The 55,060-nt window shown below is 71.1% G+C and carries 56 protein-coding genes; 37 read left to right on the forward strand and 19 right to left on the reverse strand.

All coding sequences use genetic code 11. From position 1 onward, the window contains the following. Nucleotides 1-131 precede the first annotated feature (131 nt). Nucleotides 132-596, reverse strand: coding sequence for a metallopeptidase family protein (locus AB0M82_RS17415; RefSeq protein ID WP_364722575.1), 465 nt, complete (start codon nt 594-596; stop codon nt 132-134). A 79-nt stretch (nt 597-675) separates the two neighbouring features. Here AB0M82_RS17415 and AB0M82_RS17420 point away from each other — a divergent pair, with 79 nt between their 5' ends. The 6 genes from AB0M82_RS17420 (at nt 676) to AB0M82_RS17445 (ending at nt 5,927) form a co-directional block, all read left to right on the forward strand. Beyond that, nucleotides 676-1,032 (forward strand): DUF3499 domain-containing protein, encoded by a 357-nt coding sequence (locus AB0M82_RS17420; protein WP_364722577.1) that lies wholly within the window; start codon nt 676-678, stop codon nt 1,030-1,032. A gap of 80 nt (nt 1,033-1,112) precedes the next feature. Beyond that, entirely contained in the window at nt 1,113-2,468 is a 1,356-nt protein-coding gene (locus AB0M82_RS17425; protein WP_364722579.1) for a phosphomannomutase/phosphoglucomutase, read from the forward strand. 88 nt (nt 2,469-2,556) lie between these two features. Beyond that, nucleotides 2,557-2,808: a Trm112 family protein gene (locus tag AB0M82_RS17430; protein WP_364722581.1), complete on the forward strand. Its 252-nt coding sequence runs from the start codon at nt 2,557-2,559 to the stop codon at nt 2,806-2,808. Then, the gene (locus AB0M82_RS17435; RefSeq protein ID WP_364722583.1) at nt 2,792-3,886 is read left to right on the forward strand and encodes a hypothetical protein; all 1,095 of its coding nucleotides are present in this window, start codon (nt 2,792-2,794) and stop codon (nt 3,884-3,886) included. The genes AB0M82_RS17430 and AB0M82_RS17435 overlap by 17 nt, the downstream gene beginning before the upstream one ends. Nucleotides 3,887-3,940: 54 nt before the next feature. After that, entirely contained in the window at nt 3,941-5,170 is a 1,230-nt protein-coding gene (gene manA / locus AB0M82_RS17440) for a mannose-6-phosphate isomerase, class I (RefSeq protein ID WP_364722678.1), read from the forward strand. Nucleotides 5,171-5,426: 256 nt separating this feature from the next. Next, on the forward strand, nt 5,427-5,927 hold the full coding sequence (locus AB0M82_RS17445; RefSeq protein ID WP_364722585.1) for a hypothetical protein: 501 nt from the start codon (nt 5,427-5,429) through the stop codon (nt 5,925-5,927). Nucleotides 5,928-6,023: 96 nt separating this feature from the next. On the opposite strand, the gene AB0M82_RS17450 is transcribed toward AB0M82_RS17445, so the two are convergent. Further along, complete coding sequence (locus AB0M82_RS17450) at nt 6,024-8,954, reverse strand: BTAD domain-containing putative transcriptional regulator (protein WP_364722587.1); 2,931 nt, start codon at nt 8,952-8,954, stop codon at nt 6,024-6,026. Between the two features lie 151 nt (nt 8,955-9,105). On the opposite strand from AB0M82_RS17450, the gene AB0M82_RS17455 reads away from it, so the two are divergent. The 3 genes from AB0M82_RS17455 (at nt 9,106) to AB0M82_RS17465 (ending at nt 12,631) form a co-directional block, all read left to right on the forward strand. Continuing rightward, complete coding sequence (locus AB0M82_RS17455) at nt 9,106-10,023, forward strand: cation diffusion facilitator family transporter (RefSeq protein ID WP_364722589.1); 918 nt, start codon at nt 9,106-9,108, stop codon at nt 10,021-10,023. 108 nt (nt 10,024-10,131) lie between these two features. Further along, the gene (locus AB0M82_RS17460; RefSeq protein WP_364722591.1) at nt 10,132-11,658 is read left to right on the forward strand and encodes an amino acid permease; all 1,527 of its coding nucleotides are present in this window, start codon (nt 10,132-10,134) and stop codon (nt 11,656-11,658) included. 271 nt (nt 11,659-11,929) lie between these two features. Further along, on the forward strand, nt 11,930-12,631 hold the full coding sequence (locus tag AB0M82_RS17465; RefSeq protein WP_364722593.1) for an LPXTG cell wall anchor domain-containing protein: 702 nt from the start codon (nt 11,930-11,932) through the stop codon (nt 12,629-12,631). A 54-nt stretch (nt 12,632-12,685) separates the two neighbouring features. Here the strand turns inward: AB0M82_RS17465 and AB0M82_RS17470 are convergent, their stop codons facing one another. Next, entirely contained in the window at nt 12,686-14,944 is a 2,259-nt protein-coding gene (locus AB0M82_RS17470) for a hypothetical protein (protein WP_364722680.1), read from the reverse strand. Nucleotides 14,945-15,036: 92 nt separating this feature from the next. On the opposite strand from AB0M82_RS17470, the gene ahcY reads away from it, so the two are divergent. From ahcY to AB0M82_RS17495, 5 genes are all read left to right on the forward strand, one after another. After that, complete coding sequence (ahcY, locus tag AB0M82_RS17475) at nt 15,037-16,509, forward strand: adenosylhomocysteinase (protein ID WP_364722595.1); 1,473 nt, start codon at nt 15,037-15,039, stop codon at nt 16,507-16,509. Between the two features lie 109 nt (nt 16,510-16,618). Then, entirely contained in the window at nt 16,619-16,906 is a 288-nt protein-coding gene (locus tag AB0M82_RS17480) for a toxin-antitoxin system HicB family antitoxin (protein ID WP_364722597.1), read from the forward strand. After that, complete coding sequence (locus AB0M82_RS17485) at nt 16,900-17,349, forward strand: type II toxin-antitoxin system VapC family toxin (RefSeq protein WP_364722599.1); 450 nt, start codon at nt 16,900-16,902, stop codon at nt 17,347-17,349. Before AB0M82_RS17480 ends, AB0M82_RS17485 begins: the two co-directional genes overlap by 7 nt. Then, nucleotides 17,349-17,690: a VOC family protein gene (locus tag AB0M82_RS17490; RefSeq protein ID WP_364722601.1), complete on the forward strand. Its 342-nt coding sequence runs from the start codon at nt 17,349-17,351 to the stop codon at nt 17,688-17,690. Before AB0M82_RS17485 ends, AB0M82_RS17490 begins: the two co-directional genes overlap by 1 nt. Before the next feature lie 132 nt (nt 17,691-17,822). Further along, entirely contained in the window at nt 17,823-18,230 is a 408-nt protein-coding gene (locus AB0M82_RS17495; RefSeq protein WP_364722603.1) for a YjdF family protein, read from the forward strand. Between the two features lie 166 nt (nt 18,231-18,396). Here the strand turns inward: AB0M82_RS17495 and AB0M82_RS17500 are convergent, their stop codons facing one another. Continuing rightward, complete coding sequence (locus tag AB0M82_RS17500) at nt 18,397-19,395, reverse strand: hypothetical protein (RefSeq protein ID WP_364722681.1); 999 nt, start codon at nt 19,393-19,395, stop codon at nt 18,397-18,399. Nucleotides 19,396-19,642: 247 nt separating this feature from the next. Here AB0M82_RS17500 and AB0M82_RS17505 point away from each other — a divergent pair, with 247 nt between their 5' ends. From AB0M82_RS17505 to AB0M82_RS17515, 3 genes are all read left to right on the forward strand, one after another. Further along, complete coding sequence (locus AB0M82_RS17505) at nt 19,643-20,218, forward strand: papain-like cysteine protease family protein (protein ID WP_364722605.1); 576 nt, start codon at nt 19,643-19,645, stop codon at nt 20,216-20,218. Continuing rightward, entirely contained in the window at nt 20,215-20,973 is a 759-nt protein-coding gene (locus AB0M82_RS17510) for a hypothetical protein (RefSeq protein ID WP_364722607.1), read from the forward strand. The genes AB0M82_RS17505 and AB0M82_RS17510 overlap by 4 nt, the downstream gene beginning before the upstream one ends. A 62-nt stretch (nt 20,974-21,035) precedes the next feature. Next, the gene (locus tag AB0M82_RS17515; RefSeq protein WP_364722608.1) at nt 21,036-21,683 is read left to right on the forward strand and encodes a dTMP kinase; all 648 of its coding nucleotides are present in this window, start codon (nt 21,036-21,038) and stop codon (nt 21,681-21,683) included. Between the two features lie 199 nt (nt 21,684-21,882). Here the strand turns inward: AB0M82_RS17515 and AB0M82_RS17520 are convergent, their stop codons facing one another. After that, entirely contained in the window at nt 21,883-22,332 is a 450-nt protein-coding gene (locus tag AB0M82_RS17520) for a hypothetical protein (RefSeq protein WP_364722610.1), read from the reverse strand. Nucleotides 22,333-22,396: 64 nt separating this feature from the next. Here AB0M82_RS17520 and AB0M82_RS17525 point away from each other — a divergent pair, with 64 nt between their 5' ends. Then, nucleotides 22,397-23,371 carry a WYL domain-containing protein gene (locus AB0M82_RS17525; RefSeq protein WP_364722612.1) on the forward strand — a complete coding sequence of 325 codons (975 nt, stop codon included), beginning with the start codon at nt 22,397-22,399 and terminating at the stop codon, nt 23,369-23,371. On the opposite strand, the gene AB0M82_RS17530 is transcribed toward AB0M82_RS17525, so the two are convergent. Beyond that, nucleotides 23,368-24,153 (reverse strand): IclR family transcriptional regulator, encoded by a 786-nt coding sequence (locus tag AB0M82_RS17530; protein ID WP_364722614.1) that lies wholly within the window; start codon nt 24,151-24,153, stop codon nt 23,368-23,370. The genes AB0M82_RS17525 and AB0M82_RS17530 overlap by 4 nt on opposite strands. Before the next feature lie 166 nt (nt 24,154-24,319). On the opposite strand from AB0M82_RS17530, the gene AB0M82_RS17535 reads away from it, so the two are divergent. The 8 genes from AB0M82_RS17535 to AB0M82_RS17570 all read left to right on the forward strand — a co-directional run bounded on the left by AB0M82_RS17535 (nt 24,320) and on the right by AB0M82_RS17570 (nt 35,700). Further along, nucleotides 24,320-24,634, forward strand: a complete 315-nt coding sequence (locus tag AB0M82_RS17535) for a bifunctional 3-phenylpropionate/cinnamic acid dioxygenase ferredoxin subunit (protein ID WP_364722616.1) — start codon at nt 24,320-24,322, stop codon at nt 24,632-24,634. A 166-nt stretch (nt 24,635-24,800) separates the two neighbouring features. Next, nucleotides 24,801-25,478, forward strand: coding sequence for an MtrAB system response regulator MtrA (gene mtrA, locus AB0M82_RS17540; protein ID WP_005150760.1), 678 nt, complete (start codon nt 24,801-24,803; stop codon nt 25,476-25,478). Nucleotides 25,479-25,485: 7 nt separating this feature from the next. Next, nucleotides 25,486-27,210: an MtrAB system histidine kinase MtrB gene (mtrB, locus tag AB0M82_RS17545; protein WP_364722618.1), complete on the forward strand. Its 1,725-nt coding sequence runs from the start codon at nt 25,486-25,488 to the stop codon at nt 27,208-27,210. Nucleotides 27,211-27,248: 38 nt separating this feature from the next. Next, a complete protein-coding gene (locus AB0M82_RS17550) occupies nt 27,249-28,958 on the forward strand; it encodes an LpqB family beta-propeller domain-containing protein (protein WP_364722620.1) in 1,710 nt (569 codons plus the stop codon). 69 nt (nt 28,959-29,027) lie between these two features. Continuing rightward, the gene (locus AB0M82_RS17555; protein WP_364722683.1) at nt 29,028-29,810 is read left to right on the forward strand and encodes a ComF family protein; all 783 of its coding nucleotides are present in this window, start codon (nt 29,028-29,030) and stop codon (nt 29,808-29,810) included. 833 nt (nt 29,811-30,643) lie between these two features. Next, nucleotides 30,644-31,330 carry a ribosome-associated translation inhibitor RaiA gene (raiA, locus tag AB0M82_RS17560; protein WP_364722622.1) on the forward strand — a complete coding sequence of 229 codons (687 nt, stop codon included), beginning with the start codon at nt 30,644-30,646 and terminating at the stop codon, nt 31,328-31,330. Nucleotides 31,331-31,536: 206 nt separating this feature from the next. Beyond that, nucleotides 31,537-34,431, forward strand: coding sequence for a preprotein translocase subunit SecA (gene secA / locus AB0M82_RS17565; protein WP_364722624.1), 2,895 nt, complete (start codon nt 31,537-31,539; stop codon nt 34,429-34,431). Nucleotides 34,432-34,488: 57 nt separating this feature from the next. After that, nucleotides 34,489-35,700, forward strand: a complete 1,212-nt coding sequence (locus tag AB0M82_RS17570) for a cytochrome P450 (RefSeq protein WP_364722626.1) — start codon at nt 34,489-34,491, stop codon at nt 35,698-35,700. 51 nt (nt 35,701-35,751) lie between these two features. Here AB0M82_RS17570 and AB0M82_RS17575 read toward each other — a convergent pair whose 3' ends face one another. Next, complete coding sequence (locus tag AB0M82_RS17575; protein WP_364722627.1) at nt 35,752-36,195, reverse strand: Rv3235 family protein; 444 nt, start codon at nt 36,193-36,195, stop codon at nt 35,752-35,754. Nucleotides 36,196-36,423: 228 nt separating this feature from the next. On the opposite strand from AB0M82_RS17575, the gene AB0M82_RS17580 reads away from it, so the two are divergent. Further along, the gene (locus AB0M82_RS17580; protein WP_364722685.1) at nt 36,424-36,798 is read left to right on the forward strand and encodes an HAD-IA family hydrolase; all 375 of its coding nucleotides are present in this window, start codon (nt 36,424-36,426) and stop codon (nt 36,796-36,798) included. Nucleotides 36,799-36,802: 4 nt separating this feature from the next. On the opposite strand, the gene AB0M82_RS17585 is transcribed toward AB0M82_RS17580, so the two are convergent. Next, nucleotides 36,803-37,564, reverse strand: coding sequence for an RNA methyltransferase (locus tag AB0M82_RS17585; protein WP_364722629.1), 762 nt, complete (start codon nt 37,562-37,564; stop codon nt 36,803-36,805). A gap of 125 nt (nt 37,565-37,689) precedes the next feature. On the opposite strand from AB0M82_RS17585, the gene AB0M82_RS17590 reads away from it, so the two are divergent. Beyond that, entirely contained in the window at nt 37,690-39,096 is a 1,407-nt protein-coding gene (locus tag AB0M82_RS17590; protein ID WP_364722631.1) for a wax ester/triacylglycerol synthase family O-acyltransferase, read from the forward strand. Then, nucleotides 39,093-39,584, forward strand: coding sequence for a hypothetical protein (locus tag AB0M82_RS17595; protein WP_364722633.1), 492 nt, complete (start codon nt 39,093-39,095; stop codon nt 39,582-39,584). Before AB0M82_RS17590 ends, AB0M82_RS17595 begins: the two co-directional genes overlap by 4 nt. Before the next feature lie 142 nt (nt 39,585-39,726). Here AB0M82_RS17595 and AB0M82_RS17600 read toward each other — a convergent pair whose 3' ends face one another. Together AB0M82_RS17600 and rsgA are read right to left on the reverse strand one after the other, a co-directional pair. After that, nucleotides 39,727-40,623, reverse strand: a complete 897-nt coding sequence (locus AB0M82_RS17600) for a hypothetical protein (RefSeq protein WP_364722635.1) — start codon at nt 40,621-40,623, stop codon at nt 39,727-39,729. 102 nt (nt 40,624-40,725) lie between these two features. Next, the gene (gene rsgA / locus AB0M82_RS17605; protein ID WP_364722637.1) at nt 40,726-41,748 is read right to left on the reverse strand and encodes a ribosome small subunit-dependent GTPase A; all 1,023 of its coding nucleotides are present in this window, start codon (nt 41,746-41,748) and stop codon (nt 40,726-40,728) included. A 113-nt stretch (nt 41,749-41,861) separates the two neighbouring features. Here rsgA and AB0M82_RS17610 point away from each other — a divergent pair, with 113 nt between their 5' ends. Next, nucleotides 41,862-42,632, forward strand: a complete 771-nt coding sequence (locus AB0M82_RS17610) for an SOS response-associated peptidase (protein WP_364722639.1) — start codon at nt 41,862-41,864, stop codon at nt 42,630-42,632. Beyond that, nucleotides 42,629-43,237, forward strand: a complete 609-nt coding sequence (locus AB0M82_RS17615) for an alpha/beta family hydrolase (RefSeq protein ID WP_364722641.1) — start codon at nt 42,629-42,631, stop codon at nt 43,235-43,237. Before AB0M82_RS17610 ends, AB0M82_RS17615 begins: the two co-directional genes overlap by 4 nt. A 29-nt stretch (nt 43,238-43,266) precedes the next feature. On the opposite strand, the gene ybaK is transcribed toward AB0M82_RS17615, so the two are convergent. Beyond that, complete coding sequence (gene ybaK, locus AB0M82_RS17620) at nt 43,267-43,743, reverse strand: Cys-tRNA(Pro) deacylase (protein ID WP_364722643.1); 477 nt, start codon at nt 43,741-43,743, stop codon at nt 43,267-43,269. A gap of 194 nt (nt 43,744-43,937) precedes the next feature. Here ybaK and AB0M82_RS17625 point away from each other — a divergent pair, with 194 nt between their 5' ends. The 3 genes from AB0M82_RS17625 to AB0M82_RS17635 all read left to right on the forward strand — a co-directional run bounded on the left by AB0M82_RS17625 (nt 43,938) and on the right by AB0M82_RS17635 (nt 46,720). Continuing rightward, entirely contained in the window at nt 43,938-44,561 is a 624-nt protein-coding gene (locus AB0M82_RS17625) for a sigma-70 family RNA polymerase sigma factor (protein WP_323325613.1), read from the forward strand. Beyond that, entirely contained in the window at nt 44,558-44,878 is a 321-nt protein-coding gene (gene rsrA / locus AB0M82_RS17630) for a mycothiol system anti-sigma-R factor (protein WP_364722645.1), read from the forward strand. Before AB0M82_RS17625 ends, rsrA begins: the two co-directional genes overlap by 4 nt. A gap of 321 nt (nt 44,879-45,199) precedes the next feature. Then, a complete protein-coding gene (locus tag AB0M82_RS17635; protein WP_364722647.1) occupies nt 45,200-46,720 on the forward strand; it encodes a histidine kinase N-terminal domain-containing protein in 1,521 nt (506 codons plus the stop codon). Between the two features lie 328 nt (nt 46,721-47,048). Here AB0M82_RS17635 and AB0M82_RS17640 read toward each other — a convergent pair whose 3' ends face one another. Continuing rightward, complete coding sequence (locus tag AB0M82_RS17640; RefSeq protein WP_072481920.1) at nt 47,049-47,303, reverse strand: WhiB family transcriptional regulator; 255 nt, start codon at nt 47,301-47,303, stop codon at nt 47,049-47,051. Nucleotides 47,304-47,576: 273 nt separating this feature from the next. Beyond that, nucleotides 47,577-48,530 (reverse strand): diacylglycerol kinase family protein, encoded by a 954-nt coding sequence (locus tag AB0M82_RS17645; RefSeq protein ID WP_364722649.1) that lies wholly within the window; start codon nt 48,528-48,530, stop codon nt 47,577-47,579. Nucleotides 48,531-48,852: 322 nt separating this feature from the next. Between AB0M82_RS17645 and AB0M82_RS17650 the strand changes: the two genes are divergently transcribed. Continuing rightward, nucleotides 48,853-49,323: a hypothetical protein gene (locus AB0M82_RS17650; protein WP_364722651.1), complete on the forward strand. Its 471-nt coding sequence runs from the start codon at nt 48,853-48,855 to the stop codon at nt 49,321-49,323. Between the two features lie 121 nt (nt 49,324-49,444). Here the strand turns inward: AB0M82_RS17650 and AB0M82_RS17655 are convergent, their stop codons facing one another. Continuing rightward, complete coding sequence (locus AB0M82_RS17655; protein WP_364722653.1) at nt 49,445-49,927, reverse strand: GNAT family N-acetyltransferase; 483 nt, start codon at nt 49,925-49,927, stop codon at nt 49,445-49,447. 1 nt (nt 49,928) lies between these two features. Next, the gene (locus AB0M82_RS17660) at nt 49,929-50,519 is read right to left on the reverse strand and encodes an acid phosphatase (protein WP_364722655.1); all 591 of its coding nucleotides are present in this window, start codon (nt 50,517-50,519) and stop codon (nt 49,929-49,931) included. An 82-nt stretch (nt 50,520-50,601) separates the two neighbouring features. On the opposite strand from AB0M82_RS17660, the gene AB0M82_RS17665 reads away from it, so the two are divergent. Next, nucleotides 50,602-51,075 carry a hotdog fold domain-containing protein gene (locus AB0M82_RS17665; protein WP_364722657.1) on the forward strand — a complete coding sequence of 158 codons (474 nt, stop codon included), beginning with the start codon at nt 50,602-50,604 and terminating at the stop codon, nt 51,073-51,075. Here AB0M82_RS17665 and AB0M82_RS17670 read toward each other — a convergent pair. The 4 genes from AB0M82_RS17670 to rfbC form a co-directional block, all read right to left on the reverse strand. Further along, the gene (locus tag AB0M82_RS17670; protein ID WP_364722658.1) at nt 51,072-51,740 is read right to left on the reverse strand and encodes a hypothetical protein; all 669 of its coding nucleotides are present in this window, start codon (nt 51,738-51,740) and stop codon (nt 51,072-51,074) included. The genes AB0M82_RS17665 and AB0M82_RS17670 overlap by 4 nt on opposite strands. 87 nt (nt 51,741-51,827) lie before the next feature. Next, nucleotides 51,828-52,262 carry a MarR family winged helix-turn-helix transcriptional regulator gene (locus AB0M82_RS17675; RefSeq protein ID WP_364722660.1) on the reverse strand — a complete coding sequence of 145 codons (435 nt, stop codon included), beginning with the start codon at nt 52,260-52,262 and terminating at the stop codon, nt 51,828-51,830. After that, the gene (locus AB0M82_RS17680) at nt 52,259-52,717 is read right to left on the reverse strand and encodes an SRPBCC family protein (protein ID WP_364722662.1); all 459 of its coding nucleotides are present in this window, start codon (nt 52,715-52,717) and stop codon (nt 52,259-52,261) included. Before AB0M82_RS17680 ends, AB0M82_RS17675 begins: the two co-directional genes overlap by 4 nt. A gap of 59 nt (nt 52,718-52,776) precedes the next feature. Then, nucleotides 52,777-53,382 (reverse strand): dTDP-4-dehydrorhamnose 3,5-epimerase, encoded by a 606-nt coding sequence (rfbC, locus tag AB0M82_RS17685; protein ID WP_364722664.1) that lies wholly within the window; start codon nt 53,380-53,382, stop codon nt 52,777-52,779. A 360-nt stretch (nt 53,383-53,742) separates the two neighbouring features. On the opposite strand from rfbC, the gene AB0M82_RS17690 reads away from it, so the two are divergent. Beyond that, nucleotides 53,743-54,924 (forward strand): NADP-dependent malic enzyme, encoded by a 1,182-nt coding sequence (locus AB0M82_RS17690; protein ID WP_364722666.1) that lies wholly within the window; start codon nt 53,743-53,745, stop codon nt 54,922-54,924. The last annotated feature ends 136 nt before the right edge of the window (nt 54,925-55,060 follow it).

Genomic DNA, 55,060 nt, shown 5'->3' on the forward strand with positions numbered 1-55,060 from the left:
CCGGCCCCCCCCCCGCCCGCCGCTTTTCCCCCCGCCCTCGGGGGCGGGGGGGGGCGCCCCCCCCCCCCCACGCCACATTGGGTGCGTTGGACGCAACCAACGCCACATTGGGGCGTATGGGCGGGGCGCCGTCACTCGCCTTCGATGACGTCCGGTTCCACACCCAGGTAGCCCGCCACCTGCTCCACGAGCACGTCGTGCACCAGCTCGGCCAGCTCCGCCGGGTCCTTCGCCCGCGCCTCGAGCGGCCGCCGGTAGAGCACGATCCGGGCCCGCGTCGGCAGCCCGGTGCGATCGACCCCGGCCGGGACCAGCCGGGACAGCGGGACCGCGCCGTCGTGGAGGACGCCGTCCGCCGGGGCGTGGCCGTTCTCACGGACCTCGGGCACGTCGTCGACCGCCACGTCGAGCTTCGTCAGCTCGTGGCGCCAGCGCGCTTCGATCGGCTCCAGCGCGTCCAGGACCAGCGCGTCGAACCGTTCCGCGCGGCTCGCGGCGGCGGGCAGGGTCGCCGGATACAGCGTCCCGCGCAGGCCCCGGCCGTGCCGGTCCCTTCGCGAGCGCCGCCGCTGTCGGTAGTCACGAGCCGTCGCCACTCCGGAAGTCTATGCGGTCGGCGCGTCCCAGCGCGTGTCGCCGGTACGAGCTTGCGGTGACGCGCTATCGTTTCGGATCGTGCGGAGCGTACGGAAGTGTTCGCGTACTGGCTGTCTCGAGCCAGCTGTGGCCACGCTGACGTATGCCTACAGCGACTCCACCGCCGTCGTCGGCCCGCTGGCCACCGCCTCCGAGCCGCATTCGTACGACCTCTGCGAAGCCCACGCGCTGCGGCTGACCGTCCCCAAGGGCTGGGAAGTCGTCCGGCACGAAGGCGCCTTCGCCGCGCCGGACCCGTCGGCCGACGAGCTGACCGCGCTGGCCGAGGCCGTGCGCGAGGCCGGCCGCCCCGGCAAGCCCGCGCCGCCCGTTCCGGAGCCGGAGAGCCCGTCCGGGCGTCGCGGCCACCTGCGGGTCCTGCCCGGCCGCGCCTGAACGCGTAACCCACTCACCTCGCCGGTAGGCTTTCCGCGCGGCGCAGCGCGCGCCGGGACGACTATTCGCGGGGAGACAGCGTGCCAGACCTTTCGGGCATCGTGAAGGCCTACGACATTCGCGGCGTGGTCGGCGAGCAGCTCGACGCGGCGCTCGTCCGCGACCTCGGCGCCGCGTTCGCCCTGCTCATCAAGCCCGAGGCCCCGTCCGTGGTGATCGGCCACGACATGCGGGACTCGTCGCCGGGTCTGGCCGCGGCCTTCGCCGAGGGCGTCACCTCGCAGGGCCTCGACGTGGTCAGCATCGGCCTGGCCAGCACCGACCAGCTGTACTTCGCGTCGGGCTCGCTGAACCTGCCGGGCGCGATGTTCACCGCGAGCCACAACCCGGCCAAGTACAACGGCATCAAGCTGTGCCGCGCCGGCGCCTCCCCGGTCGGCCAGGACACCGGTCTCGCCGAGATCCGCGACACCGTCGAGCAGGGCGTGCCCGAGTTCGAGGGGCAGCGCGGCACCGTGTCCGAGCGGGACGTCCTCGCCGACTACGCCGCCTACCTGCGCAACCTCGTCGACCTGTCCGGCAGCCGGCCGCTGAAGATCGTCGTCGACGCCGGGAACGGCATGGGCGGCCACACCGTCCCGACGGTCTTCGACGGGCTCCCGATCGAGATCGTGCCGATGTACTTCGAGCTCGACGGCAGCTTCCCGAACCACGAGGCCAACCCGCTCGACCCGAAGAACATCGTCGACCTGCAGGCGAAGGTGCGCGAGGTCGGCGCCGACGCCGGCATCGCCTTCGACGGCGACGCCGACCGCTGCTTCATCGTCGACGAGCGCGGCGAGCCGGTTTCGCCGAGCGCGATCACCGCGCTGGTCGCCGTCCGCGAACTGGCGAAGGATCCGGGCGGCACGATCATCCACAACCTGATCACGTCCAAGGGCGTGCCGGAGATCGTCGCCGAGCACGGCGGCAAGCCGGTCCGCACCCGCGTCGGCCACTCGTTCATCAAGGCCGAGATGGCCCGCACCGGCGCCATCTTCGGCGGCGAGCACTCCGCGCACTACTACTTCCGCGACTTCTGGCGCGCCGACACCGGCATGCTGGCGGCGCTGCACGTGCTCGCCGCGCTCGGCGAGCAGACCGGCCCGCTGTCCGACCTGACCAGCGCGTACTCGCGTTACGCGGCCTCGGGTGAGATCAACTCGACCGTCGACGACCAGGTCGCGAAGATGATCGCCGTCAAGGACGCCTTCGGGGCCCGGTCCGGCGTCGAGATCGACGAGCTGGACGGCCTCACCGTGCAGCTGCCGGGCGGCGCCTGGTTCAACCTGCGCCCGTCGAACACCGAGCCGCTGCTCCGGCTGAACGTCGAGGCCGCGAACGCCGAAGCCGTGCAAGGGCTGGTGGACGAAGTACTCGCGATCATCCGCAGCTGACCCCGTCCACGATGAGGGCGGGCTTTCGGGTCGAACTGTGTCCTGAAGGTGCCCTTCATCACACCTCCCCGCGTGGTATGGAGGAACCATGGCCATCACGCTCGACGCCCAGCTCCTCGAGATCCTGGCGTGCCCGTCGCCCGATCACGCCCCGTTGCGTCCCGGGGCCCCCGGCGACCCCGAGGCCGACGCACTGACCTGCACCGAGTGCGGCCGGGTGTACCCGGTCCGCGACGGCATCCCGGTGCTGCTCCTGGACGAAGCCGTGACATCGGCAAGCGATGCGGCGAAAACCGGCGAGCCCGGGGACACCGGAAACTCCGATGCCGACAGTGCTTGACGACACGCTGCTCGACGACCCCACGCGACTGGCCGAGGCCGACAGCTCGGGGCTGCTCCGGGCGGCCGCGATGGCCGGCGCCCAGGTGCGGGCGACCGCCGAGGCCGCGGCCGAACTGGAGCTGTCCGAGCGGCTCGACATGGGCCGCCCGCGCGCCGTCGTGCTGATCGACCGGCCTGGGGTGAGCCGCACGCTCACGCGGCTGCTGGCCGCCCTGCTGACGCCGTCGTGCCCGGTGCCGGTGGTCGTCGCCGAGGTGGTGCCGAGCTGGATCGGCGCGCTCGACGTCGTGTTCGCGCACACCGACGACCCCGGCGACCGCGAGCTCGCCGCGTCGCTGGAGCGCGCCGCCCGCTACGGCGCTTCGGTGGTGCTCTCCGCACCGCCGGAGGGTCCGGTGGCGGCCGCCGTGGCGGGCAAGGGCCTGCTGCTGGCGCCGCGCATCCCGGTGCCGGCGGAGCTGGCGTTCCCGCGCGGTCTGGCCGCCGGGCTGCTCACCGCGAACGCGCTGGGCCTGCTGGTGTCCGACGTCCAGGTGCTGGCCGACCAGCTGGACCTGGAAGCCGAGAAGGACTACCTGGCGCGGGACTCGTTCGCGAACCCGGCCAAGGCGCTCGCACTGCGGGTCGCCGACCGCGTGCCGCTGCTGTGGGGGCTGGACCCGGTCGCGGTCGCCGTCGGCGAACACGCCGCGCACGCGTTCGCGGCCCATGCGGCTACCGTGTGTGACGTCGAGGACTACCGTCAGGCGCTGGCGCGCCCAGCATTGCGGCGGGCGGCGCAATCGGGCGGCCGGGAGCGTGACATCTTCGCCGATCCGGACGATCTCTCTGGTGACATCCCGACCCGGGTCTTGCTGCTCTCGGTGCGGACCGGTCCGGCGACGGACGCGGCACGCTTCCAGGCCGAGGACCTGCTGCCCGGTGCGGACGTCATCGCCCCGGCCGAGGAGATCGAGGCCGACGAAATCGTGCGGGCCGCGGTGCTGGCGCTGCGGTTCGAACTGGCGGCGGTCTATCTCGGGCTGGCGGCGGGCAGCATCGGCGGCGCGGGCCGCTTCGCGCCCGCGAGGGCGTGAGACCCGCCGAGCACCGGCCGCGGCCGGTGCCGAAGGAGTGGAGTTGAGGTGACAGTGGAGCTGCTGCGCAACGCGGTGCGGCCCTATGCCTGGGGATCGCGGACGGCGATCCCCGAGCTGCTGGGCCGTCCGATCCCCGCGCCGCACCCCGAGGCCGAGTTGTGGATGGGTGCCCACCCGGGTGATCCGTCGCACGTCATCGGCCCGGACGGGACCGAGCGGAGCCTGCTGGAGCTGGTGGACGCCGACCCGGTGACGCAGCTCGGCGAGCGGTGCGCGACGCGGTGGGGTGGGCGGCTGCCGTTCCTGCTGAAGATCCTCGCGGCGGAGGAACCACTGTCGATGCAGGCGCACCCGTCGGCGGCGCAGGCCGCGGAGGGGCACGCCCGCGAGGAGCGGCTGCGCATCCCGCGGGACGCGCCGAACCGCAACTACCCGGACCCGACGGCGAAGCCGGAGCTGGTCTGCGCGCTGACGGAGTTCCACGCGCTGGCCGGGTTCCGCGCGCCGGACCGCACGGTGAAGCTCCTGAAGGCGATCGAGACGCCGGGGCTGGGCAAGTACACCGGGTTGCTGGAGGCGCAGCCGGACCCGTCGGGCCTGCGGGCGCTGTTCACGACGTGGATCACGCTGCCGCAGTCGTCGCTGGACGTGCTGCTGCCGGAGGTGCTGGACTCGTGCGTCCGGCACGTCCGGGAGCACGGCGAGTTCGCGGCCGAGTGCCGGACGATCCTGGAGCTGGGCGAGGCGCACCCGCGGGACGCGGGGGTGCTGGCGGCGTTGCTGCTGAACCGGCTGACGCTGCGGGCGGGCGAGGCGATCTACCTGCCCGCCGGCAACCTGCACCTGTATCTGCACGGCACGGCCGTGGAGATCCTGGCGAACTCGGACAACATCCTGCGGTGCGGCCTGACGCCGAAGCACGTGGACGTGCCGGAGTTGCTGCGGGTGGTGGATTTCGCGTGCGGCGAGATGCCGGTGCTGTGCGGTGACGTCGGCGGCCGGATGGCGATCTACCACACGGACGCGCCGGAGTTCGAGCTGTCGCGGGCGGAGTGGGCCGAGGGCGAGGACGACGAGCTGACGGTCGACAGCGTCGGCCCCCAGATCCTGCTGTGCACGGCGGGCGACCTGATGGTGACGGCGGACGACGGCGAAAAGGTGGAACTCCGCCGCGGCCAGTCGGTCTGGCTCCCCGCGGCCGACCCCCCGGTGAAGATCCGCTCCCTCCACGGCACGCGCGCCCAGCTGTTCCGCGCGACAGCGGGCACCTGCACGGACTGACCGAGGGCCGGCCGGCGTACCCAAGGGGTCGGCCGGCGTACCTGGAGGGTCGGCTCACGAGCCGACCCTCCAGGTACGTGAATCGACCGTTCAGGTACGCGTGGGTCCCCGGTTCTGTGTGCGTTCCGTGTGGCGCCTTTCTCCACTATCACCCGTAGGGGTGGTTCTTTCGCCCCTTCGTGTCGATTTTGAGGAGAACGAGCTTGTGACTTCTTATCCCGATGCCGCTACCGGGCTTCCCCACCCTGCCCCGGTCGTGGCGCCGTCCCGGCCTGGTCTGCTGCTGGGGCTGGTGGGTGTCGCTGTTGTGTCGGCGCTGGCTTCGATCGTCGACGGAGTGTTGTTCTTCGTCGGTGGCCGGGACATGGCGCTGGATGTGGCCGCGAACACGATCGCGGCGATCACCGGTGAGCCGGTGGACGCGGTGAAGGCCGGTGGTGGCGCGCTGTTCGAAGCGGCCTTGGACGAGGTGCAGGGCACGCTCGCGGTGCGGGGTGGCGTCGCCATCTTCTTCGGCGTGGTGCTGCTGTTCTGGGGGTTGCTCGCGCTGCGGGGTGCGGTGTGGGTGCGCGTGCTGCTGACTCTCGCGGCGCTGACCAACGCCGGGGTGGCGTTGCGGCTCGCGACCGACGTCGAGGGCGGGACCACCGCGATTCGCGGACTGGGCTGGTTCGCCGTCGTGACCGGGCTGGTGGTCGTCGTGCTGGCGTGGCTGCCGGCGATCAACCGCTACGCCAAGGCTCGCAAGGGCCGCTAGCCCCCTGGGGGTGGCGCCGGGTCGTGCGTGCCCGGCGTCCGTGGGCTCGGGGTGGTGTCGCGAGGGGGCGGCACCACCCCGTTCGGCGGGCCGGTTTCAGGCCGGTTCGGTGAGGGCGTGCAACGCTTCGCGGAGGGCGGCCGCGCTGGCGTCGCGCGGGTCGGCCAGGTTCGCGGCTTCCTCGGCCGCTTCCGACGCCGACGCCCGGTCGCCCGTGGCTTCGTAGGCTCGCTGGAGGACGAGCCAGGTGAGGCTCGTCGCGGGTTTGCCGCCCATCTCGCGGAACTCGTCGAGACAGGCGCGCAGCACGGGGATCGCCCGCGCCGCGTGGCCCGCGCCGATCCAGCTCGCCGCGATGGCGCGGGTGCAGGACAGCTCGCGGGGGCGTTCGTCGAGTTCACGGGCGATTTCGCGCGCCTCGCCGAACGCCGCCGTCGCCCGGTCACGGGAACCCGTCGCCGCCGAGATCGCGCCGAGCGTGCGCAACGACTTCGCCAGTGCCGAGCGCGCCATCGTGCCGCGCAGCAGGGCGACCGATTCCGCGATCGCCGCCGCCGCTTCCGGGTGGTCGCCCGTCAGCAGCGAAGACCACGCGTACCCGTGCAGCGCCGTGCCGATCTGCCGCGGGTCGCCGGTGTCCCTGGCCGCTGCCACGGCGATCCGGTCGACCTCCCGGGCTTCGGCGACCCGGCCGAGCCGCAGCAGCGCCGCCGCCTCCGCGGCCCGGACCAGGAGCGCCTCCACTCGACCGTCCACAGTGAACAGTTCGCGCGCGTGGGCGGCGGTGTGCAGGGCCTCGTCGGCGCGGCCCAGCCCGATCAAGCAGTGCGCGAGGTTCGCCGAAACCCAGGCGTGGGTGCGATGGTCACCGTGGGCTTCGAGCTCCTTCGCGCATTCGCGGTACGCGGAGGCGGCTTCCTCGTACTGGCCGCGCGCGTGCCGCAGCAGCGCCAGGTTCGCCTCGGCGATCGCCGCCTGCCGGCGGTCGTCCGTCGCCGTCAGCACCGTTTCGTACGCCGCCCGCATGTCCGTGTAGTGGCCGTGCAGGTACAGGTACACGCTCAGCTTGTCCAGCAGCAGCAACGCTTCCCGCGTGCCGAGCGACCCGGCCAGGGACATGAGGTTCACGCGTTCCGCCGCGAACCACTCGTCCGGACGCTCGAGCAGCCGCGCCACCAGCGCGCTCGGCAGCGGCTGCGTGAGCGGCTCGTGGGCCATCTCGGGCATCGGCACCGTGCGCGGCAGGCGGGCTGCCGCGGCGTCGGCGAGGGCGAGCGTCGCCGCCAAAACCGTCTCGCCGCCACCCGCTTCCGGCGGGCCTTCCGCGGCGTACAACCGGACGAGGTCGTGCATCCGGTACCGGCCCTCACCGGTCCGGTCCGCCCCGCGCGGCTCGAGCAGGCTCGCCTCGACGAGCTCTTCGACGGCCTCGTCCGCGGCCGGGTCGTCGACCAGCGTCGTGACCGCCCAGGCCGGCAGGTCGGCGAGGCGGCACCGGCCGAGCAGCCGGAACGCGCGCCGCGCGGGCGGCCGCAGACCCTCGTAGCTCAGCGCGATACTGCTCCGGACGGCCAGGTCGCTCACGGTCAGCTCGTCGAGGCGGCGGACCTCGTCCTCGAGCCGGTCGGCCAGGTCGCCGAGCCGCAGGTGCGGGCGGATGGCCAGCCGGCTGCCGGCGATCCGCAGGGCCAGCGGCAGCCGCGCGCACGCCGCGATGATCCGGTCGGCGTCGGCGCGCTCCCGGGCCACCCGCGCCCCCGCGAGCCGGTTCAGCAGCTCGACGGCGTCGTCGCCGGACAGCGGCCCGAGCGGCAGCCGGTGCGCGCCGGCCAGCCCGCTCAACCGGCGACGGCTCGTCACGAGCACCGCGCAGCCCGGCGTGCCCGGCAGCAGGGTGCGGACATGCCCGGGGTCCACGGCGTCGTCGAGCACCACCAGCACCCGCCGGTCGGTGAGCCGGCCGCGGAACACCGCCGCGCGGGCGCGCACGTCGTCCGGCACCGCGGGACCGGACACCCCCAGCGCGCGCAGGAGGTCGGCGAGCACCTCCCCGATGTCGCGCCCCGCCAGCGGGACGTACAGCTGGCCGTCCGGGAACCGTGACCGCAGCCGGTGCGCGGCGCGCACGGCCAGGGTGCTCTTGCCCGCGCCCGGTTCCCCGCTGAGCACCGCGACGGGGACGCCCTGCCCGGTGCCCAGCACGTCCGCCAGTTCGGCCAGTTCGGCGTCCCGGCCGGTGAAGTCCCCGATGTCCGGCGGCAGCTGGCACACCGGCCAGACCGGCGGCGGCAGGTTCGGCACCGGGTCCTCACCCCGCAGGACGGCGGCGTGCACCCGGCGGGCTTCCGCGCCGGGTTCGACGCCGAGCTCGTCGACCAGCGTGGTGCGCAGACGCCGGTAGACCTCCAGCGCGTCGCCCTGCCGCCCGGCCCGGTGCAGCGCGATCATCAGCTGCGCGGCCGGCCGTTCCCGCAGCGGGTGCTCGGTGATCACGGCCGCCAGCTCGCCGGTCAGCTCCCCGTGCCGCCCGGCGGTGAGCTCGGCGTCGACGCAGTCCTCGAACACGGCGAGCCGCTCGGACTCCAGCCGCGCGATGTCGGCGTCGAGCCGCGGCACGTGCAGCCCGGCCAGCACGGGCCCCCGCCACAGCGCGAGCGCCCGCCGGTAGTGCCGCGCCGCGACCCCGGCGTCCCCGGCCCGCTGCCCTTCGGCGACCGCGGCCCGGAACTCGAGCAGGTCCAGCTCCTCCGGCTCGACGCGCAGCCGGTAGCCGCGCGGCCCGTGCTCGATCCGGAGCCCGTCGATCCGGTCACGCAGCCGCGAGAGGTAGGTGTGCAGGTTCGAGGCCCACGACTTCGGCGGCCGCTCCGGCCACAGCGCCGCCACCAGCACGTCGACGTGGACGTGCTGGTTGGCGTGGAGCAGCAGCACGGCCAGCAGCGTGCGCTGGCGCTCCCCGCGCAGGACCGGCCACTGGCCCGGCGGGCTCTCGACCGCGAGCGGACCGAGCACGGCGAAGTGCGCCATGTCACCTTCCCAGACTGGCGAGCAGGGAAAGCCACGGTAGCGGAGGGGTACGACAGAAGCGGTGGCCGCGGTTGGCCCGGGTGGGACGGTCCCGGGTGGGCGCTCCTATTAGGCTCCAACCCGGACATCAGGACCTACCAGGGGAGCGGTCGTGTCAGCTGGAGGCGGAACCAAGGCGATCATCGCGGCACTCGCGGCCAACGCCGGGATCGCGGCCGCGAAGTTCGCCGGCTTCCTCGTCACCGGGTCGTCGTCGATGCTGGCGGAGTCCGTGCACTCGCTGGCCGACACCTCCAACCAGGGGCTGCTTCTGCTCGGCCAGAAGACGTCGCGGCGCGAGGCGGACAAGGAGCACCCCTTCGGCTACGGCCGGGACCGGTACTTCTACTCCTTCATCGTCGCGCTCATGCTCTTCACGCTGGGCTCGGCCTTCGCGATCTACGAAGGCATCCACAAGATCGGCCATCCGGAGCCGCTGGAGTCGCCGATCGTCGCGGTGGTCATCCTGCTCGTCGCGCTGGGCTTGGAGGGCTACAGCTTCTACACCGCGATCACCGAGTCGAAGAAGATCAAGGGTGACGTGAGCTGGTGGGGCTTCATCCGCCAGGCGAAGGAACCCGAGCTGCCCGTCGTCCTCCTGGAAGACGCCGGCGCGCTGCTCGGCCTCGTCCTCGCGCTGCTCGGCGTCGGGTTGTCGGTCGTCACCGGCGACCCGGTCTGGGACGGCGTCGGCACTCTCGCGATCGGCGCCCTGCTCGGCGTCATCGCGATCATCCTGATCGTCGAGATGAAGAGCCTGCTCATCGGCGAAGGCGCCAACGAGGGCGTCCTCGCGACGATCGTCGACGAGCTCGCCGCGGGCAAGGTCGAGCGCGTCATCCACATCCGCACCCAGTACATGGGCCCGGACGAGCTGCTCGTCGCGGCGAAGCTGGCGATGGTGCCGGGGCTCGAGACGGCCGAGCTGGCCATGGCCATCGACGACGCCGAGGCCCGCGTCCGCGCCAAGGTGCCGGTCGCGAAGCTGATCTACCTCGAGCCGGACCTCGACCGCAGCCTGGCGAAGTAGCCAAGATGTAGCCAAGATCTACTTCGGGTCTTTCGCTGCGCCGCCACGTGGCTTACCCGTTAGGGTGACTTACTGCGATAAATGCCGGCCAGCCGCAGGAGGTCAACGGTGCCCGGAACGGGTTTGTGGCGCACTAAATCGATCGAACAGTCCATTGCGGACACTGATGAGCCGGACACCAAGCTCCGGCGGAACCTGAGTGCGTGGGATCTCACGGTTTTCGGGGTCGCGGTCGTCATCGGCGCCGGAATCTTCACGCTGACCGCGCGCACCGCAGGTGACTACGCAGGCCCGTCGGTCTCGCTGGCCTTCGTGTTCGCCGCGATCGCCTGCGCGCTGGCGGCGTTGTGCTACGCGGAGTTCGCCTCGACGGTGCCCGTCGCCGGCAGCGCGTACACGTTCTCCTACGCCACCTTCGGCGAGTTCATGGCGTGGATCATCGGCTGGGACCTGATCCTCGAGCTCGCCGTCGGCGCGGCCGCCGTCTCCAAGGGCTGGTCGGTGTACCTGGAGACGGTGCTCAGCTACCTCTTCGGCAAGGGCACCAAGACGACCTTCGACATCGGGAGCGTGACGGTCGACTGGGGCGCCCTGCTCGTCGTCGCGGTCCTGACGGTGCTGCTGGCCGTCGGCACCAAGCTGTCCTCGCGGGTGTCCATGGTGATCACCGGGATCAAGGTCGCCGTGGTGCTGTTCGTGATCATCCTCGGGTTCTTCTACATCAAGGGCGCCAACTACTCGCCGTACATCCCGCCGGGCGAGACCGGCGGGGCCGGCCAGACCGGGGTCGACCAGTCGCTGTTCTCGCTGATCGCCGGCGGCGCCAGCAGCTCGTTCGGCGTCTTCGGCCTGCTGGCCGGCGCCTCACTGGTGTTCTTCGCGTTCATCGGGTTCGACATCGTGGCGACCACCGCGGAGGAGACGAAGAACCCGCAGAAGGCGGTGCCGCGCGGGATCATGGGTTCGCTGGCGATCGTCACCGTGCTGTACGTCGCGGTGTCGCTGGTGGTCGTCGGCATGACGTCGTACAAGGACCTGGCCACCAAGTCGGGCGACGGCAGCCACAAGACCCTCGCGACGGCGTTCTCCGCGAACGGCGTCGACTGGGCGGCCAACATCATCTCCTTCGGCGCGCTGGCCGGCCTGACCACCGTCGTCATGGTGCTGATGCTGGGCCAGGTCCGGATCATCTTCGCGATGTCGCGCGACGGCCTGATGCCGCGCGGGCTGGCGAAGACGGGCGAGCACGGCACGCCGAAGCGCGCGACGCTCATCGTCGGCGGCCTGGTCGCGGTCGCGGCCGGCTTCTTCCCGGCCGACAAGCTCGAAGAGATGGTCAACGTCGGCACGCTCTTCGCGTTCGTGCTCGTCTCGGCGGGGGTGCTGATCCTGCGCCGGACGCGGCCGGAGCTGCCCCGGGCGTTCAAGGTGCCGCTGGTGCCGCTGGTCCCGATCCTGGCGATCCTGGCCTGCCTGTGGCTGATGCTGAACCTGACCGTGCTGACCTGGCTGCGGTTCGTCGCCTGGATGGCGCTGGGCGTGGTGCTCTACTTCGGCTACAGCCGGCGGCATTCGCTGCTCGGCAAGCGGCAGGCGGACGACGTCGGGGAGCCCGTCAAGGCACCCGAAGCCTGACTTGCGCCGGAACGCCCCGTCGGCCCTGATTCCCAGGTCGGCGGGGCTTTTTGCGTTTGGTTGCGTATTGCGAGGTTACGACTTGATCAAGACGATCTTGCGGTTCGTGCGCGAACGGGGGACCCCGCGTACACGGTCGAGTGGCATGCGATACCTTTCGATCCTTCGTGCGCCCCGACGGGTGAATTACAGCCGCGTGATTAACCACGTGCGGTGGCGACACGTCCCCCAGATTTGCCGTTCTTCCCCCGTTCGGTACAGGAGACACTCAATGCGCAGACGTACCTTCCGCGGCGCCGTCGCGGTCATGGCGCTCACCACCGCTGCCCTGATCGGAACCGCCGGTTCCGCCCTGGCCTGCTACCCCTCCGACGACCGTGCCACGCCGGTGCCGAAGACCAACGTCACCACCTGTGAGGACGCCAAGCTCCCGGGCGAGACCCTGGTCCGGTCCGACGAGCTGCCGACCGATGTCATCGACATCGAGGGCGGTGTGCCGAACAAGGACAAGACCCTGACGATCAAGCAGGTCGCCAAGGGCGTCACCATCACCGCCGTGGTGGTCAAGGGCGGCGACGGCTACAACGTCTACAAGGCGGACAAGCTCGGAGCCATGCCGTGGAAGGACCTGAAGTCGCCGAAGAACGGTGGCAAGCAGGTCCCGACGATCAGCCACTGGTTCGTCTGCGGCACGACGAAGAACACCCCGCCGGAGACCACCGCGCCGACGAAGCCGTCCAAGCCGACCGAGACCACGAAGCCGAGCGCCCCGGCGACCTCGGCGACCTCCGTCTCGCCGACCAGCACCACCGCTCCGGCCGCCGTCCCGGCGGGCAACGAGTCCGGCACCGGTGGCGGCCTGGCCAACACCGGTTTCGACAACATGTGGCTGGTCTGGATCGGCGGCCTGCTGCTGGTCGCCGGTGGCGGCCTGCTCGCACTGCTGAAGTTCCGCCGCAAGGCTTCCGAGTGAAGCTGAGCTAGTTCGAGTTCCGTGAAGGCCCCTCGCTCCGCGCGCGAGGGGCCTTCACGGTTTCGGCGGGAAGTCCCCGAACAGCGAACCCTGCTCGCCCCAGGTCGGCTTGCCGAGGCCGGCGGCCATCGCGACGGCGTGGTCCCACTCCGCGTCGACCACGTAGTCCTGGTGCCTGAGTACCCCCGGCGTCCAGCGGTGCCGCCCGGTCGGGCCGCGCAGCGGGTCCGGCAGCCAGTGGTCGCCGCCGAGGATCAGGACGCCGTTCGCGTCGGCCATCGCCGACACCGGGCCGTGGCCGCCTTCGGGCAGGAACCCCACGCCGTGCAGCCGCCGCTCGGCGACCGAGTGCCGCCAGGTCGTCACGCCGCCGCCGAAGATGTCGGTGCCGCGGCACAGGGCCCGCCACCGGCCGTCCAGGTCGCCGAAGAGCCGTTCCAGCGCCTCCTGCGGCAGCAACGCGGGGAACGCGCGCTGGTAACCCCACTGCAGCGGTGAACCCGCGGTGAGGACGCCGACGCGCTCGAGGTCCGCGGCCGGCAGCTCGGCGGCCAGCCGGGCGGCCGCCATGATCGTGAGCAGGCTGCCGAGGTTGAAGCCGGACAGCACCACCCGCGTCCCCGGCTCGGCGAGGTGCTCACGCGCCCGCGCGGCGAGTTCGGGGACGACTTTCAGCGCGTAGCACGGCGGCACGGTCGGGTGCGCCGCCCGCGGCCAGAAGCAGACCAGGTCGGCCAGCGCCCCGAGGTGCCGGCTGCGCTGTGGGGTGCGCGCGGCCGTGTAGACCACGCGCAACAGGCCGGCGGCGAGCGCGCCGAGCGCGAACACCCCGATCGCGGACAGCGGCCCGAACCAGCCGGGGACCAGCCCGAACCCGAACCGCAGCACCAGCAGTGCCGCGCCGCCCGCGGACATCGCGGAAGCCACGGTCAGCGCCAGGTGGTGCAGGTGCCGCCGTTCCCACGCCGACCGCGCCCACGCCGCCGCGGCCAGGGCCTCCTGCCGCTCGTCGTGCTCCATCAGCTCGACGATCTCCGGGATGCCCCGCCGCAGCCGGCGCAGCGGGACGGCGACCGCGAAGCCCAGCACGCCGAGGGCCGCGGCCAGTGCCAGTCCGGCGCCCCACAGCACGGTGACGAGCAGGTACGTGTCCGGAACGCGCAGGAATTCCGCGCCCGACAGCCGTCGGACGGCTTCGGTGAGACCGGCGCCGAAGCCGCCGCCGAGCAGGCCGGCCAGCGCGAGCACCGGCGCGGCCGCCCAGCCGCCCGCCCACGGCCGCAGCCGCTGCGGCTTGTGCTTCCACCCGGGCCGGGCCAGCAGCGCGGCCGGAGCCAGGAACAGCGCGAACAGCACCGTGACGGCGACCAGGGCGGCGCCGAGCCCTTCGACGACGCCGTTGGTGCCCGGCAGCGGGCCGGTGCCCGGCCGCAGCCGCACCGCGGCCACGACGACCAGCAGGCCGGCCAGCGCGATCACGCCGGGGCGGGCGAACCGGCCGGTGTCGACGCCGATCGTGGCCGCGACGACGGTGGCCAGCGCCAGCGCCAGCGTCACGATCCAGGCCACCAGGTCGAACAGGTCGCCCGGGACCCGGAACGGCCCGCCGAGCAGCAGCAACGCGACCGAGGCCAGCGCCGCGACGGTGTGCAGGCAGCGCAGCGCCGGGGTTTCCGGGTCGGCGCGCATCCGCAGCGGCCCCGAGGTGAGGTCGCCGTCGGCGTGCACCGCCCACGTCGCCGACGAAATCCGGTGCAGCACGAAGATCACGGCCAGCAGCGGGAGCACGCCGACGGCGATCCGCGCGGGGACCGAACGGAGCACGTCGGGGATCACGGGCAGGCACCCCGACCCGGGCGCGAGGCACTGCGTGGCGAACAGGTCGAGCGCGATCGCCGCGAGCTGGCCCATCAGCAGCATCGTCAGCAGCAGGGCGCCGAGGCGCAGCAGCCCGCGGCAGACCGCGCCGAGGACGCGCGCGAGCCGCCGTCCCGGCGGCGACGGCGGCAGCATCCAGAACGCCACGTTGGCCAGTGAGAAGGGGAACAGCAGCGCCCAGGTCGCCTTCGCGGCGCCGCCGGACGTCATGCCGTGCCAGAGGTAGCCTTCCAGTGTCCGTGGGATCGACCGGCCCAGCGCCGGCAGCATCGGCCCGGGCGCCGGCCGCCGTAGCCGGTCCGCCGGGCGGATCACGCGGCCCAGACCGTCGCCGGCGACGTCGACGGTCGAAACGGCGTCGAGCAGCGTTTCCCCGCTGGTGCCCACGAGCCCGGCGACGCGGATTTCGACGACGCGGGTGTCCGGGCCGGGCATGGGCACGGTAAGGGTCTCCTAACCAATCTGGGGACTATCGAGCGGACAACGGTAGTGTTCCGGTGTCATCGAGTCTTGGAGGAATCGCCACTATGACCCCCGAAAGCGTTGCCAAGCGGCACGAGACCCGCAACGGCATCGAATTCGCCGTCGCCGACCTCGATGCCGCCGAATTCGGCCGCAAGGAGATCCGCCTCGCCGAGCACGAGATGCCGGGTTTGATGGCGCTGCGCCGCGAGTACGCGGAGGTTTACCCGCTGCGCGGGGCGCGGGTCTCCGGCTCGCTGCACATGACCGTGCAGACCGCGGTGCTGATCGAGACGCTGGTCGCGCTGGGCGCGGAGGTGCGCTGGGCGTCCTGCAACATCTTCTCGACGCAGGACCACGCGGCGGCCGCGGTCGTCGTCGGCCCGCACGGCACTCCCGAGGAGCCCAAGGGCGTCCCGGTCTTCGCGTGGAAGGGCGAGTCGCTCGAGGAGTACTGGTGGTGCACCGAGCGGATGCTCACCTGGGACGGTGAGGGTCCGAACATGATCCTCGACGATGGTGGTGACGCCACCATGCTGGTGCACAAGGGCGCCGAGTTCGAGAAGTCCGGCGTCGTGCCGACCCCGGACGAGAACACCTCGGACGAGTTCCGCGTGTTCCTCGAGCTGCTGCGCGCCTCGGTCGCTTCGGACACCGGCAAGTGGACGAAGATCGGCGAGGGCATCCGCGGCGTCACCGAGGAGACCACCACCGGCGTCCTGCGGCTCTACCAGCTCGCCGCCACCGGTGAGCTGCTGTTCCCGGCGATCAACGTCAACGACGCGGTGACGAAGTCGAAGTTCGACAACCGCTACGGCATCCGCCACTCGCTGATCGACGGCATCAACCGCGGCACCGACGTGCTGATCGGCGGCAAGGTCGCGGTCGTCTGCGGCTACGGCGACGTCGGCAAGGGCGCGGCGGAGTCCCTGCGTGGCCAGGGCGCGCGGGTGATCGTCACCGAGATCGACCCGATCTGCGCGCTGCAGGCGGCGATGGACGGCTACGCGGTCCGCAAGCTCGAGAGCGTGCTGCCCGAGGCCGACATCATCATCACCACCACCGGCAACAAGGACGTCGTGCTGGTGGAGCACATGGCGAAAATGAAGCATCAGGCCATTCTGGGCAACATCGGCCACTTCGACAACGAGCTCGACATGGCAGGCCTGGCGCGCTACCCGGGTATCCGGAAGATCAACATCAAGCCGCAGGTCGACGAGTGGATCTTCCCGAACGGCAACACGATCCTCGTGCTGTCCGAGGGCCGGCTGCTCAACCTGGGCAACGCCACCGGGCACCCGTCGTTCGTGATGTCGAACAGCTTCTCGAACCAGGTGATCGCGCAGATCGAGCTGTTCACCAAGCACGAGGAGTACGACAAGGAGGTCTTCCGCCTCCCGAAGAAGCTCGACGAGAAGGTCGCGAAGATCCACCTCGACGCGCTCGGTGGCGAGCTGACCAAGCTCACCAAGGAGCAGGCCGAGTACATCGACGTCGACGTCGAGGGCCCGTTCAAGCCGGAGCACTACCGGTACTGAATCTTCACGTTTTCGCTGGTCAGGGCCGCCCCGAAAGTGTTCGGGGCGGCCCTTTGTTTTGCGCTTGTGACAGTGATAGCACGAATGGGTGACGTGTTATCATGGAGTCGTGAAGCAGTTGATCACGAGGATCGACGACGAGCTGCACGCCCGGTTGAAGGCCAGAGCCGAAGCCGAGGGGCGCAGCATGAACGACCTGGTCACGGAAGCATTGAGGGGCGTTGTGGCAAAGACCGAAACCCGTACGGAGTGGAAGCGGCGACTGATCGCCGAAGGCAAGGTCGTGCACGTGGAGCCGCCCGCTCGCGTGCCGACCCTTGACGAAATCGAAGACTTGTCCGAGGGCTGGGGCACGGCTGTGAGCGAAGCGCTCGACTGGACCCGGGGGAAGTGGTGACCGTGTTCTACGTCGACACCAGCGCGCTGGTCACCGCTTATCTGCGGGACGAGCCGGAGCACGACAAGTTCCGCAAGCTGCTCCTCGAGGGTGACGCTCCGATCTTGAGCAGTGACTTCACCCGCATCGAGTTCGCCGGCGCCATGACGGCCGCCAAGCGGACCGGCCGGATCCCCGATCCAGCGGCGGTGCTGGCGCACTTCGATCACCTCGCCTCCCCGGACGGGGACCTGGTGCTCATCCCGTTCAGCCCCGACCGGGTGATTCCCGCCGCCCGGCGGCTGGTCACGGAGAACTACCCGGTACGCACGCTCGACGCGATCCACATCGCGGTCGCGATGCACTCCACGGCCGAGCTCACCGGCGGGGAATCCGTCACCTTCGTGACCCGCGACGAGCGTCAGGCCGAGGCCGCCGAGGCCAACGGGTTCGAGGTGCTGTGATGGTCGATCTCATCGCGGGGATCGCGGTGCACGACTACCCCGGGGCGCTCGCCTGGTACGAAAAGCTCTTCGGGTCGCCGCCGACGTTCGTCGTGAGCGACACCGAGGCGTTGTGGGAGGTCACCGAATACGGGGCGATCGCCATCGAGCGACGGCTCGACCGCCCATCCGGAGGCGCCATGCACACCCTGTTCGTCGGCGACCTGGACGAGCGGATCGCCGCGATCTCCGAGCGGGGCGTCGAGCCGGCGGACCGTGAGATCTACGACAACGGCGTCCGCAAGCTCATCTACCGCGACCCCGAGGGAAACGAGATCGGCATCGGCGGCCGTCCCGCGTAGGCTGGGCGTGTTTCTTGGCTTCACGAACCTCACGGCCCGGTAGGTAGTCCGGGCGGCCTCGAAGGGCTCGTTGTCCCGCCCCGGCGGGAAACCGGTGACGCCAGGCTGATCCGTCACGCCTGGAGGTTTCCGATGAGCGGGGTGTTCACGCTGTACCACGACGGCCGGTTCTGGGTCGGCGTCTACGAGATCCACGAAGACGGCCTGGTCCGGGCCGCGCGCCACATCTTCGGGTCCGAGCCCAACAACGCCGAGCTGGCGGCTTTCGCGGCGGGCCGCGACTTCGTGCGCCTCGCCGACGAGGCGCGCGAAGCCCCGCCCGTCCCGGCGAGCGAGCGGCCCAAGCGGCCCGCCAAGCAGGCGAAGAGGGCCCACGAGGAAGCGGGCATCGGCACGGCGGCCCAGCGCGCACTGCGCGACGCGGTCACCGAGCGCGCGGCGGAGAACAAAGCGGCCCGCAAGCGCCGAGCGGCCGCCGAGGCCACCCGCCGTCGTGAGCTGGCCCGTGCGAAGTCCCGCGCCAAACACCGAGGCCACTGACGGTGTGATGCCCCGCCAATCACGCGAGTGACGCGCTCAATCACGCGAGTCCCGTCTCCGATCACGCGAGTCCCGTCTCCGATCACGCGAGCCGCGTGGTCAGGCGGGCATCTCGCGTGATGGGGCGGGCTTCTCGCGTGACCAGCGGGGCATCACACCGCTCCGGTCAGTTCCACTCGACGGCGACTCCGGCCAGCCCCGGTCCCGCGTCGTTGAAGAACGCGCTGCTCACGCCGCCCATGTCGCACGCCAGTTCCTCCGCCACCACCGGCAGGGCGTCGTCGCGAGCGCGGACTTGGCGCGTGCACCGGGCCGGCAGCGCGTTGCGGTCGAAGCGGAGCTGGACCAGGTAGCTCGCGCAGCGATCCCGCAGCATGCGGTAGTAGCCCGGCGACGCCGACCCCGAATCGTCGCGGACCTCGAAGCAGAACACGTGGATGTCGCCCTCGGCGAGCTTGCGGTCGAACAGCAGCTCGGTCGCCATCGTGTCGGCGTCCGGGTTGCGTCGCATCCGGCCGACGCGGCAGCCCTCGTCGGTGATCAGCTCGACGTCGTCGATCCGGCAGCCGGGGTCGCCGTTGTACACCGTCAGGTAGCGGTCCGGACCGTGGCGCCGGGCCCGCGTCACCAGCCGCGTGCGCAGGCTGACCTGGCGGTGTTCGGCGTCGAACGTGATCGTGTCGTGCACCGACAGCAGCTCGAGGTCGGCGTTGTAGTGGTTCGACGACGGGTACGCGCCGAGCTCGGCCAGCAGGTCCTCGACGATCGACCCCATGTCGCCGGAACGCAGGTCGTGGAACGACGCCGCGGGCTGGTGGCCGCGCCGGACCAGCCGCGGTCCGATCAGCACCACGAGGGCGTCGGCGGGCAGCTGGAGCACCGATTCCAGGGCCCGGACCGCCGGCAGCGCCTTCGGCACCTCGGGCTGGCGCAGCCCGCGTTGCCAGTAACTCAGCGTGGACTGTCCGATTTGGACGCCTCGCAGCGCGAGGTGGGCGCGCAGGCGAGCCAGTGAAAGCCCGCGGTAGGCGATCGCCAACCGCAGGGCGTGGTGGAACTCGCCGGTGCGGAGTGCCTCGGTCAGCTCTTTCGGCAGTTCGGCGACCGATGCCCGGGTCGTGCGGGCGCCATCGATGATCAGTGGAAGGTTCCCGTCTTGTACCACCGCTCGTCCCTTCACCCGACCAGTGTGTGCGCTGGGCGTGAACACCGCGGAACGTTCACGTTAGCAGCGTAGAGTGGCCGTGCCGACCCCCGTTCAGGGTGGTTGGCCACGTAAGGCTGACTGTTCCGCGTTCCGGCTATGCCCCGGAACGGTCCGTTCCTCCGGATGGCGTTCTTGCTCCATGTGACCGCGTTGTTCACCGTTGTGACCACCGCTGGTTCGCCCACTCCGCTGCAGGAGGCCGTCCGTGCTGGTGAAGTCGAGCCGGGCTCAGGCCGTACTGGCCGTGAGTCTGCTGTTGTGCCTGGTCGCGCCGGTCACCGCCGGAGCCGCGCCCGGAGTGCCGTCGACGTACCGGAACCAGATCACGACGCAGGCGCAGCAGAAGAACCAGTGGTGCTGGGCCGGGGCGGGCAACACCATCGCGGCCTACCACGGCGCCGGGCTCAGCCAGCTGCGGTTCTGCCAGCTCGCGCACGGCGAGACCGGCCAGGACTGCGCGAACCTGCCGGGGACGCTCGCCGACCCGCGGCGCGCCTTCGCCCGGCTCGGGTTCACTTCGCCGGGCCGGTACCTCGACCGGCGCATCTCCTACGCCGCGGTCCGGACGGAGGCCGCGGCGAACCGGCCGGTGGAAACCCGGGTCGGCTGGCGCTCGGGCGGTGGCCACACGCACGTCCTCTACGGCTACGACACCAGCGGCGACTGGCTCTACTGGGCCGACCCCGGGCCGGCCAAGCGCTTCAACTGGTCGACCTACGCCTACTACACCCAGAACTCGTCTTTCACCTGGACGCACACGCTCACCGGGATCGCCCGATGAGCAGGCGGGCTCTGGTGCTCGCCGTGCTGACCGGCGCGGCGCTGCTGATGACGGCGCCGGTGTCAGGCGCGGCCCAGGCCGCCGGCATCAGCAGCGCCGACGTCGTCGCGGCCAGGAGCGCGGCCGCCGGGTTCCAGGACGTCCTGGTCCGGTTCTTCGCGCAGGCGCCGGGTGCCCAGGCGCCGGTTTCGGTGCGGATCGCGCCGGACGCCTACCCCGTGTACGAGCTCTCGCCGGACTTCGTCGCGGGCAAGCCGGGCGCGGTACCCGGCGGGTTCGCCTACTTCGCCGTCCCCGCGGTCGCGTCCGACGGCCGGACCGCGACGCTCTGGTCGGTCCGCGACGCCGACGGCGCCTGGCAGATCGGCAACATCGCTTCGGGTGACGTCGAAAGCGCGTACGCCCGGAAGGTGCCGCCGGGTGCCCTGCTGCTGCACGAACCGCAGGTCGACGCCTGGTACGCGGTCGGCGACGGCCGCGTCACCCCGCTCTCCGGAACCGCCGGTGCCGTCACCGTCGCCGACTACCAGCGAACGGTTTCGGCGCGGTACGCGGACAAGCTCCCCGGCTCGGTCTACGCCCGCGACGGCGAGGCGGGCGGGTACGACGCCACCGCCCAGGTGATGCCCCGCGGCGACGGCGGCGCGGCGCCGTCCAGTCACGACCCCGGCTGGGTGCCGCTGCTGATCCTGGTCGGCGTCCTGGCGGTCAGCGGCGCCGGATACGTGCTCCACCTGCGGCGGAACCCCGCCTGAGACGAACCGGCGGGCCTGGTGCCGATCCCCCTTCCACCGGGCCCGCCGGTCGACCACCGATAATGACGCCCGTGGGTCGACTGGTGGTCATCGAAGGGCTCGACGGCGCGGGCAAGCGCACGCTCGCCGACGGGCTGACGGCGGCGCTGCGCGCCAAGGGTGCGAGCGTGGCGTCGCTGGCGTTCCCGCGCTACGGCGAGAGCGTGCACGCGGACCTGGTCCGGGAGGCGCTGCACCGCGGGCACGGCGACCTGGCCGACTCGGTGTACGGCATGGCCGTGCTCTACGCGCTCGACCGCAGCGGCGCCGCGGACGACATCCGCGCGCTGCGGGACGCGCACGACGTCGTCCTGCTCGACCGCTACGTCGCGTCGAACGCCGCGTACGCGGCCGCGCGGCTGCGGCAGGACGCGGCAGGCGAAGTCGTGAAATGGGTGTGGGAGCTGGAAGTCGGCCGCTTCGGCCTGCCCCGCCCGGACGCGCACCTGCTGCTGCGGGTCGCGCCTTCGGTGGCGGCCGAGCGCGCCGAACGCCGCGCCGAGACCGGCCGGGAGCGCGACGCGTTCGAAACCGACGACGGCCTCCAGCGGCGCTGCGCGGCGGTGTACGACGAGCTGGCCGCGGCGGGCTGGCTGGCGCCGTGGCACGTCCTGGACGGCGTCGCGGGCGTCGACCTCGAAGCGCTGGCGGCGTCGCTGCTGGGGCGGTAGCCGAACCGGTGTCCCGGAACCGTTTCCCAGCCCGGTTCGCCCACAGTGGACAGTCGCAGCGCGCGACGGCGGGGGGCGTCGCCGACGTACGTTTCCTCGGCGACGAAGTCCGTTGTGGACGGTTCCGGCAGCACCTTGCCGCTGCGTGGTCCCCCGAGGCCAACGCGCAGCCGCCGAGGCCGGCGCCGAGGACGCCCGCTCAGGCCCGGGTGAACTCCATGACCCAGTTGGCTTCCCAGGTCCCCCCACCGTCGGTGGAGAACTCCTGCTCCCACCGCGGCGAGGACGTGGTGGTGTCCGACCAGATGTAGTGCGCCCTGATCGGCTGCCCCTCGTGGGTGTCGTCGCCGTAGAAGTCGCCGCGGCCGTCGGTGAAGGTGCCCACGACCGGGGGCTGGAGCAGCCCGGTGCGGCTGCCGGCCCAGTAGATCGACCACTCCTCGCGCTCGACGTCGAAGAGCCGCAGCGTGAAGCCGCGGAAGCCGCGGGCCGGGAAGAGGATCTCTTCGGTGTTGCCGCCGCCCTCGAAGAACGGCGTGCAGGTGGTGGTGCCGGGGTAGACGTCCCAGTCGTCGCAATCGGAGAAGAGCGTCTTCAGCCGCCGGCTGACGACGGTCCAGGAGCCGTGGAAGAAGTCGAAATCGTTCATGCCGGCGATCTTGGGTCGCGGCCACTGACATCTTCTGTCAGTGGCCGCTGGCAGACTTCGCCGGGTGCGTGCGAGCCGGCTGGTGTCCCTGTTGCTGTTGCTGCAGAACCGGGGGCGGATGAGCGCCGCCCGGCTGGCGGCGGAGCTGGGCGTGACCGCGCGTACGGTGTACCGCGACGTCGAAGCGCTCGCCGCCGCGGGCGTCCCGATCTACGCCGAGCCGGGGCCGGCAGGCGGCTACCAGCTGATGGACGGCTACCGGACCCGGCTGACCGGGCTGACCGCGGGCGAGGCCGGCTCGCTGTTCCTCACTGGCCTGCCCCAGCCGGCCGCCGAACTGGGTCTGGGCGCCGAGGTGGCCGCCGCCGAGCTGAAGCTGATGGCGGCGCTGCCGACGCCGTACCGGGACGCGTCGGTGCGGATCCGGCAGCGGTTCCACCTCGACGCCCCCGGCTGGTACCGCGAGGCGGATCCGGTGCCGCGGCTGCTCGCCGCCGCGGAGGCGCTGTGGCAGGACCGGCTCGTCGAGATCCGGTACCGCCGTTGGTCGCCGACGCCCGGCGTGGTCACGCGGCAGCTGCGCCCGCTCGGCCTGGTCCTCAAGGCCGGTGTCTGGTACCTCGTGGCCGCCGGCCGGTCGGAGCCGCGGACCTACCGCGTCACCAACATCGAGGAACTGCGGCCGCTGCCCGAGGCCTTCGTCCGGCCCGGTGGTTTCGACCTGGCGGAGTTCTGGCGGGACCACGTCGAACGGTACGAAGAGAGCGAAGCCGCCGAGACCGCCGTCGTCCGGCTGTCACCCGCGGGGATCGCCGCCCTGCCCGAAGTCCTGGGGCCGAGAGCCACCCGGCTCGCGATGCGCACCCTGGAACCCGCGGACGACGAAGGCTGGCAGCGCGCCACCATCCCGCTGGAAAGCGTGCCCCACGCCGCCGCGGGCCTGCTGCGGCTCGGCGCGGACGCACAGGTGCTGGCGCCCGCGGAACTCGCCGCGCACCTCGCGGAGACGATCCGCGCGATGGCCAGGCTGTACCCCTAGTCCCGGAAATAGCCCAGCTGCTCGGAAAGTTGTTCCGCCGCCTCGGTCATCGGCCGCACGATCTGCTTCACCCGCTGCTTCGAAAGGCGGTACGACGGCCCCGAGGCGCTCATCGCGGCGACGACGTCCCCGCCCGGGCCGTGGATCGGCACGGCGACCGCGTGCATGCCGAGTTCGAGCTCTTCGTAGCAGGCCGCGTAGCCGTCTTCGAGCACCCGCTCCAGCTCGGACATCAGCTCTTCCGGGTCGACCGTCGTGCGCGGCGTGTACTGCTCCAGCTTCCGCTTCAGCACCCGCTTGCGTTCGGTTTCGCCCATGTACGCCAGCAGGACCTTGCCGCTGGACGTCGCGTGCAGCGGCGTGCGCTGGCCGGTCCAGTTCTGCGTCGTGATCGCCGCCGAGCCGCGGGCCTGGCTGATGTTGATCGCGACGCCGTCGTCGGCGACGGCGATGTTCACCGTCTCGCCGAGCGCTTCGGCGAGCGAGAGGCAGCTGGCGCGGCCGAGCTTCGCGAGGTCCATGCGGCCGGTCGCGGCGCCGGCCAGCCGGACGATGCCGAACCCGATCGCGTACTTCCCGCGTTCGCCGAGCTGTTCGACCAGGCCTCTCGCCTCCAGGACGCTGAGCAGCCGCGACGCCGTCGACTTGTGGACGCCCAGCTCGCCCGCGATCTCGGTGATGCCGGTGTCGCCGTTGCGGGCGAGCAGCTCCAGCACGCTGATCGCCCGGTCGACCGACTGCACCTGGCTCTGAGTTGCGTTGCCCGAGTCCTGGTTCCGCATGGCGCAACAGTATCCGTTTTGCCCCGGTGCTATCGGCTGACTGGGCGAATCTCTTGACGGCGACGTCGTCGGGGACGGATTGTTGCGCAGGAAGCTGCAGCGTCGCACTCTGCGCAACATTCACGCACCGTCCCGGCATCTCGTCAGTCGTTACCCGGAGGCCTTGATGATCCGAGCCTGCGCCGTCGCCGACCTGCCCGAAGGCGACGCCCTCCGCCTCGACGGTCCCGTCGCGATCGCGGTGTTCCACACCGCGGACGGCTTCTTCGCCGTCGACGACACCTGCACGCACCAGGACGCCTCCCTCGCCGACGGCTGGCTCGAAGGCTGCTTCGTCGAATGCCCGCTGCACGCCTCGCAGTTCGACCTGCGCACCGGCGTGCCGGCCTGCCTGCCGGCCAAGAAGCCGCTGCGCACGTACCGCGTGACCGTCACCGACGGCGTCGTCTTCGTCGACGCGCCCGTCCCGGCGGTTCCCTGAGCCTCTCCTCGCAGGTCCGTGAAGGGCCGCACCGGCTCCGGCGCGGCCCTCACGGACCGTCCACGGCCACCCGGATGGAGCAGAACTCTTAGCGATCTTGATCTTTCTGGTGGTCAAACACGCGGGTCGTGCGTGCGGGCGTCCGAACTAGTGCGAATATGTGGACATGAAGGCACGTGTTCTCGTGGTCGACGACGACCCCGCCCTCGCGGAGATGCTCACCATCGTGCTCCGTGGGGAGGGGTTCGACACGGCGGTGGTCGCCGACGGCTCACGCGCGCTGCCCGCGCTGCGTGAGCTGAAACCCGACCTCGTCCTGCTCGACCTGATGCTGCCCGGGATGAACGGGATCGACGTCTGCAAGGCGATCCGCGCCGAGTCCGGGGTGCCGATCGTCATGCTCACCGCCAAGAGCGACACCGTCGACATCGTTCTCGGTCTGGAGTCCGGCGCGGACGACTACGTCGTCAAGCCGTTCAAGCCGAAGGAGCTGGTCGCGCGGGTCCGGGCCCGGATGCGCCGCACCGAGGCCGAACCGGCGGAGTCGCTCACCATCGGCGACCTGGCGATCGACGTGCCGGGCCACGAGGTGACGCGGGAGGGCAAGGCCATCCCGCTGACTCCGCTGGAGTTCGACCTGCTGGTGGCGCTGGCCCGCAAGCCGCGCCAGGTGTTCACCCGCGAGGTGCTGCTCGAGCAGGTGTGGGGCTACCGGCACGCGGCCGACACCCGCCTGGTGAACGTGCACGTCCAGCGGCTGCGGTCCAAGGTCGAGAAGGACCCGGAACACCCCGAGGTGGTGTTGACCGTTCGCGGCGTCGGGTACAAGGCCGGCCCGCCGTGATGGCTCCATGACTCTCCCGACCGGCAGACGGCTCCCCGCGTCGGCGCGTTCGACGGCACGACTGGTACGGCGTGTCGTCGTTTTCGCGCGCCGTCGCGCGATCGCGTTCAACGAGCTGTGGAAGCACTCGCTGCAGTTCCGGGTCACCGTCTCGACGCTCGCGCTGTCTTCGGCCGTGGTCTTCGTGCTGGGCATGGTGCTGCAGAACCAGATCACCGAACGGCTGCTGGACACCAAGCGCGACGCGGCGATCGCGCAGACCCGCGCGGCGGCGGAGACGGCGGCCGGTGAGCTGGTCGGCCTCGGCGGCGAGTCGCGCGAAGCGATGGGCAACCGGCTCCAGAACGCGCTGAAGAAGATCGCGATCACGCCGACCAGCCAGGACGCGGCCGGTTCGGCGGCGGGCACGTTCGTCCCGGTGCTCGCCAGCGGCGGACACGACCAGTCCGGCGACGAGCAGGCGTTCGCGGGCCCGTTCGAGAACGTGCCGCCGCGGCTGCGCCAGTTCGTCGAAGCCGACCAGATGAGCTGGCTCGAGCACACCGTTCCCGACACCGCCGGCGGGCGCACGACGTACCTGATCGTCGGCACGCCGCTCAACACCGTCGCCAGCCCGCTGCAGCTGTACCTGCTGTTCCCGCTGACGACCGAGCAGAACACCGTCTCGACCGTGCAGAACACGCTGCTGGTCGGCTGTCTCGTGCTGCTGCTCCTGCTGGCCGGAATCACGAACCTGGTGACGCGGCAGGTGGTGCGGCCGGTCCGTCAGGCCGCCGCCGCGGCCGAACAGTTCGCCGGGGGAGACCTCGACCAGCGGCTCGCGGTGCTCGGCGAGGACGACCTGGCGAAGCTCGCGGTGTCCTACAACGGGATGGCCGCCAGCATCCAGCGCCAGATCCGCCAGCTCGAGGAGTTCGGCGGACTGCAGCGCCGGTTCACCTCCGACGTCTCGCACGAGCTGCGCACACCGCTGACCACCGTCCGGATGGCCGCGGACGTGCTGCACGCGTCCCGCGAGCAGTTCCCGGCCGGGCTGGCGCGGTCGACCGAGCTGCTGGTCGACGAGCTCGACCGGTTCGAAGCGCTGCTCGGCGACCTGCTGGAGATCAGCAGGCTCGACGCCGGCGTCGAGGAGCTGTCCGCCGAGTTCATCGACGTGCGCCCGATCGCGACCCGCGCGGTGGAGCAGGTGCGGGTGATCGCCGGCAACGCGGGCAGTTCGGTCGAGCTCGTCCTGCCCGACGAGGAGGTCGTCGCCGAGGTCGACGCCCGGCGCGTCGAGCGGATCCTGCGCAACCTGCTCGCCAACGCCGTCGACCACAGCGAGGGCAAGCCGGTGGTGCTCACCCTCGCGGCGAACGAGACCGCCGTCGCCATCACGGTCCGGGACCACGGTGTCGGCCTGCGGCTCGGCGAGGCGGACCTGGTGTTCAACCGGTTCTGGCGCGCCGACCCGTCGCGCAACCGGCGCACCGGCGGCACCGGGCTCGGCCTGGCGATCAGCCAGGAGGACGCGCGCCTGCACGGCGGCGAGCTCGACGCCTGGGGTGAGCCCGGCCACGGCGCCTGCTTCCGGCTCGTGCTGCCGCGCCGCCAGGACGTGCCCGCCGGCGACCCGCCGCTGGTCCTGCCGCCACCCGACCGTTTCGCGGCCGAGTTGCCGCTCGGGATCATCGACATCACGCCGGCACCCGAGGCGATCTTCGCCGAACGTGAGGGAATCGGTCAGTGAAACAACAGGCTCTTCGGGGGTCCAGGGGAAAGTCCCGGTTGTCACAGCTCGCGCTTGCGGCGTTGTGCGTGGTGCTGCTGGCCGGCTGCGCGAACGTGCCGCTGGAGTCGCAGCCCGTGGTCGTCTCCGGCGAACGGCAGGGCCAGGGCTCCGGCGACGTGGTGCCCGAGCCGTCGAAGGACATCGACCCGCTCTCCCTGGTCCGCGCCTTCGTCGGCGCGACGCTCAAGCCGGGGCAGAACAACGCGGCCGCTCGCGCCTACCTGGACGAGCAAGGCCGGGTGAACTGGCGGCCGAGCCGCAGCCTGACGATCATCCAGAACACCTTCGCCACGGTCTACGACACGAAGCCGCAGCCGGACGCGAACACGCTGATCGTCAACGTGCGCGGGGCCGACATCGGCACGCTGGACCAGAACAACGCGTTCGTGCCGGACGCCAACCAGGCGCTGCTCCAGGTGAAGGTGCGCAGGCAGGCGAACGGCCAGTGGCGGATCGTCGACCCGCCCGCCGACCTGTACGCGACCGAGTCCGACTTCAGCGAGAACTACACGCCGGTGCCGGTGAGCTTCTACTCGGACACGGCGGCCACGTTCGTCCCCGACCGGCGCTACGTCGTCGCGAAGCCGCAGTCCGGGCTGCCGGGCCGGGTGATCGACCTGCTGGTCAACGGGCCGTCGACGAGCCTGGCCGGGTCGGTGCGGAACCTGCTCGGCGAGCCGGTCGAGATCGACACGAACGTCAAGAGCCTCGACGACGGGACGCTGGTGGTGCCCCTGACCGGGGCGTCGGGCGTCCCCGACGACACCCGGAAACTGATCGCCGCGCAGATCGTCCTCACGCTGCAGTACGTCACGTCGGCGCGGATCCGGATCCTCGCCGACGGCGCCCCGCTGGTGGCGAACCACCCGGACTGGCGGCCGAACGACCTGCCCGCGTACGGCGCGTCGCTGTCGCCCAGCCTGCAGCTGCTCGGCCTGATGACGGTCGGCGGCCGCGTCCGCTCCCTCGGCGACGGCGCGCCGATCCCGGGCCCGGCGGGCAACGGCGGCTACGACGTCGTGAGCGCCGCCCAGGACTTCGACGGCAAGCGCCTCGCGGTGGTGGAGCGCGCCGGCGGCCAGGTCCGGCTGCGGATCGGCGACTTCGGCCACGAGCTGCCACTGGCGAACCTCGGCGGGAGCACGCTGAGCCGTCCGACGTGGCGGCCCGGCACCGGCGAGGTGTGGACGGTGGTCGACCAGCTGTCGGTGGGCCGGATGGTGCTGGGCCCGACTGGCCAGTGGACACCGCTGCAGGTCAACGCCACGGACCTGCTCCAGCAGGGCGTCACCACGGAGCTGCGGTTCTCCCGCGACGGCGCCCGCGTCGCCGCGGTCGTCAGCGGCGAGCTGTGGGTGGCCTCGGTCGTCGTCAACGGCGATTCGGTGTCACTGCGCGAGCCGCGGCACCTCCAGCCGCAGGACCTCACGGACGTCGTCGACGTCGACTGGTTCGGGCAGGACTCCCTGGTGGCGGTCACGAAGTCGGCGTCGCAGCCGGTGGTCAAGGTGACGGTGGACGGCCAGCGGATGGACGCGTTCAACAGCTCCAACCTGACACCGGCGGTCCACGGCGTGACGGCGGCTCCCAGCCGTCCGATCGTGGTGGCGGACAGCAGCGGGTTGTGGAACGCTTCGGCGCTCGGCGAGGTGTGGCGACCGCAGAGCCACTCGATGAAGGACGCGGACCCCTTCTACCCCGGCTGATGTTTCACCTGGTCGGGTGACGTCCGGACGTTCGAAACTGTCGGTGCCGGTCGTGACACTGTCCGTGTGTTGAAGAAACTGCTCGACCTCCTCGTCCCTAGCCGCTGCGCCGCCTGTGGAGCCCGCGGCGAGCCGTGCTGCGCCCGCTGCCAGGGCGTCTGGGGCTCGGCCGCCGAAGTCGTCCGCACGCCGACGGCCGGGCTGGTGCGGGTGTTCGCGCTGGCCCGGTACCGCGGCGTGGCCAGGAGGTTGCTGATCGCGTACAAGGAGCGTGGCCGCCGTGACCTGGCGCCGTCGCTGGGCCGGGCATTGGCGGACGCGCTGGTCGTGCTCCCGTTGAAGGGGGTTGAAGCTGCCGGTTCGAGCAGTGTGACGTCGGTTGTTTCGCCGGTGGAGGGAGCTGCCGCGGTTGCCGGTTCGAGCCGTGTGGTGCCAGCGGTCTCAGCAGAGAAGGGAACCGCTCCCGCCCGTGCCCCGGTCCGGGCGATCTGTCTGGTCCCGGCGCCCAGCCGCCGTTCGGCGGCGAGGGTCCGCGGCGGCCCTCACGTCGAGCGCCTGGCGAACGCCGCGGCGAGCGTCCTGGCCGCGCGGGGCATCGAGGTCGCGGTCGCCCCGGCGCTGGAGCTGGCCGGTGGGGCCCGCGACGCGGTCGGGCTGGATCGCGCCGAGCGGATGGCCAACCTGGCCGGCCGGTTGCGGTTCCGTCAGGCAGGGCGCCCACCACCGGGATACCCGCTGGTGGTGCTGGACGACGTCGTGACAACGGGAGCCACGGCGGCGGCGTGCGTACGAGCGCTGGCGGCGGAGGGTTTCCCGGTCTCGGCGGTGTTGACCCTGCTCGCGGCCGGGTGAAGCCGGGTGAAAGGGCGTCCCCCATCCGGCGGCGGTGGACTCGCGGGGTCGGCTTGTCCGTGGTCACCACCGCCCACCGTCCCCACGGGCGAGCAAGCCCGCCTGCTCCAAAGCCTCCAGGCCATGGCGTCCACGACGCCAAAGCGAGCCGAAAGGAGCCCGCCACCTGCGGCTTCACCGAGCCGGCACCCCACCCCGCACCTCCCACCGCCGACTACGTCCACCATGCGAACGCCCGCACCCAAACCGGAGGCGAAACGAACCACCGTCCCGACCCAGCTCGCGGCCGGGTGACCCGCCTGTCACCTACATGAGTGATATCTCGCGGGAACGCGAACGGACCGACGCCCGTTGACCGGACATGAGGGTGCGCGACACGACCACTCGGCTGCCACACCACTCCACCGGTGTGGCGGCTGTGCCGGACCGGGTCGTCACCCTCGGCGTCCAGCAGTCGGCAACGATGCGCCGTCCGTGTGAAACCGAGCTGCGCGGACCGCATCCGACCAGCGGGGGTTTTCTGGTGCCCACTCCGCGATCACTGCGCGGGGTGACGGAGTCCCATCCCCTGACATCCCCCGGCTCGGGGGCTGTTGTAACGGGCGTGAGGAAGCTAACGTGCACCGCAATCAGCAATCCCCGCAGGCAGGGAGGTGACGAGCCCATGTCCCTGGCGCCAGAGGTGCGCTGAGCCCGTGCTCGGTCACCGGCACGAGACGTCGTGAACCGTTTCCGAGTTCCTTCTCAGCCCACGAAGCGGGCTTCCGTCCCGCAATACCGGCGCCGTGTGTGAACACAACAGCTCGCAGTCATCTCAGCGAGGGAGGTCGTGTATGGACATCGTCGTTAAGGGCCGCAACGTGGAGGTGCCCGATCACTATCGGGCGCTTGTCAGCGACAAGCTGGCCCGCCTCGAGCGCTATGACAGGAAAGTCATCCGGTACGACGTGGAACTGTTCCACGAACCCAACCGACGTCAGGCCAAGAGTTGCCAGCGCGTCGAAATCACCGGAAAGGGGCGGGGCCCGGCCGTACGCGCTGAAGCGTGTGCCGCCGACTTCTACGCAGCGCTCGATTCCGCAGTCACCAAGCTGGAAAACCGGCTGCGGAGGACACACGACCGGAGGCGCGTGCACTACGGACGCAGCCGCCCGGAATCGGTCGCCGAAGCGACCTCGGTACTGCCGGGTGGTGGATCCCCGGCCGCAGCCAGTCCCGCCGCGCGTACCGCGGTGTTGGACGCACCCGAAGCCGAACCGCAGACGAACGGCTTCGCGAGTGCCGACGAGCTCCATCTGCCCCAGCAGCAGAGCTGGGCCGATGACGACCTGGGTCACCAGCCAGGCCGCATCGTTCGCGAGAAGCAGCACACCGCGGAGCCCATGACGGTGGACCAGGCTCTCTACGAGATGGAGCTGGTCGGCCACGACTTCTACCTCTTCAACGACTCGGAAGCGGGCCGGCCCAGTGTGGTCTACCGGCGGAAAGGCTTCGACTACGGCGTGATCCGGCTCGGCTGAGCCGGTCTCTAAGGAGGCCTTCCGGGTGGCCCGCACGCGGCTCGCGTGCGGGCCACCCGCATGTCCCGACCCACGGCGTGTGCACACCACGCCCCTCGTTCCCTACGATGGGGTGGGACGGTGGCGCCGAACACGGCTGCCGCCGCGGGAGAACCTGCCCGGGACCGGCCTGGGCGCGCTCATGATCAGCTAGTGAGGTCGACCGGATGGTGCTGAACCGCCTGCTCCGCGCGGGTGAGGGCAAGATGGTGAAGCGGCTGCGCAACATCGCCGATCACATCAACACCCTCGAAGACGACGTCAAGGACCTGACCGACGCCGAGCTGCGGGCCAAGACCGATGAGTTCCGCAAGCGGAACGGCGACGGCGAATCTCTCGACGAGCTGCTGCCGGAGGCCTTCGCGGTCGTCCGGGAGGCGGCCAAGCGGGTGCTCGGCCAGCGCCACTTCGACGTCCAGCTGATGGGCGGCGCGGCGCTGCACCTCGGGCAGGTCGCCGAGATGAAGACCGGTGAGGGCAAGACGCTCACCTGCGTCCTGCCGGCCTACCTCAACGCCATCCCCGGCAAGGGCGTGCACGTCGTCACCACGAACGACTACCTGGCCAAGCGCGACTCGGAGTGGATGGGCCGTATCCACCGCTTCCTCGGCCTCGAAGTCGGCGTCATCCTTTCGGAGCAGCAGCCGGACGTCCGGCGCACGCAGTACAACGCCGACATCACCTACGGCACGAACAACGAGTTCGGCTTCGACTACCTGCGCGACAACATGGCGTGGAGCCTGGACGACTGCGTCCAGCGCGGCCACTACTACGCCATCGTCGACGAGGTGGACTCGATCCTCATCGACGAGGCCCGGACGCCGCTGATCATCTCCGGCCCGGCGGACCAGTCGTCGCGGTGGTACGTCGAGTTCGCCCGGCTCGCGCCGCTGATGCAGGGCATCGACACCACCACGATGGGCTCGCGGGAGCGCACCGAAAAGGCGAACCTGATCAACTCGAAGTACCACTACGAGGTCGATCAGCGGAAGCGCACCGTCGCGGTCACCGAGAAGGGCGTCCGGTTCGTCGAGGACCAGCTCGGGATCGACAACCTCTACGAGGCCGCCAACACGCCGCTGGTCGGGTACCTGAACAACGCGCTGAAGGTCCAGGAGCTGTTCCACCGGGACAAGGACTACATCGTCCGCAACGGCGAAGTCATGATCGTCGATGAGTTCACCGGGCGCATCCTGGTCGGACGGCGCTACAACGAGGGCATGCACCAGGCGATCGAGGCCAAGGAAAAGGTCGAGATCAAGGCCGAGAACCAGACCCTCGCCACGATCACGCTGCAGAACTACTTCCGGCTCTACGACAAGCTTTCCGGCATGACCGGTACGGCCGAGACCGAGGCCGCCGAGTTCCACCAGACCTACAAGCTGGGTGTGGTGCCGATCCCGACGAACCGGCCGATGGTGCGCGCCGACCAGCCGGACCTGATCTACAAGACCGAGCAGGCCAAGTTCGAGGCCGTCGCCGAGGACATCGCCGAGCGGCACGAGAAGGGCCAGCCGGTCCTCGTCGGCACGACGAGCGTCGAGAAGTCCGAGCACCTGTCGAAGCTGCTCGTGAAGCTGAGCGTGCCGCACGAGGTGCTGAACGCGAAGCACCACGACCGGGAGGCGCTGATCGTCGCGCGCGCCGGCCAGAAGGGCGCCGTCACGGTCGCCACGAACATGGCCGGCCGCGGTACCGACATCGTGCTGGGCGGCAACCCGGACATCATCGCCGACCAGGTGCTGCGCGAGCAGGGCCTGGACCCGGTCGAGCACTCCGAGGAGTACGAGGCCGCCTGGCCGTCGACCCTGGAGAAGGTCAAGGAAGAGTCCAAGGCCGAGGCCGACGAGGTCCGCGAGGCGGGCGGGCTGTACGTGCTGGGCACCGAGCGGCACGAGTCGCGCCGCATCGACAACCAGCTCCGCGGCCGGTCGGGCCGTCAGGGCGACCCGGGCGAGTCCCGCTTCTACCTCTCCCTCGGCGACGAGCTCATGCGCCGCTTCAACGCGACGATGGTCGAGCGCGTCATGACGACCATGCGGCTGCCCGACGACGTGCCGATCGAGCACAAGATGGTCTCCAAGGCCATCAAGAGCGCGCAGACCCAGGTCGAGCAGATCAACATGGAGCAGCGCAAGGACGTCCTCAAGTACGACGAGGTCATGAACGAGCAGCGCAAGGTGATCTACGCCGAGCGCCATCGCGTGCTGGCCGGCGAGAACCTGCGCGACCAGATCGAGGGCATGCTCGAGGACGTCGTCAACGCCTATGTGGACGGTGCGACGGCCAACGGCTACGCCGAGGACTGGGACCACGAGAAGCTGTGGACGGCGCTGAAGCAGCTCTACCCGGTCAGCATCGAGTGGGACGACCTCATGGAGGACGGCGACCTCGACGCGCACGGCCTCCGCGAGGCGCTGCTGCAGGACGCCCGCAACGCCTACGACAAGCGCGAAGAGGAGATCAACGCGCTCGTCGGCCCGGACGGCATGCGGACCCTGGAGCACCAGGTGATGCTGACGGTCCTCGACCGCAAGTGGCGCGAGCACCTCTACGAGATGGACTACCTCAAGCAGGGCATCGGCATGCGGGCGCTGGCGCAGCGCGACCCGCTGATCGAGTACCAGCGCGAGGGCTTCGACATGTTCCGCGCGATGCTCGACTCGCTGAAGGAGGAGGCCGTCGGCTTCCTGTTCAACCTGCAGGTCGAGCGCGCCGAGGCGCCGCCCGCCGAAGACGCCGCCGCGCTGCCCGCGGGTGTCGGCTCCGGCAACGGCCAGGCAGCCGCGGCCTCGGAAGGCCGTCACGCGCGGCCGGCCCCGCCGCAGCCGCCCACGACCGACACCGAGTCCGTCCCGGCCGCCCTGCGCGGCAAGGGTCTCGGCGGCGGTGGACAGCAGCCGGGCATGACGCTCTCCGGTCCGGGCGAGGACGGCGAGGTCGAGTCCCACAGCGAGGGTGGGGCGCAGGCCGCGGGTGGCGGCGGCGCGTCTTCCCGTCGTGACCGCCGCGCCGCCCAGCGCGACGCCGCGAAGAAGGGCAAGAAGGGCCCGCGTCGCTGACGTAGGCGAAACCGGGGCGCGTGGCTTGTCCGCGCGCCCCGGTGCCATGAACGGGGGATGGTCGTGACGACGGTGTCGGCGGATCCGCAGGAGTTCTTCACGCTGTTCGGCGCCGAGCGGCGGCCGGACCCGTACCCGCATTACCGGCGGTGGCGCGAGCGCGTGCCGGTCGCGGCGCTGGCCGAGCGGATGTTCGTGGTCAGCGGCTTGGCCGAAGCCACGCAGGTGCTGCGCGACCCGGCGTTCGGCCACCCCGAACCCGAGTACCTGGATCCGGCGGACCGGCTCCCGGACCAGCCGGTCGACGAGTCGGGACGCGTGGTCCGGGCGTTCCTGTCGCTGAACCCGCCCGACCACACGCGGCTGCGGCGGCTGGTGGCGAAGGCGTTCACCCCGCGGATGGTCGAGCGGCTGGCGCCGCGGATCGAAGAGATCACCGTGGAGCTGATCGAGCGCGCGCCGGACGAGTTCGACCTGATGGAGACGCTCGCGAGGCCGTTGCCGGTCGAAGTGATCGCCGAACTGCTCGGCGTGCCGCTGGACGATCGCGAGCGCTTCGCGACGTGGTCGCACGCGATGGCGCGGGCGCTGGACCCGCCGTTCCTGCAGCGCCCGGAGACGGTCGAACCAGCGGTCCGGGCGCGCCAGTCGTTCGTCGGCTACTTCCGTGAACTGGCGCGGCGGCGACGGCGCGAACCGGGGGACGACCTGCTGTCCGCGCTGGTCGCGGTGTCCGACGCCGGTGACGTGCTCAGCGAGGGCGAGCTGCTGGTGACGCTCACGCTCCTCCTCATCGCCGGCCACGAGACGACGACGAACCTGATCGGCAACGGCGTCCTCGCGTCGCTGCGCCACCCGGACGGCCTGCGTCCGGCCGCGGAGGCGTCCGACCGGATGGTCGAGGAGGTCCTGCGCTACGACTCACCGGTCCAGCTGACGGGCCGGACAGCGCTGCGTGACACGGCGCTCGGCGCCCTGGCGGTCCCGGCGGGCAGCCAGGTGATCGTCCTGATCGGAGCGGCCAACCGCGACCCGGCGGCGGGCCCGGACCCGGAGTCGTTCGACCCGTCCCGGGCACCGGGCCGCCACCTGGCGTTCGGCCAGGGCATCCACTTCTGCCTCGGCGCGCCGCTGGCCCGGCTGGAAGGCCGGATCGCCTTCCGCGAACTGGCCAGGCGGCGCCCGAAGCTGTCCCTGGCCGGCGACCCGGCCTGGAACCCGACGACGACCCTGCGCGGCTTGTCGACCCTGCCGGTCACGAGCCGGTAGGCCGCGGCGTCCACCCGGCCGGCGGCGGGGAGCGCGCCGCGCCGGACCGCTTCATGCCGCCGCTCGCTGGGGCCGTCGGCCGGATTCCCGCGGCTTCAGCAGGGCGAACCGTACGCAGCGCCAGCCCGCCGTGGTGCGGGTGAAGCGGGCCGCCAGTGCGAACGACCGGCCGTCCGCCTCCACGCGGGCGCAGGCTTCGATCACACCCGGCACCGGGGTGCACGTGTGGATCGTCTGCGTCCGGTGCCGGGGCCGGGCCAGGCGCGGCCCGCTGAGCCCCGCGTAGACCTCCGGCGCCACCATGGCGCGGATCTGCGACGCCGGACGGCGGCCGTCGTAGGCCTCCAGCAGCATGTTCAGCAGATGGCCCACCTCGCCCGCTTCGAGCTGCCTCGGCGCCGGGCAGCGGGCGCCGCCGCGTCGGTGCTCTTCCGGTGTCACCGTCGCCGGGCGTTGTGCGCGGCGCGGCGCTTCGTAGTGGATCAACGTTCTCACGCGATGTTCCTCGATCATTTCCTCCCCTCCCGGACTCGGCATTTCGCCGCCTCCACTGCTTAGAGGGGGGAACCGGTCCGAAAGGCGACAGGAATCGCTCGATTCGGGGGAGAACCGCCGAAACGATGGATTCCCCTACGCCGGTGCGCTAAGCGCCGGGCAATATCGAACTGTCCGAGACACCGCATCGCCGCCACGGCTATGGTGTGCCGGGTGCTGAAAGGGCTATTGGTCGATTTCGCCGGAGTTCTCACCGATCCCGACGCCGGCCGGTTCTACGACTACCTGGCGGCCGCACGCGAGCGAGGCGTCCGCACCGCGCTGCTGTCCAACGCCCACGGGGCGTCGGCCGAGGTCAAGAACACCATGTTCGACTATTTCGACGAACTGGTGTTTTCGGGTGAGGTCGGCGTGACCAAACCGGATCCGGCGATCTACCTGATCGCGGCCGACCGGCTCGGCCTGCCCGCCGTCCGCTGCGCCTTCGTCGACGACTCCGCGGCGAACATCCGCGGCGCCGTCCAGGCGGGCATGGTCGGCGTGCACCACCGGTCGGTCGACGAAACCCTCGTCGAACTGAACGTGCTGTTCCCGGCCGGCTGAGCGGTCAGCGGCCGCGGCGGACCAGCTCGAACGACAGCACCGCGGCGGCGGCCGAGACGTTCAACGACTCGACGTCGCCCGGCATCGGGATCGACACCCACTCCGTGACGAGCTCGCCGACGTCCGCGCCGACCCCGGCCGTTTCGCCGCCCAGCACGAACGCCGCGCGCTGCGGCAGGTCGACGTCGAACACCGTCGTCTTCGCCGACGCGCCCAGGGCGTACAGCGCGTAGCCGGCTTCGGTGAGCATTTCGGCGGCTTCCCGCGCCGACCCGCAGCGCAGCACCGGCGCGCGGAACGCCACCCCGGCCGAAGCCTTGACCACCAGCGGGTCCAGGGCCGCGACCCCGCGCCGCGGCACGATCACGCCGTCCAGCCCGGCCGCCGTCGCCGTCCGCAGGATCATCCCGACGTTCGCGGGCGTGGTGATGCCGTCCAGCAGCAGCACCCGCGACGGCGGGCGGCGGTCGGCCAGCGCGGTGCCGAGCGCGCGCATCCGGGGCGCGACGACGTCGGCGAGCACGCCCTGATCCTGCTTGCCGTTCCCGGCGAGGACCTTGACCCGGTGGGCGCTGGCGCGCTGCACCGGCACGCCGGCCACCTTCGCCGCCTGCTGGATCTCCGCCGCGCCGGGACCGCGGGCGGTGTCGGCGAGGATCACCTTGTCCACCCGCAGGCCGTCGTCCGCCAGCGCCTCCAGCACCGGCTTCCGGCCGTACACGGTCAGGAAGCGGTCCTTCGGCGAAATCGTCGAGTCATCACCCACACCGGGCAGTCTCGCATCGAACCTCGTTCAGCCGTCGGGCGGCGCGACAGTTGCCGTAGATCGGCAGGTCGCGGCCCGTGACGCCGCCTGACCGGAACAAGGTTCGCTGTGTAAGGATCGGCCCCATGCCCGACCGTCTTTCCGCGCTGGACGCTTCGTTCCTCTACGTGGAGGACCACACGACCCCCATGCACGTCGGCGGGGTGGCGATCTTCGAGCGGCCGCGCTCCGGGTTCAGCTACGCGCAGCTGCTCGACCTCGTCGGGGCGCGGCTGGCGTACCTGCCGCGGTACCGGCAGCGCGTGCTGGAGGTGCCGGGTCACCTGGCGCGGCCGGTGTGGGTGGACGACGTCGACTTCGACCTGAACTACCACGTCCGGCGCTCGGCGCTGCCCCAGCCGGGCAGCGACGAGCAGCTGTTCGACCTGGTCGCGCGGCTGATGTCGCGGCGGCTGGCGCCGGAGCGGCCGCTCTGGGAGGCGTACTTCATCGAGGGACTGGCCGGCGACCGCGTGGCGCTGGTGACGAAGACGCACCAGTCCGTTGTGGACGGTGTCGGGACGATCGAGCTGGGCCAGCTCATCCTCGACCCGACGCCGGCCGAGCCGGAGCCGTTCGAGGACATCTGGACGCCGCGCCGCGAACCGAGCCGCACCCAGCTGGTGCTGGACGCGATCAGCGAGGGCGTGCAGCGGCCGGGCGAGATCGTGGAGAACGTCCGGTCGGCGGCGAACGACGCGGTCGCGTCGGCGGGGAAGTTCGCCGAAACCGTCGGCGGGGTCGCGTCGACGTTGCGCACGCTCGTGAGCCCGGCGCCGCCCGGGCCGTTGAACGTCCGGGTGTCCGGCGGCCGCGTGTTCGCGGTGGTGCGCACGCGGCTGGAGGACTTCCGGAAGGTCCGCGCGGCGCACGGCGGCACGGTCAACGACGTCGTGCTCGCCGCCATCACGGGCGCGCTGCGCGAATGGCTCCTTTCGCGCCAGGAGTCGCTGAGCCCGAACGCCACGGTCCGCGCGTTGGTGCCGCTGGCGGTGCGCGACGCGGAAACCGCGGAGTACTCGACGCCGGCGCTGGTCGGCAACCAGGTGGCCGCGTACCTGGTGGACCTGCCGGTCGGCGAGCCGAACCCGGTGCTGCGGCTGCAGCACATCGGCCACGCGATGGCCGAGCACCTGGACTCGGGCCGGTCGGTGGCCGCGCGCGGGCTGCTCAAGGTGGGCGGATTCGCCCCGGCTACCCTGCACTCCCTCGGCGCGCGTGCGGCGGGGTCGTTGTCCGGGCGCATCTTCAACGTCATGGTGACCAATTCACCGGGCCCGCAGATGCCGATGTACGCGGGAGAGGCCAGACTGGTCGAGATGTTCCCGGTGATGCCGCTGATGCGCACTCAGGCGCTGGCGATCGGGGTGACGTCGTACCACGGCGGCGTCTACTTCGGACTCAACGGCGACCGCAAGGCCGCTTTCGACGTCGATCTCCTGGCCGGGATGATCGACGAATCCCTGGAAGAGCTGAAGGGTGCGCACTGGTGAGGGTCTATCTGCCTGCGACCATCGCGATGCTTCGCGACCTCGAGTCCTCGGGGGAGTTCCGCGCCCGCAGCGGGACGGCGTTCGCGCTGACCCCGGCGCTGCGCGAGGCGTACCTGAGCGGGTCGGACGAGGAGCTGGAGTACGCGGCGCTGCTGGACGCGGCGCGCGCCTCGCTGCGCCTGATCGCGGCGGAGGAGAAGGGCGAGCCGCGGCGGGTGGTGGTGTCGGCGGACGTCGAGGGGATCACCCTGCGGCCGGACCTCGACGCACCGGTGGTCCGCATCGGCGGCCCGATCCCCCTGTCGGCGGTGGCGGCGATCCACGTGGACGCCCCGGAAGCGGCGGACGCGGTGGCCGCGGCGGCGGCGGTGGTCGACGCGGCGGACCTCGGCGATCCGGACGCGGAGTTCACCCTCGGCGACGCCGAGGACCACGAGCTGGCTTGGTACGCGCCGCAGGAGCTGCCGTTCCTGCTCGAGCTGCTCTGAGTTGTCCACAGGCGGGAAGGCCTGTGGACAACCTGCCTAGCCCACCTCGCCCGGCGCCGGCGCCTGGACGTCCAACCGGGGAGAACACAGCGGCTCCCCCGAACCCGTTCGAGGGAGCCGCTTGCTACTCACCGTCGCCCGGTCAGCGACCGGCCTTCTTCATCAGCTCGCCGAGGTCGACGACCTGCTCGGCGGGCGGGGCCGCCACGTCGACCTGGGTGCCCCAGTCGCTGTACTTCATGGTGAACTTCGAGTCACCCGCGCCCGGCGCACCCAGCGCCTGCATCATCGGGCCTTGGTCCATGGTGACCTGCACCGGCAGATTGCCCTTGTTCAGCCACAGCTCGGCCGGGAGCTTGATGTCCTTGCCCTTGAGCATCTCGGTGATCTTGTCGCGCGCGGCGGCCGGGGCCTGGCCGGCGAACTGGTCGACCGCCTTGGCGACGTCGAGCTCGACCTTGTAGTGGTTGACCTGCTCGCCGTTCAGCTCGGTCTGGTCGGACGAGATGATCCGGCCCGCCTTCGAGATCTGGTCGAGCATCTTGCTCGGGTCGCTCTGCTCGGCCGACTGCGACAGCGCGCCGCCCAGCGCCTGCGAGATCGGGTCGGTGCCGTCGGTCGAGATCTTCGCCCACGCCTTGTCGGTGCGCATCTGCTTCTGCTGGTCGGCGGGCAGCTTGATGTACATGACCTTGTCGACCATGCGCATTTCCGTGGTCTGGCCGGCCGCGGTGCTGGTCATCGAGAACTTGGTGTTCGCACCGTCGAAGGCCATCGCGCCGGTGGCGCTGAGGGTCTGCCCGGCCACCGAGCCCTCCATGGTGAACTTCGCCGACTTGGACTGCTCGGTCCCCTGCTTGGACGCCGACGCCAGCTGGATCGCGTCGGTGAACGGCGAAGCGAGGCCGCTGCCGCCGTTCGACTGGGACTGGCCGTTCGCGGCGGCGGGCTCGGCGGTGCCGGTGGTGGCATTGCCGCTGCACGCCGTCAGCGTGAGCACCAGTGCGGCACCCGCCGCGACCAGGGTGGTCTTGCGCATTGAGTTCCCCTCGGGAGTCGGATCTTCCCCTCGGCATATCGCCTGATCGGGTGATTGGTTACCGATGTGACGGTGACGGCCCGGCCCTGGTTCCCGGTTGCCTCAGGACTCCGTGTCGCGGGTCACTTCGTGGCCGCCGCGGGAGGCCAGCAGGCGCCGCAGCGACGCGAGCCGCTCGGCGCCCGCCTTGCCGTCGGTGACGACGTCGTCGAGCGCGCAGCCCGGGTCTTCCGGCGGCCCCAGGTGCCCGCAGCCCGACGGGCACTCCTCGGCGGCTTCGGCGAACTCCTCGAAGGCGTCGACGATGTGGTCGGCGGTGACGTGGGCCAGCCCGAACGACCGCACGCCGGGCGTGTCGATCACCCAGCCGCCGTCCGGCAGCGGCAGCGCCACCGCGGCGACGGACGTGTGCCGCCCCTTGCCGACCCCGCTCACCACGCCGACGGCCAGGTCGGCGTTCGGCACCAGGCGGTTGACCAGTGTCGACTTACCGACACCGGAGTGTCCGACCAGCGCCGTCACGCGGTCCTTCAGCATCTCGGCGAGGCCTTCGGGTTCCTCGTCGTGGCGGGTCACGATCGCCGGGATGTCGAGGCCCGCGTACCCCGCGAGGAGCTCGTCCGGGCTGGCCAGGTCGGCCTTCGTCAGGCACAGCACCGGTTCGACGCCGCCCGCGTAGCAGGCGACGAGACAGCGGTCGATGAACCCGGTGCGCGGCGGCGGGTCGGCCAGCGCGGTGACGATCAGCAGGCGCTCGGCGTTGGCGACGACGAGCCGCTCGAACGGGTCGGTGTCGTCGGCCGTGCGCAGCAGGGAGCTGGTGCGCTCGTCGACGCGGATGATGCGCGCGAGGGTGTCCGGCTTGCCGGAGACGTCGCCGACGACCCCGACCCGGTCACCGACCACGACCGGCGTGCGGCCCATCTCGCGGGCCCGCATCGTGGTGATCACCCGTCCGGGATCGGCGTCGATCGCGCAGGTCCAGCGGCCGCGGTCCTTGCCGATCACCATGGCGGTGACGGCGTCGGCGTGCTCGGGACGGCGCTTGCTGCGAGGCCTGGTGCCCTTGCCGGGGCGCACCCGGACGTCGGACTCGTCGAGCTTGCTCCAGTCGTTGCGCGCCAAACTGTCCTCCTCCCGTGCGCCGGTGCCCCCGAATGATCCCATGCCGCTCGCCACAGCCCTGGCCTGCGTGTAACGATGGCGTCCCGGACATATCCGGTACGAGGAGGTTGGCGATGTGCGGCCGTTATGCCGCCACCAAGGACCCGGCGAAGCTGATCGAAGAGTTCGACGCGATCGACCTCACCGAGGGTCGCGCGCGGGTGGACCACAACGTGGCGCCGACGAAGAACGTGGTCACCGTCGTGCAGCGGCACCCGCGTGACGAAGAAGGCCAGGTCCTCGAGGACGAGCCCGCCGAGCGCTCACTGCGGATGATGAAGTGGGGCCTGGTGCCGTTCTGGGCCAAGGACCCGTCGGTCGGCTCGCGGATGATCAACACCCGCGCCGAGACGGCCGCCGAGAAACCCGCCTTCCGCCGCGCGCTGACGTCGCGCCGCTGCCTGGTGCCCGCCGACGGCTGGTTCGAATGGCGCCGCACCGGCAAGGAGAAGGAGCCGTTCTACATGACCGCACCCGACGACTCGTCGATCGCGTTCGGCGGCATTTGGGAGAGCTGGCGGCCGAAGGACGACGACAACGCCCAGCCGCTGATCACCTTCTCGATCATCACCACCGACGCCGCCGGGCAGCTCACCGACATCCACCACCGGATGCCGCTGATCGTGCCGGAGTCACACTGGGACGGCTGGCTCGACCCGGACCGCGAAGACGTCACCGATCTGCTGGTGCCCACGCCCGACGACATCGTTTCGGCGCTGGAGCTGCGGCCGATCTCGAGCCTGGTCAACAACGTCCGCAACAACGGGCCCGAACTGCTGGAGCGCGTCGACCAGCGGCAGCAGCTCGAGGACGAGGCCGCGCTGTTCGACGTGCCGAAGTCATGACCGCCCTCGAGATCGACACCGCGTACGGCCCGGCCCGGGTCTACCTGCACTGCGCCGAGGAGGGCGAGGCCGTGCTGATGCTCGGCCACGGCGCGGGTGGCGGGCTCGGCGCGAAGGACCTGGTCGCGGTGACCAGGGCGGCGCAGGCGGCGGGCGTGCACGTCGCGCTGATCGAGCAGCCGTACCGAGTGGCGGGGCGCCGCTCGCCGGCCCCGGCGAACCAGCTGGACACGGCGTGGCTGACGATCGTGGACGACCTGTCGGCACGCTTCGACGGTCTGCCGTTCGTGTTTGGCGGCCGGTCATCGGGCGCACGGGTGGCCTGCCGCACGGCGGCGGCCGGGCAGGCGGTGGCGGTGCTCTGCCTGGCGTTCCCCGAGCACCCGCCGGGCAGGCCGGAGAAGACGCGCCAGCCGGAACTGGACGCGGTCGAGGTGCCGGTGCTGGTGGTCCAGGGCGAGCGCGACCCGTTCGGGCGGCCGAAGGCGGGGCCGCACCACGAGATCGTGCTGGTGGACGGGGACCACAACCTGGGCAAGGACCTGGAGACGGTGTCACGGGCGGCGACGGAGTGGCTGTCGCGGGTGCTGCGCCCGCTCGCCTGAGCCGCTTTGTCAGCGGCTGGCGCTCCAGGTCAGGCCGCGATCGGCGCCACCACAGCGCCGGTGAGCCGGATCAGGTCGGCCGGTGCCAGCTCCACCTCAAGGCCCCTCCGCCCGGCCGAACAAAACACCGTGTCGAACTTCTCCGCGGACGCGTCGATCACCACCGGCAGCCGGCTCCGGTGTCCCAGCGGGGAAATCCCGCCCAGCACGTATCCCGTCGCCCGCTGGGCCGCCGCCGGGTCGGCCATCTTCGCCTTCTTGCCGCCCGCCGCGGCCGCCAGTGCCTTCAGGTCAAGTTGGCCGGTGACCGGGACCACGCCGACCGTGAGCTTGCCGTCGACCTCGGCGACCAGCGTCTTGAACACCTGGGCCCGGTCCAGTCCGAGCGCCTCCACGGCCTCCAGCCCGTACGACTCCGCGCGCGGGTCGTGGTCGTAGGTGTGGAGCGTGTGCGCCACCTTCTGCTTGGTCAGAACCGCGGTCGCCGGGGTGCCCTTGCCAGCCATGGCACGGAAGTCTAGGGAATGCCCGGTACCGCCGATCGGTTGTATCGGGCGTGACCACAACGCTCGCTAACCCACGCTCTCGCAGCCGTCGCCGCACGCTGGCACCGGCGAACCCCGGCGTGCCCGGCCCCCGCGTAAACTCGGGTCCGCCGTATGCGCGTACGCGCATCGACGCCGAGCGGGAAGGGAACGGTTTGCCGAGCACGCAGAACTCAGCGCCGGAAGAAGCGACGGAGGCCGAGCGCGCCGAGCGCTTCGAGCGGGACGCGATGCCGCTGCTCGACCAGCTGTACTCGGCCGCGATGCGGATGACCCGCAACCCCGCCGATGCCGAGGACCTGGTCCAGGAGACCTATCTGAAGGCGTACGCCGCCTTCGCGTCGTTCAAGGCGGGCACGAACCTCAAAGCGTGGATGTACCGCATCCTGACCAACACCTACATCAACGGCTACCGCAAGCGGCAGCGGCAGCCGGTGCAGCAGCCCACCGAGGAGATCACGGACTGGCAGATCGCCAAGGCCGAGGCGCACACCTCGAGCGGGCTGCGGTCGGCCGAGGTCGAGGCGATGGACAACCTGCCCGACACCGACGTCAAGGCCGCCCTGCAGAAGCTGCCCGAGGAGTTCCGGCTGGCCGTCTACCTGGCCGACGTCGAGGGCTTCGCGTACAAGGAGATCGCCGAGATCATGGACACGCCCATCGGCACCGTGATGTCCCGCCTGCACCGCGGCCGCGCCCAGCTGCGCGACCTGCTCGCCGACGTCGCGCGGGAGCGCGGCTTCATCCGGGGTGCCAAGGAGGAGGTGGCCGGGCGATGAGCGACATGTGCGAGGGCGCGTCCGACAAGGTCCGCTGCGAAGAGGCGCTCGCCGACATCTACCTGCTCCTCGACCGGGAGTGCACCGCGGAGCGCGATGCCGCGTTGCGCAAGCACATCGAGGACTGCCCGCCGTGCCTCGAGGAGTACGGCATCGACGAGCACATCAAGCAGCTGCTGGCCCGCAAGTGCGGCGGCGACCACGCCCCGGCCGAGCTGAAGAGCCGGCTGCGCGCGTCGATCCGCCAGACCGTCGCCTCGCGCGGCGGCGTCACGGTGGAGCGCACCGAGATCACCCTCGAGCAGCGTTCCGAGTAGTGCCCGAGCACGACGAAGGCCCCCACGCGAGTGCGCGGGGGCCTTCGTCATGCCGGACGCCGGAATCAGGCGTTGGGCTTCTTGCCGTGGTTCGCGCCGTTCTTCTTCCGGTCGCGACGCTTGCGGGCGCGCTTCGACATGTTCACTCCTCGTCGTCAAAAGTGGCCACGGCCGCGGCGCTGGCGCCTGCCGGGCTGGGTCAACCACTCAAGTGTGTCATGACCTCCCGTTCTGGTTGGATGGGGTGGTCGGGGCGGAGTACGAGGAGGGTGTCCATGGCCGAGATCAGGGCCAACGTGGCCGGGATGGCCGGGTAACGCCGTGTCCACGCTCGCCGAACTGCTCGCCGACAACACCGGCCTCCCCGGGGAGGCGGCGGATCACCTGCAGACCGTCGTCGCCGAGTGGCAGCTGCTGGCCGACCTGTCCTTCGCGGACTTCCTGCTCTGGGTCCCGGTGACCGAGGACCTGCAACCGGACGGCGGCGACTTCGTCTGCGTCGCGCACGCGCGGCCGACGACGGCGCCCACCGCGCACCCGGAGGACGTCGTCGGCACCCGGTTCACGGTGGACGAGCACCCGCAGCTGGCGAAGGCCATGCGCGAGGTGCGGATCTGCCGCGAGGAGGACCCGCACTGGTACCGCGACCTGCCGATGCGGCGCGAGGCGATCCCGGTGCGGTTCCACGACGACGTCGTCGCGGTGATGAGCCGCGAGACGAACCTGGCCGCGCCGCGGGTGCCCAGCCCGCTGGAGATCGCGTACCTGGGCAGCGCCGGCGACCTCTGCCAGATGATCGTCGACGGCACGTTCCCGCCGAGCGGCACCAACGCGACCGACACGCACACGTCCCCGCGGGTCGGCGACGGGCTGATCCGGCTCGACTCGAGCGGCACGGTGGTGTTCGCCAGCCCGAACGGGCTGTCCGCCTACCACCGGATGGGGCACGAGTCCGACCTGGTCGGCACCCGGCTGGCGCCGCTGACGCGGTCGCTGATCCGCGACCCGTTCGACGCGACCGAGGTGTCCCACCGGATCATCGAGGCCCTCGACGGGAAGCCGTCGAGCCGGACGGAGGCCGATTCGCGACGCGGCGCCGTGGTGCTGTTCCGCGCGCTGCCGCTGCGGCCGGCCGGACAGGCGGCGGGCGCGCTGGTGCTCGTCCGCGACGTCACCGAGGTCAAACGGCGTGACCGCGCGTTGCTGTCGAAGGACGCCACGATCCGTGAGATCCATCATCGGGTGAAGAACAACCTGCAGACGGTGGCGGCGCTGCTGCGCCTCCAGTCCCGGCGGACGACGTCGGAGGAGGCGCGGCTCGCGCTCGCCGAGTCGGTGCGCCGGGTGACGTCGATCGCGCTGGTGCACGAGGCGCTGTCGATCTCCGTGGACGAGCGCGTCGACCTCGACAAGCTGCTCGACAACGTGCTGCCGATGGTCGGCGAGGTCGCCACGGCGGAGTCGCAGGTCGGGCTGTCGCGGAAGGGCTCGTTCGGGGTGGTGGTCGCGGAGATCGCGACGCCGCTGGTGATGGTGCTGGCCGAACTGGTGCAGAACGCGATCGAGCACGCCTTCCCGGCTGGCCGGTCGGGCAAGGTCGAGCTGGTCGTCGAGCGCTCGGCCCGCTGGCTGGACGTCGTCATCCGCGACAACGGGCGTGGCCTGCCGTCGGGGTTCTCGCTGGAGCGTTCGGACGGCCTGGGTCTGCAGATCGTGCGGACACTGGTGGAGTCCGAGCTGCGGGGCTCGCTGTCGCTGCGGAAGGTGCACGTGGAGGCGTCTTCGCCCCGGGCGTCGGGGACGGAAGCCGCGCTGCGCATCCCGCTCTCGCGCCGGCTCTGACCGGCTTCGCCGTACCTGGGCGGTCGGTTCGCGTACTCAAGCGGTCGGTTCGCGTGACTGGGCGGGCATCGCGCGTGATTGGAGGGGCATCACGCGTGATTGGACGGGTGACACGATGAAGGCCCGGCACCAGGTGCGTGGTGCCGGGCCGTTCAGCGCTTCGCGGGATGACTTGAAGTCCCGGTGAGGTTTCACCGCACCCGTCGCCGGGTGGTTTCGCCCCACTTGTTAAGCTCGAACCGGGTAGGTGTCACCCCAGACGACGTGGACACAGCAGTGCCCGCCGGGAGGAATTTCCTTCTCGGTTCTGGTGCTTCTATGTGAAACTTCAGGCGTTGGTACGCGTGCCGATGTGCGTACGGCGGCGCTTGAGCGCGCGTCGCTCGTCTTCGCTCATGCCGCCCCACACGCCCGCGTCCTGGCCGCTGGCCAGAGCCCAGGCCAAGCAGTCGGAAGCGACGGTGCAGCGGTGGCACACGGCCTTCGCCTGAGCTACCTGCGACAGAGCAGGACCGCTGGTTCCCACCGGGAAGAACAGCTCGGGGTCCTCGTCTCGGCAGGCCGCGTCGTGGCGCCAGTCCATGTTCGTGAGCTCCTTCATATGGCGCGGAAAGGCCGCGCCACAGTCGTCATGGCGGTCGTTGTTTTGGGTGCTTGTGAATGCTTTCACGAAGCACCGCTTTCGACAAGGGTTTCTTGAAGATCGGTGAGTCAGCTCACCCGGCCGAGCGACGCGTCTGACCTGCGGTTTCTCTCCGAATCGGCCATCCGAAGGGAAGGTTGATGCGGTGAGTGGAGGCTCTGCGTCGACGAACGGCAGATGGCACTTTGCCGCAGGCGATCAGCGGTCCCATCGTCACGTAATCACTCTGAGTGCATCGGGGACGCTGAAAAACTCCACCCTGGTTCGCTGGCCGACGAGGTCGCCGTCCACCTGGAAGTTTACCGGTTCAGCTGCGTCGATGCGGATCATCGGCAGGTCATCGTGACGCACGAGACGTCGGCCGCGTTGGTTGCTCTTCGTGGCCAAAGCATGGCGTACATGCTTGAACACGGTGGGCAACGTCAGACCGCTCAACGCGAACAAGCCCAATCCCGTCTCGAACGAGCAACCCGGATTGAGGTGGATCGCACGCTCGCCCAGGTAGCTCCACGGGTCGGTGTTGGACACGAAAGCGGTCACCGCCTCGGCGGGTTCCTCGCCCGGGATGCGGATCGTCAAGGCCGGCCGGCCCAGCGGCGGCCGGAAGTAGGAGCGGACGGCGGCCCGCAGGTACAGCCCGGCGGTGGTCTGCTTGCCGCGGCGCTTCGCGACCCGGCCGACGACGTCGGCGTCCCAGCCGAGGCCGGCGTTGAAGGTGAACCAGTGGCCGTCGGCCAGTCCGAGCCCGACCCGGCGCGAGCGGTCGTTCTCCAGCGCGTTGAGCAGCTGGTGGGTGGCCTCGACGGGGTCCGCGGAGATGCCGAGGGCGCGCGCGAACACGTTGGCCGAGCCGCCGGGCACGACGCCCAGCGCGGGCACCGGCCCGATTTCAGTGGGGTCACCGTGGGTCCGCGAAGTCCCGGACGTCACCGCGGCGTCGGCCAGCAGGCCGTTGACGACCTCGTTGACCGTGCCATCGCCGCCGTGCGCCACGACCAGGTCGATCCCGTCCCGCGCGGCCGAGCGCGCGATGGCCCTCGCGTGGCCGCGGTAGTCCGTTTCGACCACGTCGAGCTTGACCTGGCTGGCGAGCGCGTGCGCCAGCACGTCCCGGCCACCGGCGGTGGTCGAGGTGGCCTGGGGGTTCACGACGAGGATTGCACGCACCACCGCAGGGTAAGTGACTTCCGGCGGCCCGAGAACCTTCCGGCGTCGCATGGTGACGGGCGCAACCCTGGGAACAGCATCTTCGAGACCCTGTGCCGGGCGGCCTCCTTCACACCACGAGTGTCCGCTCGTCGTGACAAGTGCACCCGGGCCGACCGCCCGCTCATCGACGACACCTGAATCTTCGACGCCCGGGCGGTCCCGCGAAAACGGCCGACCGGGTGGCATACGATCAAAAGAGCTCACGCACGGTGACTCGCCCTGGTCGAGTCCACTGTGCTCTCGCAAAGCGCCTCGAAAGCCCGTCCGGAAGGCTGTCGCAGTGAAGCTCTCGCCCGCGCCCCGCGAGGTCCGGCTGGCCGGCGCCGTCACCGCGGTGCCGTCGCTCGCCCTGCTCGTGTTCGGGGTGATCGTGCTGGTGAACGGCCTGCGGGAACCGGCGCAGCCGGGCAACAACGTCTTCGTCGAGTCGGGCACGTTCATCGTGGTGGCGCTGGCGTTCCTGGCGGCCTCGGCGGGACTGGTCCTCGGCCACACGTGGGCGCGCTCGCCCGGCGTGGTGATCGCGCTGATCGTGATCGGGCTCGGCTGGTACCTGCTCGGCCCGTCCGGCGAGCCGGCCTGGGGCGTGCCGATCGCGCTGTTCGGCATCGCCACGCTGGTGCTGTTGTTCCGCCGTCCGTCCCGCGCCTGGGCGCTGGGCCTGCGCGAGGGCGAGACCGAAACGGAGGCCGCCGAACGCGGTGGGCTCGCCGGCCGCCGCGCCGAGCGCGAAGGCCACGAAGAAGACTGAATCCGGATTTCGCGTGATCAGGCCCGTAACTCGCGTGATCGGAGCCGTAACTCGCGAGATCCGGCGGCAATCACGCCGGATCCGGCCTCGATCACGCGAGATCCGGCTCTGATCACGCGAGTTACGCCTGTTCGGCGAGGGCTCGCAGGGGTGCGTCGGTGAGCCGGTTGACGGTCCACTCGTCCATCGCCACCGCGCCGAGGGCCTTGTAGAACTCCGTGGCCGGATTCCAGTCCAGCACCGACCACTCGAGCCGCGCGTAGCCGTTCGCGACGCATTCGGCCGCGAGGGCCGCCAGCAGCGCCTTCCCCAGGCCCGACCCACGCTGCGAGGCGCGGACGAACAGGTCCTCGAGGTAGATCCCGTGCACGCCGCGCCAGGTCGAGTAGTTGAGGAACCAGACGGCGAAGCCGACGACCTCGCCGTCCACTTCGGCCACGTGCCCGAACAGCTTCGGCGCCGCTCCGAACAGAGCCTCGTGCAACTGCGAAGTCGTCAGGTGGCACTCGTCCGGCGCGCGCTCGTACTCGGCGAGTTCGTACGCCAGCTGGACGGCGGCCTCGACGTCGTCGGGCCGGATCCGGCGGATGCGGTCGTCGGGCACGTCAGTCCTCCAGTGCGGGCAGCAGGTTGAGGTGTTCGATCTGCGGTTCGCCGCGCTCGTCGCCGAGTACCGCGATCCCGGCCGCGTCCAGTCCGAAGTGGACTCCGGAGGTGGCGGGCAGGCCGAGCCAGCGGGCCACCAGCACCCGGCTGAAGTGCCCGTGCCCGACGAGGATCACGTCACCGGCTTCGATGTCGCGGCGAGCGCGCTCCAGGACCTTGTCCGCGCGGTCGGACACCTCTGCGGCGCTCTCGCCGCCGGGGATCGGGTGGGTCCAGACCGTCCACCCCGGCACGGTTTCCCGGATCTTCGGCGTGGTGATGCCCTCGTAGTCGCCGTAGTCCCACTCGGAGAGGTCCTCGGTGACTTCGTCGACGCGCAGGCCGGCCAGCGCCGCCGTGCGGAGCGCCCGTTCGCGGGGGCTCGACAGCACCAGCGACGGCCCGCCGACCAGGCTCCGGAGCGTGCCGCCCGCGGCGAGCGCCTGGCCTTCCCCGGCCGGGGTCAGCGGGATGTTCGTGCGGCCCGTGTGCCGCCCGTTCATCGACCATTCGGTCTGTCCGTGCCGGAGGAGGAAGAGACGGTTGGCCACGCCGCCGAATATATCCGTGGTTTGCGCCCCGGCGGGTCGTCTGCTTAGCTACTGAACGGTAGCTTAGCTCGAGGAGACGCCCATGCCGGAGACGCCGACGTACGCGCTGTGGCGCAAGCTGGCCGGGAAGCCCGGCGGGAAACAGCTGTTCAGCGCCGGGATCTGCCTGCGCGTGCCCTACTTCCGCACGGTGCTGCCCTCGGTGCGCGAGCTGCGGCCAGGCCACTGCGAGGTGACCGCGCCGAAGTGGTGGGGTGTTCACAACCACATCCGCACGTTCCACGCGATCGCCGCCTGCAACCTCGCCGAACTCGCGATGGGCATGCTCGCCGAGGCGACGATCCCGCCGACGCACCGCTGGCTGCCGAAGGGCATGAACGTCCAGTACGTCGCGAAAGCCGAGACGGGCCTGCGCGCGGTGGCGGCGCTGCCCGAACTGCCGGAGTTCGGCGACGAAGGTTTCGAGCTCGAAGTCCCGGTGACCATTTCGGACACGAACGGCAGGCCCGTGGTCACCGGGACGATCATCATCTGGGTGACGCCGAAGAAGCGTTAGAGCTGCTTGTACCGCACGTACGTCGTCTGGTGGAACGTGTTCTCACCGGACGGCGACGGCAGGCCGAGCCGCCGGTCGACGAGCTTGCCGAGCGCGCCGCAGCCCTGCGTGGCCGGGAGTGCGAGATCCGGGTCCACGACGCCGAAGTGCATGGTCGGCGGGTTCTTGGAGAGCACCGTCGGCGGCACGGCCGGGTCGTCGTGGACCACGGTGTGCAGCGGCGCCGACGCTGTGCCGATGCTGCATTCCTTGCCCAGCAACGGATGCCGGAGCGCCGCGTAGACGTCGAGCTCGCCCCGGCGCGAGGCGTTGCCCTGGAAGTCCGAGTAGCCGCCGTAGCGCAGCTGGAGCGTCGTGCCGGCCAGGCCGGGGACGCGCACCGGCGCGTGCCGCAGTGTGCCGAACGCCTGCGCGTACTGGCCGTTCACCCGGCCTTCGCTGAACGTCAGCCGCAGTTCGCCGAGCGGGATCTCCCGGCCGTGGATCGTCAGTTTCCCTTGGGAGACAAAGGCTTCGCAGCGCCAGGTGCCCGGGTCGGCGTTCGGCGGCGGCGCCGGGCAGGCGGTGAAGTCGAACGTCGGGAGTTCGTCGGCGGACGCGGCCCCCGGCGTCAGCGCCAGTGCGGCCGCGGCGACCCCGGCCGCGGCCAGTGCGAGGAGTTTCATGGCCGTCAGCCTGCTCGGACGGCCGACGCGGGACATCCGGGATCGCCCCCAGGGGAGACCCGAAATTTCGCGACCGGTGAACCACGGTCAACGGCCGAGCTTTGCCAGCGACGCGACGAAGCCGTCGTCCGCGCTCGAGAAGAATTCGGCGTCCGCGGCCTCGACGTCCTTCAACGCCTTCGCGACCAGCTCCAGGCCGGCCGGGGTGACCTCCAGGCGCTTCGCGCGGGCGTCCACCGGGTCGTCGGTCCGGTCCAGCAGGCCGCGTTCGGCGAGCTTGCGGACGACCTGGCTGGTCATCATCGTGTCCGTGCCGGCCTGGTCGGCGAGCTGCCGCTGGGTCGGTGGCTCCCCTGAGCGGGTGAGCCACCACGTGGTCGTCAGCAGCACGAACTGGACGTGCGTGAGGTCGTGCGGGGCCAGTGCGGCCCGCATCGCCCGCTGCCAGGCCAGTGTCACGCGCCACAGCAGGAAGCCGGGGCTGCGCTCGGGGCCGGGCAGGCGGGACTCCGGGGCGGTCATACCCGCGAGGATGCTGTGACATCCGGGGGCTCCGGCACCCGGTCCCCCGAAAGAGTTGCCTCAGCGAGCCGCGCCAGCGCGCGCATGGCGTCCGGGGTGTCCTCGGTGACCTGCGGGCCGAAGCCGTCGGGACCGTCGATGGTGACGCGGTAGATGATCCGCGTGCCGCCGTCGACGTCCGCCAGCACGTGCTCGAACCGCAGGTGCGCGTCCGGCAGCCGGGTCTCGTCGGTGAAGCTCCGGCCCTCGGTGACCTCGGTGAGGGTGAACGGGATCGGCGGCATGCCGTCCATGGTCATCGTGCCGCTGGTGCCGACGGTGAAGGAGCCGTCGAGGACCACCGACCGGACACCCGCGTCCCACTCGGGCCAGCGGCCGGTGTCGGCCCACAGCGGCCAGATCGCGGCAGCCGGGGCGGCGGAGATCTCGCTGTGCTCGTACTCGTAAAGTGTCATGCAAGCAGACTATATGCACGCTTACTAACTGCGCAAGCAGCCTGATGGCCGCAGATCGGTCAGTTGGCGGAGCGCAGCTTGTCGTAGTACGCGACGCAGTCGTCGTACGCCGGGAGCAAGCCTTGTTCCCGGGCTTCGGCCAGCGTGGGGGCGTCGCGGTCCTTGTCGGACAGGATCGGCTCGATGTCCGCGGGCCACGGCAGGTCCAGGGCCGGGTCGAGCGGGGTGATGCCGTGCTCGCCCGACGGGTTGTACGGCTCGGAGCAGAGGTAGGCCATCGCCGTGTCGTCTTCGAGCGCGACGAAGCCGTGACCGAGACCCTCGGCCAGGTACACGGCGCGGTACTCGCGCGCGTCGAGCCGGACGGCGTCCCAGGCGCCGAAGGTTGGCGATCCGACGCGGAGGTCGACGACGACGTCGAGCAGCGAGCCGCGCGGGCAGTAGACGTACTTCGCCTGACCGGGTGGTGTGTCGGCGAAGTGGATGCCGCGGATCGTGCCGCGCCGGGACACGCTGTGGTTCGACTGGCCGACCCGCAGCGGGTGACCGGCTGCCTCCTGGAAGGTCGCCTCCTGGAACGGGGCGACGAACAGGCCCCGGTCGTCGGAGAACGCCCGGGGGAGGAACTCGTAGGCATCCGGGATGCTCAGCCGGCGGAATTGCATGGCATCACCTTATCGGGCGCCAACAAAACCGAACGGACGTCTTGGGAATTGGGGTCAAACGGTAGGGGTGTGACATCAACCGCACCGAGGGGTCGCGGTCGCGGGCGAACCTGTCACAATGAACGAACCGCCGCGTCCGCGGCCATCGCCAGACCCACGGCATCGATGGCCGACGTGACGCCTCGCCGACAGGCCGGCGCTACCGCGCTGGGCTGCCGTGCCGGAGGAAGCCCCACGGTTTTCCGTGCTGCCGTGGTCCCCCCGCTCGCAGGCCCAGGAGAAATTCCAGTGACACACGTTCGAACCGCGAGTTCCGTCATTCCCACTGGGGGAATGACGGAAACGACGACAGGAAACCCCATGGACGACCCCACCGGCACTGTTGCGCCGGTCACCGACGAAGAGATCTTCACCGGGCACGAGGGTGGCAAGCTCTCGGTGGCGGCCACCCGCCCGATTTCGAGCGCGCGTGACCTTTCGATCGCGTACACCCCGGGGGTGGCGAAGGTGAGCCGCGCGATCGCCGAGGACGCGGCCAAGGCCAAGCGGTACACGTGGGCGGACCGGCTGGTCGTCGTGGTGAGCGACGGGACGGCGGTGCTCGGCCTCGGCGACATCGGCGCCAGCGCGTCGCTGCCGGTCATGGAGGGCAAGTCGGTGCTCTTCAAGACCTTCGGCGGGCTCGACTCGATCCCGCTGGTGCTGGACACCACCGACGTCGACGAGATCGTCGAGACACTGGTGCGGCTGCGGCCCTCCTACGGGGCGGTCAACCTGGAGGACATCTCCGCGCCGCGCTGCTTCGAGCTGGAGGACAAGCTCAAGGAAGCGCTGGACTGCCCGGTCATGCACGACGACCAGCACGGCACGGCGATCGTCACGCTGGCCGCCCTGCGCGGCGCCAACCTGGTGCTGGACCGGGCGATCGCCGACCAGCGCGTGGTCGTCTCCGGGGCCGGCGCGGCCGGCGTCGCCTGCGCCCGGATCCTCCAGGAGGCCGGCATCGGCGACGTCACCGTGCTCGACTCGCGCGGCATCATCCACCCGGACCGGGACGGCCTGAACCCGGTCAAGGCGCGGCTGGCTTCGACGACGAACAAGGCCGGGTTGACAGGCGGGCTCGCCGAAGCGCTGGAAGGCGCGGACGTGTTCCTCGGCCTGTCCGGCGCGACGATCGACGAGTCGCTGCTGGGCCGGATGGCGGGCGGCGGCATCGTGTTCGCCCTGTCCAACCCGGACCCGGAGGTGCACCCGGTCGCGGCGGCGCGCTACGCGTCGATCGTGGCCACCGGGCGCAGCGACTTCCCGAACCAGATCAACAACGTGCTGGCGTTCCCCGGCGTGTTCCGCGGCGCGCTGGACTCCGGCGCCCGGGCGATCACGGAGGGCATGAAGCTGGCGGCCGCCGAGGCGATCGTGTCGGTGGCGATGGACGACCTGGCCGCGGACCGGATCGTCCCGAGCCCGCTCGATCCGCGCGTGGCCCCCGAGGTCGCGGCGGCGGTGGCGAAGGCCGCGGAAGCCGACGGCGTCACGGCCTGACCCATGCGCCCCAATGTGGCGTTCGGTGCGTGCAACGCACCCCTACGCACGCACACGCAGGTCTCGTACCTGCGCGACATCTCGCCGGTCAGCTTCGCCGCCTACGACGGCACCTCGGTCGACATGCGCTCGGCCG

This window comes from Amycolatopsis sp. NPDC051128 (assembly GCF_040682715.1).
GTDB lineage: Bacteria > Actinomycetota > Actinomycetes > Mycobacteriales > Pseudonocardiaceae > Amycolatopsis.

Coding starts and splice junctions, on each gene's coding strand:
- mtrA (WP_005150760.1), top strand. CDS start 24,801: ATGAAGGCACGTGTTCTCGTGGTCGACGACGACCCCGCCCTCGCGGAG.
- AB0M82_RS17495 (WP_364722603.1), top strand. CDS start 17,823: ATGAGCGGGGTGTTCACGCTGTACCACGACGGCCGGTTCTGGGTCGGC.
- AB0M82_RS17590 (WP_364722631.1), top strand. CDS start 37,690: ATGCCCGACCGTCTTTCCGCGCTGGACGCTTCGTTCCTCTACGTGGAG.
- AB0M82_RS17680 (WP_364722662.1), bottom strand. CDS start 52,717: ATGACACTTTACGAGTACGAGCACAGCGAGATCTCCGCCGCCCCGGCT.
- AB0M82_RS17670 (WP_364722658.1), bottom strand. CDS start 51,740: ATGAAACTCCTCGCACTGGCCGCGGCCGGGGTCGCCGCGGCCGCACTG.
- AB0M82_RS17430 (WP_364722581.1), top strand. CDS start 2,557: ATGGCCATCACGCTCGACGCCCAGCTCCTCGAGATCCTGGCGTGCCCG.
- AB0M82_RS17570 (WP_364722626.1), top strand. CDS start 34,489: ATGGTCGTGACGACGGTGTCGGCGGATCCGCAGGAGTTCTTCACGCTG.
- raiA (WP_364722622.1), top strand. CDS start 30,644: ATGGACATCGTCGTTAAGGGCCGCAACGTGGAGGTGCCCGATCACTAT.
- AB0M82_RS17510 (WP_364722607.1), top strand. CDS start 20,215: ATGAGCAGGCGGGCTCTGGTGCTCGCCGTGCTGACCGGCGCGGCGCTG.
- AB0M82_RS17600 (WP_364722635.1), bottom strand. CDS start 40,623: ATGCGCAAGACCACCCTGGTCGCGGCGGGTGCCGCACTGGTGCTCACG.
- AB0M82_RS17435 (WP_364722583.1), top strand. CDS start 2,792: ATGCCGACAGTGCTTGACGACACGCTGCTCGACGACCCCACGCGACTG.
- ahcY (WP_364722595.1), top strand. CDS start 15,037: ATGACCCCCGAAAGCGTTGCCAAGCGGCACGAGACCCGCAACGGCATC.
- AB0M82_RS17465 (WP_364722593.1), top strand. CDS start 11,930: ATGCGCAGACGTACCTTCCGCGGCGCCGTCGCGGTCATGGCGCTCACC.
- rsrA (WP_364722645.1), top strand. CDS start 44,558: ATGAGCGACATGTGCGAGGGCGCGTCCGACAAGGTCCGCTGCGAAGAG.
- AB0M82_RS17450 (WP_364722587.1), bottom strand. CDS start 8,954: ATGGCGCACTTCGCCGTGCTCGGTCCGCTCGCGGTCGAGAGCCCGCCG.
- AB0M82_RS17675 (WP_364722660.1), bottom strand. CDS start 52,262: ATGACCGCCCCGGAGTCCCGCCTGCCCGGCCCCGAGCGCAGCCCCGGC.
- AB0M82_RS17640 (WP_072481920.1), bottom strand. CDS start 47,303: ATGGACTGGCGCCACGACGCGGCCTGCCGAGACGAGGACCCCGAGCTG.
- AB0M82_RS17530 (WP_364722614.1), bottom strand. CDS start 24,153: ATGCGGAACCAGGACTCGGGCAACGCAACTCAGAGCCAGGTGCAGTCG.
- AB0M82_RS17615 (WP_364722641.1), top strand. CDS start 42,629: ATGACCGCCCTCGAGATCGACACCGCGTACGGCCCGGCCCGGGTCTAC.
- AB0M82_RS17520 (WP_364722610.1), bottom strand. CDS start 22,332: ATGAACGATTTCGACTTCTTCCACGGCTCCTGGACCGTCGTCAGCCGG.
- rfbC (WP_364722664.1), bottom strand. CDS start 53,382: ATGCAATTCCGCCGGCTGAGCATCCCGGATGCCTACGAGTTCCTCCCC.
- AB0M82_RS17490 (WP_364722601.1), top strand. CDS start 17,349: ATGGTCGATCTCATCGCGGGGATCGCGGTGCACGACTACCCCGGGGCG.
- secA (WP_364722624.1), top strand. CDS start 31,537: ATGGTGCTGAACCGCCTGCTCCGCGCGGGTGAGGGCAAGATGGTGAAG.
- AB0M82_RS17535 (WP_364722616.1), top strand. CDS start 24,320: ATGATCCGAGCCTGCGCCGTCGCCGACCTGCCCGAAGGCGACGCCCTC.
- AB0M82_RS17690 (WP_364722666.1), top strand. CDS start 53,743: ATGGACGACCCCACCGGCACTGTTGCGCCGGTCACCGACGAAGAGATC.
- AB0M82_RS17470 (WP_364722680.1), bottom strand. CDS start 14,944: ATGCCCGGCCCGGACACCCGCGTCGTCGAAATCCGCGTCGCCGGGCTC.
- AB0M82_RS17515 (WP_364722608.1), top strand. CDS start 21,036: ATGACGCCCGTGGGTCGACTGGTGGTCATCGAAGGGCTCGACGGCGCG.
- AB0M82_RS17665 (WP_364722657.1), top strand. CDS start 50,602: ATGCCGGAGACGCCGACGTACGCGCTGTGGCGCAAGCTGGCCGGGAAG.
- mtrB (WP_364722618.1), top strand. CDS start 25,486: ATGACTCTCCCGACCGGCAGACGGCTCCCCGCGTCGGCGCGTTCGACG.
- ybaK (WP_364722643.1), bottom strand. CDS start 43,743: ATGGCTGGCAAGGGCACCCCGGCGACCGCGGTTCTGACCAAGCAGAAG.
- AB0M82_RS17610 (WP_364722639.1), top strand. CDS start 41,862: ATGTGCGGCCGTTATGCCGCCACCAAGGACCCGGCGAAGCTGATCGAA.